This is a genomic window from Bradyrhizobium sp. CIR48, assembly GCF_014198315.1.
GTDB lineage: Bacteria > Pseudomonadota > Alphaproteobacteria > Rhizobiales > Xanthobacteraceae > Bradyrhizobium.
In genome coordinates this window covers 1-55,012 of sequence record NZ_JACIHG010000023.1, presented here as the reverse complement: position 1 = coordinate 55,012, position 55,012 = coordinate 1, and the positions used below count along the sequence as shown (strand labels likewise).

At 64.2% G+C, this 55,012-nt stretch carries 46 protein-coding genes and 3 pseudogenes; 24 read left to right on the top strand and 25 right to left on the bottom strand.

Translation table 11 applies throughout. From position 1 onward, the window contains the following. Positions 1–380: 380 nt before the first annotated feature. Positions 381–1,456 (bottom strand): annotated as a pseudogene (locus GGD66_RS40565) (NtaA/DmoA family FMN-dependent monooxygenase); the annotation flags it as partial. A gap of 307 nt (positions 1,457–1,763) precedes the next feature. Between GGD66_RS40565 and GGD66_RS40560 the strand changes: the two are divergent. From GGD66_RS40560 to GGD66_RS40535, 6 genes are all read left to right on the top strand, one after another. Next, entirely contained in the window at positions 1,764–3,149 is a 1,386-nt protein-coding gene (locus tag GGD66_RS40560; RefSeq protein ID WP_092255406.1) for a M20 family metallopeptidase, read from the top strand. 101 nt (positions 3,150–3,250) lie between these two features. Further along, entirely contained in the window at positions 3,251–4,162 is a 912-nt protein-coding gene (locus tag GGD66_RS40555) for an amino acid ABC transporter substrate-binding protein (protein ID WP_092255403.1), read from the top strand. Between the two features lie 115 nt (positions 4,163–4,277). Then, positions 4,278–5,009 (top strand): amino acid ABC transporter permease, encoded by a 732-nt coding sequence (locus GGD66_RS40550; RefSeq protein WP_183233351.1) that lies wholly within the window; start codon positions 4,278–4,280, stop codon positions 5,007–5,009. Between the two features lie 3 nt (positions 5,010–5,012). Next, positions 5,013–5,705, top strand: a complete 693-nt coding sequence (locus tag GGD66_RS40545) for an amino acid ABC transporter permease (RefSeq protein WP_018321510.1) — start codon at positions 5,013–5,015, stop codon at positions 5,703–5,705. 12 nt (positions 5,706–5,717) lie between these two features. Beyond that, positions 5,718–6,449 carry an amino acid ABC transporter ATP-binding protein gene (locus GGD66_RS40540; RefSeq protein WP_018321511.1) on the top strand — a complete coding sequence of 244 codons (732 nt, stop codon included), beginning with the start codon at positions 5,718–5,720 and terminating at the stop codon, positions 6,447–6,449. A gap of 190 nt (positions 6,450–6,639) precedes the next feature. Continuing rightward, a complete protein-coding gene (locus tag GGD66_RS40535) occupies positions 6,640–7,500 on the top strand; it encodes a D-amino-acid transaminase (protein WP_179731731.1) in 861 nt (286 codons plus the stop codon). 171 nt (positions 7,501–7,671) lie between these two features. On the opposite strand, the gene GGD66_RS40530 is transcribed toward GGD66_RS40535, so the two are convergent. The 3 genes from GGD66_RS40530 to GGD66_RS40520 form a co-directional block, all read right to left on the bottom strand. Then, positions 7,672–8,133: a carboxymuconolactone decarboxylase family protein gene (locus tag GGD66_RS40530; RefSeq protein WP_183238387.1), complete on the bottom strand. Its 462-nt coding sequence runs from the start codon at positions 8,131–8,133 to the stop codon at positions 7,672–7,674. Positions 8,134–8,161: 28 nt separating this feature from the next. Further along, positions 8,162–9,772, bottom strand: a complete 1,611-nt coding sequence (locus tag GGD66_RS40525; RefSeq protein ID WP_183262167.1) for an MDR family MFS transporter — start codon at positions 9,770–9,772, stop codon at positions 8,162–8,164. Positions 9,773–9,889: 117 nt separating this feature from the next. Further along, positions 9,890–11,071 carry an HlyD family secretion protein gene (locus tag GGD66_RS40520; protein WP_183262165.1) on the bottom strand — a complete coding sequence of 394 codons (1,182 nt, stop codon included), beginning with the start codon at positions 11,069–11,071 and terminating at the stop codon, positions 9,890–9,892. A 295-nt stretch (positions 11,072–11,366) separates the two neighbouring features. On the opposite strand from GGD66_RS40520, the gene GGD66_RS40515 reads away from it, so the two are divergent. Beyond that, complete coding sequence (locus GGD66_RS40515) at positions 11,367–12,278, top strand: LysR family transcriptional regulator (protein WP_183262162.1); 912 nt, start codon at positions 11,367–11,369, stop codon at positions 12,276–12,278. A 121-nt stretch (positions 12,279–12,399) separates the two neighbouring features. On the opposite strand, the gene iaaH is transcribed toward GGD66_RS40515, so the two are convergent. Together iaaH and GGD66_RS40505 are read right to left on the bottom strand one after the other, a co-directional pair. After that, positions 12,400–13,818: an indoleacetamide hydrolase gene (iaaH, locus tag GGD66_RS40510; RefSeq protein ID WP_183262160.1), complete on the bottom strand. Its 1,419-nt coding sequence runs from the start codon at positions 13,816–13,818 to the stop codon at positions 12,400–12,402. A 74-nt stretch (positions 13,819–13,892) separates the two neighbouring features. Next, positions 13,893–17,342 carry an indolepyruvate ferredoxin oxidoreductase family protein gene (locus tag GGD66_RS40505; protein ID WP_183262158.1) on the bottom strand — a complete coding sequence of 1,150 codons (3,450 nt, stop codon included), beginning with the start codon at positions 17,340–17,342 and terminating at the stop codon, positions 13,893–13,895. Between the two features lie 152 nt (positions 17,343–17,494). Between GGD66_RS40505 and GGD66_RS40500 the strand changes: the two genes are divergently transcribed. Then, on the top strand, positions 17,495–17,950 hold the full coding sequence (locus tag GGD66_RS40500) for an Lrp/AsnC family transcriptional regulator (RefSeq protein ID WP_092255380.1): 456 nt from the start codon (positions 17,495–17,497) through the stop codon (positions 17,948–17,950). 125 nt (positions 17,951–18,075) lie between these two features. Here GGD66_RS40500 and GGD66_RS40495 read toward each other — a convergent pair whose 3' ends face one another. From GGD66_RS40495 to GGD66_RS40485, 3 genes are read right to left on the bottom strand one after another with little or no spacing between them, the layout of a single operon-like run. Then, complete coding sequence (locus GGD66_RS40495) at positions 18,076–18,861, bottom strand: fumarylacetoacetate hydrolase family protein (protein WP_183262155.1); 786 nt, start codon at positions 18,859–18,861, stop codon at positions 18,076–18,078. Positions 18,862–18,876: 15 nt separating this feature from the next. Continuing rightward, the gene (locus GGD66_RS40490) at positions 18,877–20,244 is read right to left on the bottom strand and encodes an LLM class flavin-dependent oxidoreductase (RefSeq protein ID WP_183262152.1); all 1,368 of its coding nucleotides are present in this window, start codon (positions 20,242–20,244) and stop codon (positions 18,877–18,879) included. A gap of 21 nt (positions 20,245–20,265) precedes the next feature. After that, on the bottom strand, positions 20,266–21,318 hold the full coding sequence (locus GGD66_RS40485; RefSeq protein ID WP_183262150.1) for an Ldh family oxidoreductase: 1,053 nt from the start codon (positions 21,316–21,318) through the stop codon (positions 20,266–20,268). A 297-nt stretch (positions 21,319–21,615) separates the two neighbouring features. Here GGD66_RS40485 and GGD66_RS40480 point away from each other — a divergent pair, with 297 nt between their 5' ends. Next, positions 21,616–25,731 (top strand): GAF domain-containing protein, encoded by a 4,116-nt coding sequence (locus tag GGD66_RS40480; protein WP_183262148.1) that lies wholly within the window; start codon positions 21,616–21,618, stop codon positions 25,729–25,731. Here the strand turns inward: GGD66_RS40480 and GGD66_RS40475 are convergent. The 5 genes from GGD66_RS40475 to GGD66_RS40455 all read right to left on the bottom strand — a co-directional run bounded on the left by GGD66_RS40475 (position 25,705) and on the right by GGD66_RS40455 (position 31,502). Beyond that, positions 25,705–26,046, bottom strand: coding sequence for a hypothetical protein (locus GGD66_RS40475; protein WP_183262146.1), 342 nt, complete (start codon positions 26,044–26,046; stop codon positions 25,705–25,707). The genes GGD66_RS40480 and GGD66_RS40475 overlap by 27 nt on opposite strands. A 186-nt stretch (positions 26,047–26,232) precedes the next feature. Next, positions 26,233–27,225 (bottom strand): UDP-glucose 4-epimerase GalE, encoded by a 993-nt coding sequence (galE, locus tag GGD66_RS40470; RefSeq protein WP_092255363.1) that lies wholly within the window; start codon positions 27,223–27,225, stop codon positions 26,233–26,235. Positions 27,226–27,244: 19 nt separating this feature from the next. Continuing rightward, positions 27,245–28,048 carry a WecB/TagA/CpsF family glycosyltransferase gene (locus GGD66_RS40465; RefSeq protein ID WP_179731708.1) on the bottom strand — a complete coding sequence of 268 codons (804 nt, stop codon included), beginning with the start codon at positions 28,046–28,048 and terminating at the stop codon, positions 27,245–27,247. Beyond that, positions 28,041–30,410: an exopolysaccharide transport family protein gene (locus GGD66_RS40460; RefSeq protein ID WP_183262144.1), complete on the bottom strand. Its 2,370-nt coding sequence runs from the start codon at positions 30,408–30,410 to the stop codon at positions 28,041–28,043. Before GGD66_RS40460 ends, GGD66_RS40465 begins: the two co-directional genes overlap by 8 nt. 291 nt (positions 30,411–30,701) lie before the next feature. Beyond that, positions 30,702–31,502, bottom strand: a complete 801-nt coding sequence (locus GGD66_RS40455; protein WP_183262142.1) for a bifunctional 2-polyprenyl-6-hydroxyphenol methylase/3-demethylubiquinol 3-O-methyltransferase UbiG — start codon at positions 31,500–31,502, stop codon at positions 30,702–30,704. Positions 31,503–31,896: 394 nt separating this feature from the next. On the opposite strand from GGD66_RS40455, the gene GGD66_RS40450 reads away from it, so the two are divergent. Further along, complete coding sequence (locus GGD66_RS40450) at positions 31,897–32,925, top strand: glycosyltransferase family 2 protein (RefSeq protein ID WP_092255352.1); 1,029 nt, start codon at positions 31,897–31,899, stop codon at positions 32,923–32,925. A gap of 3 nt (positions 32,926–32,928) precedes the next feature. Here the strand turns inward: GGD66_RS40450 and GGD66_RS40445 are convergent, their stop codons facing one another. Next, positions 32,929–33,921 (bottom strand): glycosyltransferase, encoded by a 993-nt coding sequence (locus GGD66_RS40445; protein ID WP_177237066.1) that lies wholly within the window; start codon positions 33,919–33,921, stop codon positions 32,929–32,931. A 246-nt stretch (positions 33,922–34,167) separates the two neighbouring features. Between GGD66_RS40445 and GGD66_RS40440 the strand changes: the two genes are divergently transcribed. The 3 genes from GGD66_RS40440 to GGD66_RS40430 all read left to right on the top strand — a co-directional run bounded on the left by GGD66_RS40440 (position 34,168) and on the right by GGD66_RS40430 (position 37,898). Then, a complete protein-coding gene (locus tag GGD66_RS40440) occupies positions 34,168–35,268 on the top strand; it encodes a glycosyltransferase (protein WP_092255349.1) in 1,101 nt (366 codons plus the stop codon). 15 nt (positions 35,269–35,283) lie between these two features. Further along, positions 35,284–36,636 (top strand): O-antigen ligase, encoded by a 1,353-nt coding sequence (locus GGD66_RS40435; protein WP_143109040.1) that lies wholly within the window; start codon positions 35,284–35,286, stop codon positions 36,634–36,636. A gap of 119 nt (positions 36,637–36,755) precedes the next feature. Beyond that, complete coding sequence (locus GGD66_RS40430) at positions 36,756–37,898, top strand: GNAT family N-acetyltransferase (protein ID WP_183262139.1); 1,143 nt, start codon at positions 36,756–36,758, stop codon at positions 37,896–37,898. A gap of 21 nt (positions 37,899–37,919) precedes the next feature. On the opposite strand, the gene GGD66_RS40425 is transcribed toward GGD66_RS40430, so the two are convergent. Further along, a complete protein-coding gene (locus GGD66_RS40425) occupies positions 37,920–38,459 on the bottom strand; it encodes an alpha/beta hydrolase (protein ID WP_183262137.1) in 540 nt (179 codons plus the stop codon). A gap of 122 nt (positions 38,460–38,581) precedes the next feature. Here GGD66_RS40425 and GGD66_RS40420 point away from each other — a divergent pair, with 122 nt between their 5' ends. After that, positions 38,582–39,058 (top strand): Lrp/AsnC family transcriptional regulator, encoded by a 477-nt coding sequence (locus tag GGD66_RS40420; RefSeq protein ID WP_183262135.1) that lies wholly within the window; start codon positions 38,582–38,584, stop codon positions 39,056–39,058. A 60-nt stretch (positions 39,059–39,118) separates the two neighbouring features. Here GGD66_RS40420 and wrbA read toward each other — a convergent pair whose 3' ends face one another. The 3 genes from wrbA to GGD66_RS40405 form a co-directional block, all read right to left on the bottom strand. Further along, on the bottom strand, positions 39,119–39,718 hold the full coding sequence (gene wrbA / locus GGD66_RS40415; protein ID WP_183262133.1) for an NAD(P)H:quinone oxidoreductase: 600 nt from the start codon (positions 39,716–39,718) through the stop codon (positions 39,119–39,121). A gap of 84 nt (positions 39,719–39,802) precedes the next feature. After that, positions 39,803–40,501, bottom strand: coding sequence for a pirin family protein (locus tag GGD66_RS40410; RefSeq protein ID WP_179731691.1), 699 nt, complete (start codon positions 40,499–40,501; stop codon positions 39,803–39,805). A 36-nt stretch (positions 40,502–40,537) separates the two neighbouring features. Next, positions 40,538–41,290 (bottom strand): SDR family NAD(P)-dependent oxidoreductase, encoded by a 753-nt coding sequence (locus GGD66_RS40405; protein WP_183262131.1) that lies wholly within the window; start codon positions 41,288–41,290, stop codon positions 40,538–40,540. A gap of 116 nt (positions 41,291–41,406) precedes the next feature. Between GGD66_RS40405 and GGD66_RS40400 the strand changes: the two genes are divergently transcribed. Beyond that, positions 41,407–42,342 (top strand): LysR family transcriptional regulator, encoded by a 936-nt coding sequence (locus GGD66_RS40400; RefSeq protein WP_183262128.1) that lies wholly within the window; start codon positions 41,407–41,409, stop codon positions 42,340–42,342. A 132-nt stretch (positions 42,343–42,474) separates the two neighbouring features. Further along, positions 42,475–42,997: pseudogene (locus GGD66_RS40395) on the top strand (REP-associated tyrosine transposase). 537 nt (positions 42,998–43,534) lie between these two features. Here the strand turns inward: GGD66_RS40395 and GGD66_RS40390 are convergent. After that, positions 43,535–43,792, bottom strand: a complete 258-nt coding sequence (locus GGD66_RS40390; RefSeq protein WP_018321542.1) for a hypothetical protein — start codon at positions 43,790–43,792, stop codon at positions 43,535–43,537. Positions 43,793–43,940: 148 nt separating this feature from the next. Between GGD66_RS40390 and GGD66_RS40385 the strand changes: the two genes are divergently transcribed. After that, positions 43,941–44,927 carry a tripartite tricarboxylate transporter substrate binding protein gene (locus GGD66_RS40385; RefSeq protein ID WP_183262126.1) on the top strand — a complete coding sequence of 329 codons (987 nt, stop codon included), beginning with the start codon at positions 43,941–43,943 and terminating at the stop codon, positions 44,925–44,927. Between the two features lie 95 nt (positions 44,928–45,022). After that, complete coding sequence (locus GGD66_RS40380) at positions 45,023–45,364, top strand: hypothetical protein (protein WP_049815046.1); 342 nt, start codon at positions 45,023–45,025, stop codon at positions 45,362–45,364. Between the two features lie 170 nt (positions 45,365–45,534). Here GGD66_RS40380 and GGD66_RS40375 read toward each other — a convergent pair whose 3' ends face one another. From GGD66_RS40375 to GGD66_RS40365, 3 genes are read right to left on the bottom strand one after another with little or no spacing between them, the layout of a single operon-like run. Continuing rightward, a complete protein-coding gene (locus GGD66_RS40375) occupies positions 45,535–46,365 on the bottom strand; it encodes an adenylate/guanylate cyclase domain-containing protein (protein WP_183262169.1) in 831 nt (276 codons plus the stop codon). A 59-nt stretch (positions 46,366–46,424) separates the two neighbouring features. After that, the gene (locus tag GGD66_RS40370; protein ID WP_018321547.1) at positions 46,425–46,892 is read right to left on the bottom strand and encodes a YbaK/EbsC family protein; all 468 of its coding nucleotides are present in this window, start codon (positions 46,890–46,892) and stop codon (positions 46,425–46,427) included. A 42-nt stretch (positions 46,893–46,934) separates the two neighbouring features. After that, positions 46,935–47,666, bottom strand: coding sequence for a haloacid dehalogenase type II (locus GGD66_RS40365; RefSeq protein ID WP_183262125.1), 732 nt, complete (start codon positions 47,664–47,666; stop codon positions 46,935–46,937). Between the two features lie 191 nt (positions 47,667–47,857). Between GGD66_RS40365 and GGD66_RS40360 the strand changes: the two genes are divergently transcribed. Together GGD66_RS40360 and GGD66_RS41915 are read left to right on the top strand one after the other, a co-directional pair. Then, the gene (locus GGD66_RS40360; RefSeq protein ID WP_183262123.1) at positions 47,858–49,621 is read left to right on the top strand and encodes a caspase family protein; all 1,764 of its coding nucleotides are present in this window, start codon (positions 47,858–47,860) and stop codon (positions 49,619–49,621) included. A 480-nt stretch (positions 49,622–50,101) separates the two neighbouring features. Beyond that, positions 50,102–50,299 (top strand): annotated as a pseudogene (locus GGD66_RS41915) (SDR family oxidoreductase); the annotation flags it as partial. A gap of 302 nt (positions 50,300–50,601) precedes the next feature. Here the strand turns inward: GGD66_RS41915 and GGD66_RS40350 are convergent. After that, entirely contained in the window at positions 50,602–51,486 is an 885-nt protein-coding gene (locus GGD66_RS40350) for a 4-hydroxyphenyl-beta-ketoacyl-CoA hydrolase (protein WP_018321552.1), read from the bottom strand. 311 nt (positions 51,487–51,797) lie between these two features. Between GGD66_RS40350 and ykgO the strand changes: the two genes are divergently transcribed. The 3 genes from ykgO to GGD66_RS40335 all read left to right on the top strand — a co-directional run bounded on the left by ykgO (position 51,798) and on the right by GGD66_RS40335 (position 53,064). Then, the gene (gene ykgO / locus GGD66_RS40345) at positions 51,798–51,923 is read left to right on the top strand and encodes a type B 50S ribosomal protein L36 (RefSeq protein ID WP_006611362.1); all 126 of its coding nucleotides are present in this window, start codon (positions 51,798–51,800) and stop codon (positions 51,921–51,923) included. 107 nt (positions 51,924–52,030) lie between these two features. Beyond that, entirely contained in the window at positions 52,031–52,663 is a 633-nt protein-coding gene (locus GGD66_RS40340) for a tetratricopeptide repeat protein (RefSeq protein WP_026202572.1), read from the top strand. A 140-nt stretch (positions 52,664–52,803) separates the two neighbouring features. After that, on the top strand, positions 52,804–53,064 hold the full coding sequence (locus tag GGD66_RS40335; protein ID WP_183262121.1) for a hypothetical protein: 261 nt from the start codon (positions 52,804–52,806) through the stop codon (positions 53,062–53,064). A 7-nt stretch (positions 53,065–53,071) separates the two neighbouring features. Here the strand turns inward: GGD66_RS40335 and GGD66_RS40330 are convergent, their stop codons facing one another. Further along, positions 53,072–53,254 carry a hypothetical protein gene (locus GGD66_RS40330; RefSeq protein ID WP_183262119.1) on the bottom strand — a complete coding sequence of 61 codons (183 nt, stop codon included), beginning with the start codon at positions 53,252–53,254 and terminating at the stop codon, positions 53,072–53,074. A gap of 343 nt (positions 53,255–53,597) precedes the next feature. Between GGD66_RS40330 and GGD66_RS40325 the strand changes: the two genes are divergently transcribed. Then, positions 53,598–54,554: an alpha/beta fold hydrolase gene (locus GGD66_RS40325; protein WP_183262118.1), complete on the top strand. Its 957-nt coding sequence runs from the start codon at positions 53,598–53,600 to the stop codon at positions 54,552–54,554. Positions 54,555–55,012: the final 458 nt, after the last annotated feature.

The following is a 55,012-nucleotide window of genomic DNA, read 5'->3' as shown; positions in this document are numbered from 1 at the left end:
GCACATATGGATGCAAGCGATCCGGTCAAACCTCACAAAGCTCTTGTGCCACGGGGGCCGTCCACATATGGGTCCCGGCGTTCGCCGGGACGACACCTAGGACGTGGCAACTACCCCTTCCTCCCCACCCTATATCCGGCCGCCGGATGCGGCGCATCGAGCCTTGCGCGGCCGGCGCCGAACAACTTCTCCCGCAGCGTGCCCTTGGCGTATTCCGACTTGTACCGTCCGCGCCGCGTCAGCTCCGGCACCAGCATGTCGGCGATATCCTCGAAATCGCCGGGCGAGATCGCAAACGCGACGTTGAGGCCGTCGACATCGGTCTTCTCGAACCAGTCCTCGATCTTGTCCGCGACCATCTCCGGCGTGCCGACCACGACAGGGCCGGCGCCGCCGATGCCGACATGCTCGATGACGTCGCGCACGGTCCAGACGCGGTCCGGATCGCCCCGGGTGACATTGTCGAGTGCGCTGCGACCGGCATCGTTCTGGACGTGACGGACCTGCTGGTCGAGCTCGTAGCCGGAGAAGTCGATGCCGGTCCAGCCCGACATCAGGGCCAGCGCGCCTTCCGGGTTGATATGCGACCGGTAGTCGGCATATTTCGCCGCAGCCTCTGCTTCCGTGTTGCCGAGGATGATCGTCATCATGTTGAACATCAGGATCTCAGCCGGATCGCGGCCGACCGCGGCGGCCTCCTGGCGGATCGCTGACACGCGCGGCCCGATGATCTTGGCCGACGGTCCCGACATGAACACGCATTCGGCATGCTTGGCCGCGAACTGCCGGCCGCGCGGCGAATGCCGGCCTGGTACAGCACCGGCGTGCGCTGGGGCGAGGGCTCGCTGAGATGGATGGTGTTGTTGATGCGGTAGTTCGCGCTCTCGTGATTGATGCGGTGAACCTTGCTGGGATCGGTGAAGATGCCGCGCTTGCGGTCGCGCAGCACGGCGTCGTCCTCCCAGCTCCCTTCCCAGAGCTTGTAGACCACCTCCATATATTCGTCCGCGATGTCGTAGCGGTCGTCATGCCCGGTCTGCTTGTCCTTGCCGGCGCCACGCGCGGCACTGTCGAGATAGCCGGTGACGACGTTCCAGCCGATCCGGCCCTCGGTGAGATGGTCCAGCGTCGACATCCGCCGCGCGAACGGATAGGGCGGCTCGAACGACAGATTGCTGGTGACGCCGAAGCCGAGGTCTTTCGTCACCGCGGCCATCGCCGAGAGCAGCAGCAGCGGCTCGTTCGACGGCGTCTGTGCTGCGTTGCGCAAGGCAGCGTCAGGACTGTTGCCGTAGACGTCGTAGACGCCGAGCACGTCGGCCAGGAACAGCCCGTCGAAACGGCCGCGCTCCAGTGTCCTGGCAAGATCGATCCAGTAGGGCAGGCGGTTATACTCGGCGGTGCGGTCGCGCGGATGAGTCCACAGGCCCGGCGACTGGTGCGCGACGCAATTCATCGCAAAGGCATTGAGCCTGATCTGCTTGGCCATGATCGTTCCCCGGCGCTCTATACTGAGCGCTCTTCGAATGGTAGATGTGCGCCCGAACTTGGCGAAGTTCTTGCATATAACCTGCGCTTGGCAAGGCCAAAATCAGCGGGCTGCCGCCCTTGGCAAGCCAGTCTCAAGAGAGCAAGAACGAATTCCCAAGAGAACTACAAGAGAAGTTCAAGAGAACTCCAAGAACTATCGACGTCCCCGCCACTTTCGAAGGGCCACCTGTCTCGGGTAGGGTCCTTTGTCTCAAAGTCTCGAAAAGCAAGTCATGACCAGAGCCGACGCCATCGCCCGCGCCCGTGAGGATTTCAAATCCGGTGCGTTCCTCGCTGAACTCGACCGCCGCGTCGCCTTCAAGACCGAAAGCCAGAATCCCTCGCGCGGCGCCGAGCTGCGCGCCTATCTGGAACAGGAGATGCAGCCGGCGTTTGCCGCGCTGGATTTTACCAGCCGCATCGTCGAGTCCCCGAGTGGCAAGTCGCCGTTCCTGTTCGCCGAGCATCACGAAAACGCCTCAGCGCCGACCGTGCTGATCTACGGCCATGGCGACGTCGTCGACGGCATGGAGGGCGAGTGGCGCGAGGGCCGCGATCCCTGGCGCACGACGGTTGCGGGCACGCGGCTCTATGGCCGCGGCACCGCCGACAACAAGGGCCAGCACAGCATCAACATGGCGGCACTCCGCGCGGTGCGCGACGCCCGTGGCGGCAAGCTCGGCTTTAACGCCAAGTTCATCGTCGAGATGGGCGAGGAGATCGGCTCGCCCGATCTGGGCAAGGTCTGCGACCTCAATCGCGACGCGCTCAAGGCCGACCTGTTCATGGCCTCCGACGGGCCGCGCCTGTCCGCCGACCGCCCGACGCTGTTCCTGGGATGCCGCGGCGGCATCCGCATTCATCTGGATGTGAACCTGCGCGATGGCGGCCACCATTCCGGCAATTGGGGCGGCGTGCTCGCCAACCCCGCGACCATTCTGGTGAATGCGATCTCGACGCTGGTCGACGGCCACGGCCGTCTCCAGCTCGACGCCCTGAAACCGCCGCGCCTCAGCAACCAGATCCGCAGCTATCTTGCCGACGTACAGGTGGTGCCGACCGAGGACGAGCCGGCGCTTGCCGAGAACTGGGGCGAGGAGGGGCTGTCGGCCGCCGAGCGGCTTTACGCCTGGAACACGCTGGAAGTGCTGGCGATGTCATCGGGCAATATCGAGAAGCCGGCCAACGCCATTCCGGGCCATGCCAATGCCGTGCTGCAACTGCGTTTCGTGGTCGGCACCGAGGTCGGCGGCCTGATCGAGGCGATCCGCGCGCATCTTGTCCAGAAGGGCTTTTCGATGGTCGAGGTGCGGGCGGCGCAGAGCTTTGCTGCATCGCGCACCGATTTCGACAGCCCCTGGATCAAATGGGCGGCGGATTCGGTGAAAGAGACCACCGGCAAGCCGCCGGCGGTCCTGCCGAACTTCGGCGGCTCGCTGCCCAACGACGTATTCTCCGAGATCCTGGGTCTGCCGACGATCTGGGTCCCGCACTCCTATCCCGGCTGCTCCCAGCATGCGCCCAATGAGCACATCCTGCTGCCATTGACGGAAGAAGCCTTGACGGTGATGGCCGGCCTGTTCTGGGATCTCGGGGAATTGCCCAAGCCGCTGACCTGAGCCCATTAACCTCTGCCGCAAGCCAGCCGAAAGTCACATTCTAATCCGGCCCAATCTGTGCTTGCATCCGGGCCGCATCATCCTGAAAGGGGACCAAAAAAGTGAAACATTTCCGTAGCATTGGGCTCGCGCTCGCCGCGACCTTCGCCGTCAGCCAGGCCGGGGCCCAGGAGCTGACAGGCACGCTGAAGAACATCAAGGACACCGGCGCCATCACGCTGGGCTTCCGCGACTCCTCGATCCCCTTCTCCTATCTCGACGACAATCAGAAGCCCGTCGGATTTGCGATGGACATCTGCTACAAGATCGTCGACGCGGTGAAGAAGGAGCTCAAGCTCGACAAGCTCGAGGTCAAGCTCAACCCGGTGACGTCGGCGACCCGTATCCCGCTGATGGCGAACGGCACCATCGACCTCGAATGCGGCTCGACCACCAACAATGCCGAGCGCCAGAAGCAGGTTGCCTTCACCAACACCCACTACCTGACCGCGAGCCGCTACGTCTTCAAGAAGTCGAGCGGCCTGAAGTCGATCGAAGACCTCAAGGGCAAGACCGTGGTCTCGACCGCGGGAACCACCAACATCAAGCAGCTGACCGAGGCCAACGTCGAGAAAAAGCTCGGCGCCAACATCATTCCGGCCAAGGACCACGCCGAAGCCTTCCTGATGGTCGAGACCGACCGCGCGGTCGCCTTCGTCATGGACGACATCCTGCTTGCGAGCCTCGTCGCCGGCTCGAAGTCGCCGGCTGACTACGTCATCTCCAAGGACGCATTCTCCAAGCCCGAGCCCTACGGCATCATGCTGCGCAAGGACGATGCCGCCTTCAAGAAGGTGGTCGATGCGGCGACCGCGGCGCTCTATACGTCCGGCGAGGCCCAGAAGATCTATGACAAGTGGTTCACCGCCAAGATCCCGCCGAAGGGCCTGAACCTCAACACGCCGATCTCGGCCGAGCTGAAGAACGAGTTCGCCAAGCCGACGGACTCGCCGAACCCGGACGACTATAAGTAAGATAACCTCGATCTTTCGATCGGGATCATGTCCGGCCACTCTTGACACAGGGGTGGCCGGACATTTGCATAGGCGGCCAGGATATCTCTGACTGGCGCGTTCGCGCGGGGGACACGTGAACTATAACTGGAACTGGGGAATCTTTTTCCAGCCGAACCCGATGGGGACGGGCACCTATCTCGACATGCTGCTGTCGGGCCTGGCGCTGACCCTGAAAACCGCGGCGCTGGCCTGGGTCATCGCGCTGATCACCGGCTCGATCGTCGGCGTCATGCGCACGCTGCCGTCGAAGGGGGCGAACTGGTTCGGCTTCGCCTATGTCGAATTCTTCCGCAACATGCCGCTGTTGGTGCAGCTGTTCCTGTGGTTCTTCGTGCTGCCGGAGCTGCTGCCGAAGGCCGCCGGCATTTGGCTCAAGCAATTGCCGAACGCGCCGTTCTGGACGGCGGCGATCGGCGTCGGCTTCTTCATGTCGGCGCGCGTGGCCGTGCAGCTGCAGGCCGGCATCGGCTCACTGCCGCGCGGGCAGAAGATGGCGGCGACCGCGCTGGGTCTGACCACCGCGCAGGGTTATCGCTATGTGCTGCTGCCGATGGCGTTCCGCATCATCCTGCCGCCGCTGACGTCGGAGTTCCTCAACACCATCAAGAACACGGCGGTCGCGATCACCATCGGCCTGCTCGAGCTGACCGGACAGGCGCGCTCGATGCAGGAATTCTCGTTCCAGGTGTTCGAGGCCTTCACCGCCGCGACCATCCTCTATCTCCTCGTCAACGCCGTCGTGGTGACCGCGATGCGCTTCCTCGAACGCTGGGTCGCGATCCCCGGCTACATCACGGGGAAATAAGCGATGTTCGGCAATCTCGATTTCGACGTCATCCGCCGCGCTCTGCCCTATCTGTTCTACGAGGGCATGACGTTCACACTGACGCTGACGGGCCTTGCAGCCCTCGGTGGCCTCGTCTTCGGCACGGCGCTCGCCCTGATGCGCCTGTCGGGCCTCAAGCTGCTCGGCCGGATCGCCGGGGTCTATGTCGACTTCATGCGCTCGCTGCCGCTGGTGCTGGTGATCTTCTGGTTCTACTTCCTGGTGCCCTATATCGGGCAGTGGCTGACCGGCGCCTCGCGTCCCATCAGCGTCGGCGCGTTCGCATCCTCGCTCATCACCTTCATCATGTTCGAGGCGGCGTACTTCTCCGAGATCATGCGCGCCGGCATCCAGTCGATCTCGCGCGGCCAGCCGGCCGCGGCCAGCGCGCTGGGGCTGACCTACGCCCAGACCATGCGCTACGTCGTGTTGCCGCAAGCCTTCCGCAACATGCTGCCGGTCCTGATCACGCAGACCATCGTGCTGTTCCAGGACACCTCGCTGGTCTACGTCCTCTCGATCACGGACTTCCTGGGAGCGGCGAGCAAGGTCGCGCAGCGCGACGGGCGCCTCGTCGAAATGTACCTGTTCGCAGCGGTCGTCTACTTCACCATTTCCTGTATCGCGTCCTTCGGCGTCCGTCGCCTCCAGGCGCGCATCGCCATCATTCGATAGAGCGTGTCGGTCATGATCGAAATCAGCCACGTCAACAAATGGTACACTCCGAGCTTCCAGGTGCTGACCGATTGCACCACCAGCGTCACCAAGGGTGAGGTCGTGGTGGTCTGCGGTCCGTCGGGCTCGGGCAAGTCGACGCTGATCAAGTGCGTCAATGCGCTGGAGCCGTTCCAGAGCGGCGACATCAGCGTCGACGGCACCAAGGTCAACGACCCCAAGACCAATCTGCCCAAGCTGCGCTCGCGCGTCGGCATGGTGTTCCAGCACTTCGAGCTGTTCCCGCACCTCAAGATCATCGACAATCTCTGCCTCGCGCAGCAGAAGGTGCTGGGCAGGTCGTCTGACAAGGCGGTGACGAAGGGCATGATGCTGCTGGATCGCGTCGGCCTGAAGGAGCAGGCGCAGAAGTTTCCCGCGCAGCTTTCCGGCGGCCAGCAGCAGCGCGTGGCGATCGCGCGCGCGCTTGCCATGGACCCGATCGTCATGCTGTTCGACGAGCCGACCTCGGCACTCGATCCCGAAATGGTCAGCGAAGTGCTCGACGTCATGGTCGATCTCGCCCATGAGGGCATGACCATGATGGTCGTCACCCACGAGATGGGGTTTGCGCGCAAGGTCGCCAACCGCGTCATCTTCATGGACCGCGGCGAGATCGTCGAGGACGCGGCGAAGGACGATTTCTTCGGCCAGCCGCGCAGCGACCGCGCGCAGAAGTTCTTGTCGAAGATTCTGTCGCATTAGCTCCCCTGTCATTCCGGGACGCGCCTCTTGGCGCGGGCCCGGAATCCATCGGGCGGCAGTACGCGAGGTAAGATGGATTCCGGGCTCATTCACTTTGCGAATGCCCCGGAATGACGGATCGAGGGTTTATCGGGCTCGCCAAATCTCCTATACCGGTGGCCAAATCCCCCTTCCCCCCAGGAGACCTGCCTTGGACCCGATCGCCTACGTCAACGGCTCATTTGTCCCGCTCTCGGACGCCAAGATCTCGGTCCTCGATCGCGGCTTCCTTTTTGCCGACGGCATCTATGAGGTCTCGGCCGTGCTCGACGGCAAGCTGGTCGACAACGCCTCGCATCTGGCGCGGCTGGAGCGCTCGGTCGGCGAGATCAGCTTGAAGCTGCCGGAGACGGTCGAGCGCATCACCGAGCTGCAGAAGGAGCTGATCGCGCGCAACAAGGTCGCCAACGGCCTGGTCTATCTCCAGGTGACGCGCGGCGCCGACAAGGGCCGCGACTTTCCGTTTCCCAAGGGCGACGTCAAGTCGAGCCTGGTGATGTTCACTTCCGAAAAGGACATCATCAACGCCGCTTCGGCGAAGACCGGCATCAACGTCATCACCGTGCCAGACATCCGCTGGGAGCGGCGCGACATCAAGAGCGTGGCCCTGCTGGCGCAGGTCTTGGCAAAGCAGGCCGCGGCCGAAGCCGGAGCCGGCGAAGCCTGGATGCTGGAAGATGGCTACGTCACCGAGGGCGGTTCGTCCTCGGCGTTCATCCTCACCAAGGACGACGTCATCGTCACCCGCAAGAACTCCAATGCGATCCTGCCGGGCTGTACCCGCAAGGCCGTGGTGGCGCTCGCCGAGGAACGTCAGCTTCGCGTCGAGGAGCGCTCGTTCACGGTGGCCGAGGCGCTCGCCGCGAAGGAGGCTTTTGCGACGTCGGCCTCGCTGTTCGTCCAGCCGGTGGTCGCGATCGACGGCAAGACCATCGGCGACGGCAAGCCCGGCCCGATGGCGACGCGCCTGCGCGAGATCTACGTGGAGTTCGCCAAGGCGACGGCGGTCTGAGCCGCGCACTCAGCTGCCGTAGGGTGGGCAAAGGCGCCCTTGCGCCGTGCCCACGTCCTCTCTCGCTTTAGCTGCAGAACGTGGGCACGCTTCCGCCTTCGCTCTACGAGCTACGGCGGACAAGTCGCTTTGCCCACCCTACGAGACCTGCGTTGAGGCGCGCGCCGCCCTTCACGCCACCGACGCCTTCACCTTCACCGGATGAACCGCACGGAACGCGATCGCGATCCTGTTCCAGGCGTTGATGGCGCCGATCAGCATGGTCAGGTTCACGGTCTCTTCCTCGGAGAACTGCGCACGGACCTGCTCGTAGACATCATCAGGCGCATGCGTCTGCGAGATCAGCGTGACCGATTCCGTCCAGGCCAGCGCGGCGCGCTCGCGATCGGTGTAAAGCGGGGATTCGCGCCAGGCATCGAGCAAATAAATGCGCTGCTCGGTCTCGCCGCGCTTGCGGGCGTCCTCGGTGTGCATGTTGATGCAAAAGGCGCAGCCGTTGATCTGTGACGCCCGGATCTTGACGAGCTCGATCAGCGATTTCTCGAGCCCCGTGGACTGGATCTGCGTCTCCAGCGCCATCAGCGCTTTGATCGTGTCCGGCGCGGCCTGATAGTAGTTCATGCGGGGTTTCATGGTCGTTCTCCTTGCTTGCTGGGTTGAGTCAGTGGGCGCCACCGGCTGAGGTCTGGCCGGGCTTCTTCAGGAACAGGACCGCGGCGAGCGCGACGATCAGTGCCATGCCGAGCAGATAAAACGTGTCGCTGAAGGCGAGAATGTACGCCTGCTTCTGCACGATATGGCCAATCGCGACATAGGCGCGATGCGCTGCATCCGCACGGTCGAGGATGCCGTGATTGACGAAAGATTGCGTGAGCTGTTCCAGCCGTGTGCGGGTGGCCTGCTCGAACACCGAGACCGACTGCATCAGCACATTGGAGTGATACTGCTCGCGCTTGGTCAGCACGGTCTGGAGCAGTGCGATGCCGACGGCGCCGCCGAGATTGCGCATCATGTTGAACAGGCCCGAGGCCGAGCCCGCGTTCTCCGGCTCGATGCCGGCGGTAGCGACCGCCGAGAGCGGCGCCATCACCAGCGCCTGGCCGATGGCGCGGACGACGTTGGGCCACAGCAGCTGGTCGGCGGCGTAATCGTTGGTCATATAGATGTTCATGAAGTTGGAAGCCGCGAACAGCACGAAGCCGACGCCGATGATGATCCGCGCATCGAACTTTTGCATCAAGCGCGGCACCAGCGGAATCAGCAGAAGTTGCGGCAATCCGGTCCAGGCCAGCACCATGCCGATCTGCTCGGAATTGTAGCCCTGGATGCGCGACAGATACTGCGGCAGGATGAAGACCGAGCCGTACAGCGCGATGCCGAGCAGGAAGTTTGCGAGCATGCCGAAGCCGAAATTGCGGCGGACGAGCAGGCGCAGGTTGAGCAGCGGCTTCTTCACCGTGAGCTCGATGATCAGGAAGGCGGTCAGCGCGACTGTCGCGATCACTGACAGCTTGACGATGAAGGGCGAGCCGAACCAGTCGTCCTTGTTGCCTTCCTCCAGCACGGTCTGCAGCGCCGATAGCCCGATCGCCATGGTGATGATGCCGGCCCAGTCGCCGTCGCGCAGCAGCGCCAGCTTCATCGGCTTGGGCTCGAGCGCGTACCAGAGCATGCCGACCATCACCGCGCCGGGGACGAGGTTGACGTAGAAGATGTACTCCCAGCCGAAATTCTCGGTGAGATAGCCGCCGATGGTCGGGCCGATCGCCGGCGCGAATGTCGCCGACAGCGCGAACAGCGCAAGGCCGACCGGCTGTTTTGCGCGCGGCAGCAGCGTGATGATCAGCGTGAACGCCATCGGAATCAGCACGCCGCCGGTAAATCCCTGCACGGCGCGCAGCACGATCATCTGCGGCAGATCCTGCGCAAGTGCACAGGCCGCCGAGAGAACCAGGAACAGGATCGCATTGGTCAGAAGATAAATCCGGATCGAGAACACCTGCGCCAGCCAGCCGGAGAGCGGGATCACCACGATCTCGGCGACCAGATAGGAGGTCGAGATCCAGCCGCCGTCGTCGATGCCGGCGCCGATCGCACCCTGGATGTCGGCGAGCGAGGCGTTGACGATCTGGATGTTCAGCACCGCCATGAAGGCGCCGAGCGTCGCGCCGATCACGGCGACCCAGGTTTTTGCGGATACGGCCGGCGTGCTCGGAGCTGCGGGGGCGGCGAGATTGGTGGCGGCGTCGAGGGTCGGTTGCAGCGTGCTCATGGAAGCCTCGTCTCTGGTACGGAGACAGGATGCGTCAGGCGAATGGTTTTGATAATCGATGAAGCTGTGGAAGGATCGTTCGGCAGGATTTGATAATCCCGCCGAGGCCTTCCGGCTTCAGCCGCCGTTCGGGCGGGATGTGTTGCCGGCGAGGCGCTTCGCCGTCTCGCGCTCGGCCAGCACCGCCTGCTTGGTGTCGACCGTCGGCACCGCCGACATGCCGGGGCGCAGCAGGCCGGTGAGGCTGTGGTCGTCGAGCACGATCTTCACCGGCACCCGCTGCACGATCTTGGTGAAATTGCCGGTGGCGTTGTCGGGCGGCAGCAGCGCGAATTCGAGCCCGCTCGCGGGCGACAGGCTGTCGACATGGCCGTGCAGGGTTCGATTGCGAAAACTGTCGACGTGCAACTCGACCGGCTGACCCGGCCGCACATGCGTGAGCTGGGTCTCCTTGAAGTTGGCGACCACGTAGACCGCATCGAGCGGCACCACCGCCATCAATTGCGTGCCGGCTTGCACGTACTGGCCGACGCGCAGCGAGCGAGCGCCGACGGTGCCCTCGACCGGCGCGGTGATCTCGGTATAGGACAGGTTCAACGCCGCCTGCTGTGCGACAGCGCGGGCCCGTTCGAGCTGGGCCGCCGCCTGGGCGCGCTGGGTGGTGAGCACGTCGATCTTGCGCTGAGCGGCAAGAAGGCCAAATTTCGCGTGCTGCAATTGCGCGCTGCTCGCGCGTAGCGCCGCGTCGGTCTGCTGCGCGCGCTGGATCGTGCCGGAGCCGGTCTTCATGAGGTCGTCGTAACGGGCGCGCTCTTCCTGCGCGAATTTCAGGTTGGCGTCGGCTGCAGTGACGTCAGCCGTGCTCTGCTCGATGATCGGCTGTTGCAGCTCGAGCTGGGCATCGATGTTGCGCACCGAGGCTTCGCCGGCGGCGACGTCGGCTTTGGCCTGGTCGAGCGCCGCCTTGAAGTCGCGATCGTCGATCTTGGCCAGCGCCTGCCCCGCCTTCACCTTTTCGTTGTCACTGACCAGCACCTTGGCGATGTAGCCGGAGATTTTTGGTGCGATGATCGTGGAGTCAGCCTTCACATAGGCATCGTCGGTTGTCTCGAGGTAGCGGCCGTTGGTCCAGTAATCGTGCCCGTAATAAACAGCGGTTGTCGTGCCCGCGAGGAACGCGAGCGCCAGCGCCGCGCGCCGCACCCCGTTCCGGGCCGGGGCAGTCGGCGGGGTCTTGGGGTTATCGGGGGTGATTTCAGTTGCCTGCTGAAAAGTCTCGGCGCGGGGCATCTCGGACATGGAAGTCTCCTATCGGCGTGCTGAGACTATTGGTCTTTCTGGGCCGGGTGATAATCGGCGAAATGCTGGAAGGATTATCCACCAGGGTTGGATAATCCGGAGGTCGCCTTGGTTATGATGTCTAGCGAACCGGAGTCGCGACTGCCCCAGAGCGATTGCCGCGCCCGTCGAGCGATTGCTGTTAACCGCACCCGGGCTGCTGCACACGAGGCTTCACACGGAGAAAGCTGATGTTTTGATAGATAATCGGGGTGAATTTCTTGCGATTATCCATCAAAAGCGGATAATCGGCGCCATGGATCGATTGACCAGCCTCGAAGTCTTCAGCCGGGTGGTAGAGACCGGCGGCTTCTCTGCAGCCGCCCGCAAGCTCAACATGTCGACCACCATGGTGAGCAATCACGTTCAGGCGCTGGAAGACCGGCTCGGGGTGAGGCTGCTTCAGCGGACCACGCGCAAGGTCAACCTCACCGAGATCGGCAAGGCCTATTACGACCGGTGCGTCCAGATCCTCGCCGACATCGAACAGGCCGACGATATCGCAGGTGAATTGCAGTCGGTGCCCCGCGGCACGCTGCGCATCCACGTCGCCACGCATATGGTGCAGTTCGTCGCGCCTGTGGTGGCAAAGCTTCTGTCGACCTATTCGGAGCTCAAGGTCGATCTGCGAATGGGCGAGGCTGACGTCGATCTCATCGAGGAAGGCTACGATGTCGCCTTGCGCATGACCTCGCCGCCGGATTCAAGCCTGATCGTCCGCAGCCTCGCCACCTGGCGTCACGTGCTGTGCTGCTCGCACGATTATCTCGAGAAGCACGGCCGGGTGCAGAAGCTCGACGAGCTCGCCGCGCATAATTGTGGCCGGCACCTGAACTATCCGTTCGGCGACGAATGGCGCTTCCTCGATCGCAAAGGCGCACCGGCCTCCGTACGCATCTCGGGCAGCTTCGTCACCAATAGCGGAGAAGCGCTGCGCAAGGTCGCACTGGAGGGGGCCGCAATCTGTCTGATGGCGGGATTTCTCATTCAGGACGACCTCGAAGCCGGCCGCCTCGTGCGCCTCTTGCCGGAATATCGGACGATCGAGCTGTCGATGAACGCGGTCTATCCGCATCGTCATCATCTGTCGGCAAAGGTCAGGACCTTCATCGACCTGCTCGCGTACCACAGCGCCGAGCAGCAAAAGCTGATCAATCCGTATTCGTGAGCCGCGCCGGCAGCGGCCGTGTCGTATGGTGGGCAAAGGCGCCTTTGCGCCGTGCCCACGATCTGTCAATTGGTAGACAGAAGACGTGGGCACGCTTCGCTTTGCCCACCCTACGAGAGCGTCAATGCGGCGGCGGCAGCCGTCCGAACAGCTTTTCAACCGACAAGCCGATCGCGAGCAGGCGGCGATCGCTTCCGGCAGGGCCATCGAGTTCAAGTCCGATCGGCAATCTGCTGGTGGCGCCGAGCGCGATCGGGATCTGGATCCCGGGAATGCCGGCATTGCTGCCGGGATCGGTGTTCTGGATGAACAGTCCGAAGTTTTCGAGGCTGCTGGAGTCGGGATTGGAGGCGATTGCGACGCGCGGCGTGGTCGGGAAAGCGATGGCGTCGAGCCGATGATCGGCGAAGGTCCTGGCATAGAGCGCCTGTAGCGCCGGTCGTGCGGTCTTGATCGCCGCGTCGTAGATCGGCCTGGCATCGAGCAGTGTATTGTCCGGACCCGGCAATTTGCGCGGGATGACGAGGCCATCATAGGTGCCCTTCACGTCGGGGCTCGCAATCTCCTTCGCCAGCGCTTCGATGGTGAGGCCTGTGCCGGTGCGGGCGAGATAGCCGACCATGTCGTCATAGGCTTCATAGAGCGCGACCGGGAAGCCGACCTGGCCGTTGAGTTCGGCGAGCTGCGGCATCTCGACCTCGACGATCGTGACGCCGTGGGCCTTCATCCGCACGATAGCGGCCTGGAAGGCGGTTTCGGTATCGGCATCGAGATTGGTCAACATCGTCTTCACGACGCCGATCCGCACCTGCTTCAGGTCGGCCGGTAGGGCCGCCTCGCCATTCGTGATGACGCGATCGAGCAGCGCGACGTCGGCCATGGTCGCGGCCATCGGGCCTGCAGTGTCGCGCGTGTGCGAGATCGGGGCGATGCCTTCCTGTGGATAGCGGCCGACGGTCGGGCGCAGCGAGGCACATCCGTTCAGCGCGGCGGGCACGCGCACCGACCCACCGGTGTCGGTGCCGAGTCCGCCTGCGACGATCCGCGCGCCGATTGCAGCGCCGGTCCCGGACGAGGAGCCGCCGGCGATCAGGGTGCGGTCATAGGCGTTGCGCACGCCGAACTCGGCGCCGGTCTTGAACGCGGTGTTGTAGCCGGAGATGCCGAAGGCCAGCTCGTGCATGCTGGTCTTGCCGATGATGATCGCGCCCGCCGCGCGCAGCTTTGCCACGACCGGCGCATCGGCCTTCGGAACGTAATCTCTGAGTGCGGGTGTGCCAGCGCTACAGCGCAGTCCCGCGACCTCGATGTTGTCCTTGATCACAAGGGGCACACCGCCGAGCGGCCTGTCCTTGTCGCCCGTCGCGTCGAATGCCGCGGCGGCCTTCAAGGCGCCGGCCTCGTCCAGCGTGACGAAGGCATTGAGATCGGCATTGGCCTTGGCGCGGGCGAGAGCCTCCGTTGTGAGCGCGGTACTCTTGACTGTACCGGCGCGGAGGGCGGCCGCGGCCTGGGTCAGGGTCAACTGGTCGAAATCCATGATGCGTCACCCGATTGGCGGGCAGCCATCAGGGCGCCCCCGGGCATAGAGGCTGAAGCCTCGCCGGCTCCGCGTCAACCGGTGGCGCGCAGCTTTGCCGGCGGCGACGGGTGGAGTTCATTGAACAGCCGCTCGACCTCGATCTTCGCCTTCGCGATCGCGGCGTCCTTGACCGGGCCGTAGCCGCGGATGTCCATCGGCGCTGCTGCGATTGCGACGAGACCTGGCAGATGTGCGGCATCGAGCCCGCCGAGGAACCGCTCGATCAAACCTTCATACCAGGCAATCAGCTCGCGCTCGGTGCGCCTTTCCCTGATATAGCCGAAGGGATCGAACCGCGTGCCGCGCAGCCCCTTCAAGCGCGCGAGCACGGCGAGTGGCATCTGGATCCATTGGCCGAAGGCGCGCTTGCGCGGACGCCCCCGTGCGTCGCGCCGCGACGGCAGGAAGGGCGGGGCGAGGTGATACTGGACGCTGAAGCCGTCCTCGAATTCGCGCTTCAGCTCGTCGAGGAATCCGCCCTGCATATGCAGGCGCGCCACCTCGTACTCGTCCTTGTAGGCCATCAGCTTGAACAGGGCGCGTGCGACGGCCTCGGTCAGGGCCTCGCTGTTCAGGACAGCTTCGGCGCGGCGGACCCTTGCGACGGTCGCCCGGTAGCGCGCCGCATAGGCGTCGTCCTGATAGGCGGTGAGGAAATCGGCCCGACGGTCGATCATCTGGTCGAGCCTCTCGGCCTTGGGCGCATCGTCCACCCTCGGCAAAAAGTCCGGATCGGCTGCGGCGACCCGGCCCCAGGCAAAGGCCTGCTTGTTGCGCTCGACGGCGACGCCGTTGAGCTCGATTGCACGCAGCAGCGCTTGCAGTGAGATCGGCACCAAACCGCGCTGCCAGGCAAAGCCCAGCATGATGATGTTGGCATAGACGGCATCGCCGAGCAGTCGTTCGGCCAGCGCATTGGCGTTGATGGTGCCGAGATTGCCCTCGCCGATGACTTGGCCGATGGCACGCAGGCGCGCGGGGGAGGCGAGATCGGCATCGCGGAAACGGACGACGTCGCCGGTCGGCATCTCCGCGGTGTTGATCGCGGCGCGCGTGCCGCGGCGGTAGGTGCCGGAGGCCTTCGGCGAGGAGCTGACGACGAGATCGCAGCCGATCAGCGCATCGGCTGCGCCCTGGTCGATACGGACCTGATGCAGCGCCGCGGGGCTCGAGGCGAGGCGGATATAGCTCAGCACGGGCCCGAATTTCTGCGCGAAGCCGGTGAAGTCGAGCACTGAGACGCCGCGGCCTTCGAGGTGCGCCGCCATGCCGATCAGCGCGCCGACAGTAATCACGCCGGTACCGCCGACGCCGGTCACCAGCAGGTCGTAAGAACGGTCGAGTGCCGCCGTCGCGGGCAACGGAAGTGTGGCGGTCCGACCAACCGCGTCGAGCTGGCTCGCGCTCTTCTTGCGACGCGTCGCGCCTTCGACGGTCACAAAACTCGGGCAGAAGCCGTTGAGGCAGGAAAAATCCTTGTTGCAGGTCGACAGGTTGATCTGGCGCTTGCGGCCGAACGGCGTCTCCTTCGGCTCGACGCTGAGGCAGTTGGATTCCACCGAGCAGTCGCCGCAACCCTCGCAGACGAGATCGTTGATATAGGCGAAGCGCTTCGGGTCGGTCATCTGCCCGCGCTTGCGCCGGCGTCGCTTCTCCGTGGCGCAGGTCTGCTGATAGATCAGGACCGAGACGCCGGGGACATCGCGCAGCTCGCGCTGCACGGCATCCATCTCCTCGCGCGGATGAAGGGTGACGCCGGCCGGCAGGTCGGCAGGCGAGAACTGTGCCGGATCATCCGACACCAGCGCGATGCGCGTCACACCTTCGGCGCGGACGCTGTGGGCGATGGCATGCACGCTGATGGGACCGTCGACCGGCTGGCCACCGGTCATCGCGACGGCGTCGTTGAACAGGATCTTGTAGGTGATGTTGGCCTTGGCGGCGATCGCCTGCCGGATCGCCATCGAGCCGGAGTGGTAATAGGTGCCTTCGCCGAGGTTCTGAAAGATGTGCTTGTGGCCGGTGAAGCGTGACGAAGCCACCCAGTTGACGCCTTCACCGCCCATCTGGATCAGTGACGAGGTCTCGCGGTCCATCCAGCTTGCCATGAAGTGACAACCGATGCCGGCCAGCGCCTTGGAGCCTTCAGGTACCTTTGTTGACGTGTTGTGCGGGCAACCCGAGCAGAAATACGGGGTGCGCGTCGCGCCCGAGACGTTGATGGTGCGTGCGGCCTCCGGCATCAGAGCGGCCGCGCGTGCGGCGAGATTGAGGCCTGGAAACATCGGATCAAGCCGGCGCGCCAACACGCCCGCCAGCGCGCGGGGCGACAATTCGCCGATCCAGGAGATCAGCCTTGCCCCGGTTTCGTCGTGCTTGCCGACCATGCGCTCCGGCTTGCTGCCAGGATAGTCGTAAAAATATTCCTTGAACTGGCTCTCGATAATGCCGCGCTTCTCCTCGACCACGAGGATCTCGCGCTTACCCTTCACAAAATCCATGGCGTCATGCAGCGCCAGCGGCCAGACCATGCCGACCTTGTAGACGTCGATGCCGATGCTGCGGCAGGCGCCTTCGTCAAGGCCCATCAGCCGCAGCGCCTCCATCAGGTCCAGATGTGCCTTGCCCGTGGTGACGATGCCGTAGGTCGCGTCCGCAATGTCGTAGATGTGACGGTCGATCGGATTGGCCTTTGCGAAGGCGTAGACCGCGTGCTTCTTCGCCTCCAGCCGCTCCTCGATCTGCGGGCCCGGCAAATCAGGCCAGCGATAATGCAGGCCGCCTGGCGGCGGCGTGAACTCCGGCGTGCGGAAGTGGCGCGGCGGCTGCAGCGCGACGGAGGCGCCCGACTCGACGATCTCCGAGATCGCCTTGAAGCCGACCCACATGCCGGAGAAGCGACTCAGTGCATAGCCATATTCGCCGAACGCGAGATACTCGCCGACGCTCGCGGGATGCAGCGTCGGCATGAACCAGCTCATGAAGGCGACGTCAGACTGGTGCGGCATCGAGGAGGAGACACAGCCATGGTCGTCGCCGGCGACCACCAGCACACCGCCATGCGGCGAGGAGCCGTAGGCATTGCCATGCTTCAGCGCATCGCCGGAGCGGTCGACGCCGGGTCCCTTGCCGTACCAGAGCCCGAACACGCCATCGACCTCGCGATCTCCCTGCGTCTCGACCTGCTGCGAGCCGAGTACCGCGGTCGCGGCGAGGTCCTCGTTCACGGCTGGCAGGAATTCGACACGGTCCCGCTTTAGCCGCTCCTGGATGCGCCAGAGCTCGAGGTCGATGCCGCCGAGCGGCGAGCCGCGATAGCCTGAGATGAAGCCGGCGGTGTTGAGCCCCGCGGCCCGATCGCGCCTGACTTGGTCGAGCGCGATGCGGACGATGGCCTGTGTGCCCGTAAGGAAGACGCGGCCGTGTTCGCGATCGTAGCGATCGGAGAGTTCGTAGGGGTCGAGTGACGGAAAGGCGTCCATGCGGACCTCCCGCGGCATCCTTGCCGGATGAGCGGAGGGTAGGCCCTGATGGTTGGTAGGTCTTACCTATCTTTCCTAGCTGCAAGCTGATTCTGGTAAATTATCCCGGATTCCGCTATCATGCGGTAGAATACACCAGATTGAGCCGATCGATGATCGAAGACCAGGACACCCGGATTCTCGCGCACCTCCAGAAGGACGGCCGCGCCACCAACCAGCAAGTGGCGGACGAGGTCGGCATGTCCACCTCTGCCTGTTGGCGCCGAGTGCGCGCGCTGGAGGAGGCCGGCATCATCCAGGGCTACGCGGCGCTGGTCGCGCGCGAGCAGGCGGGCTTTGCGATGTCAGCCATTCTCCACGTCTCACTGGAGCGGCATGACGCAAAGTTCGTCGACGAATTCGTCGCGCGGGTAACCAAGCGCCGCGAGGTGCTGGAGTGCTTTGCGACCACGGGCGACGCCGATTATCATTTGCGCGTCGTCGTGCAGGACATGGCAGCCTACAACCGATTTCTCGACGAGTTCATGTTCCGCATTCCCGGCATCCGCTATGTCCGCAGCAACGTGGTGCTCAAGGAGATCAAGTCGAGTGTGGCGTTGCCGTTTTGATTCCCGAGAGGTGCCGTAGGGTGGGCAAAGCGAAGCGTGCCCACGATCTTTCATGACGGAAAAAGATGGTGGGCACGGCGCAAGAGCGCCTTTGCCCACCCTACGGCACCGGTGCTGCGGGGCCGCTAGTGCCCCTCCCGCATAAACCTGTTCCGCAACGTCCCGACACCGGTGATGTCGATCTCCACGACGTCACCGTGCTTGATGTCGGGCGAGGCGCCGTCCGTGCCCATCCAGATCACGTCGCCGGGCCATAAGGTAAAATACTTGGTCAGCTCGACCAGGAACGGCATCACGCCGAAGATCATGTCGTTGGTCGCGAAGCGATTGGTCTCGTTGCCGTTGACCCGGACGATCGTTTCCATCTGTTCGAGATCGGCTTCGGTCTCGATCCACGGCCCCATCGGCTTGAACGTGTCGGCGTTCTTCGAGCGCCACAGGCTACGATCGGCCTTCTGCCAGCTGCGCTCGCTGACGTCGTTGCCGATGGTGTAGCCGAACACGCAATCCATCGCGTTGTCCTCCGTGAGATGCTTTACCTTCTTGCCGATGACGACGACGAGCTCGCCCTCGTAGTGGATTTTCTCCGTCGCAAAGGACGGGATCACGACCTCCTCGTCATGTGCGATCAGCGCGTTCTGGGCGCGATAGCCGATCTCGGGACGGTCAGGCACGGCCGGCACGGTGCCGGCCTTGTCGGCGGCTTCCTTCAGGTGCTTGAGGTAGTTCAAGCCGACGCAATAGAAGGTGCGGGGGATCAGTGGCAACTCGATCTTCACGTCCGACAGCGAATGCGTGCGCGAGCTGCGTTGCCATTCGTCGAAGGGATCGCCTTCGACTGCGATTACCTTGTCGTCCTCGATGATTCCCCACGAGGTCTTGCCTGCATCAGTAAATTTCAGCCAGCGCATGCCAAGTCCTCGTTGCTATTCCGCGGCATCGCGCGGCAGCACCTTCCAGGCGCCGGCCGCGGGCCGCTTCAGTCCGAGATTTTCGCGCAGCGTCTTGCCGCGATAGTCTTTTTGAAACAGTCCGCGGCGTTGCAGCTCCGGGACGACATGCTGGACGAAATCGGCGTAGGAGCCGGGCACATAGGTCGCCGCGATGACAAAGCCGTCGCAGCCGCGCTCGACAAACATCTCCTCGAGCTTGTCCGCGATCTCCTTGGGGCCGCCGACCATTGCGTCCTGCACTTGCCCGCGGCCGGAGAAAGTGACGAAGTCGCGCGCGCTCGGATTGCTCTTGCCCGAATTCTTCAGCACGCCGTCGCGGATGCCCAGAATACCCTGCATGCTCTTCAGCTCGTCAGTGGTCAGCGGCTCGTCGAGATCCTTGGAGGCGAAGTCGTAGTTGAGCGCTTCGGCAAGCAGCGACAGCGCGTCGATCTGGAGCGGCAGCTTGTTGATCAGCGCCATCCTGTCCTCGGCTTCCGCCTTGGTCGCGCCACAGACCGGCGTCGTCAAATTGCAAAGGAACATCTCATCAGGATCGCGGCCGGCCTTGGCGGCCTCGTTGCGCACGGACGCATAGCCGTCCTTGGCGCCCTGAAGATTGCGCGCGGCGGTGAAGATCACCTCGCCCCACCGCCCGGCAAAGCGCTGGCCTCGGCCCGATGCCCCGGCCTGGATGATCACGGGATGGCCTTGCTGCGAACGCGGCACGGTGAACGGCCCGCGTGACTTGAACGCCGCGCCCTTGTGGTCGAGCCGCTTCACCTTGGTCGGATCAGCAAAGCGGCCGGTCTTCTTGTCCATGATGAGCGCGCCGTCTTCCCAGGTGTCCCAATGGCCGAGCACGACCTGCATGAACTCGTCGGCCTTGTCGTAGCGGGAATCATGTTCTGGATGGGAGTCGCGCCCCATGTTGAGCGCCTCGCCGTCGTTGAGCGAGGTGACGACGTTCCAGCCGGCGCGTCCGCCGGACATGAGATCGAGCGTCGCGAAGCGGCGCGCGACGTCGAACGGTTCGTAATAAGTGGTCGAGCACGTCGCGCCCAGCCCGAGCTTCTCGGTGACCATGCCCATCGTGGTCAGCACGATCAGCGGATCCATCTTCACGCAGCGGATGCCGTATTCGACGGTATGGGCGTGGTCGTTGCCGTAGCGGTCCGGCATTGCCAGGCGGTCGTCGAAGAAGGCCATGTGGAACTTGCCGGCTTCGAGAATTCTGCCGATCTCCTGATAATAGTCCGCTGACATCGAATCGTCGCGCGAATCCGGATGCCGCCAGGAGCTCGGCAGGTTGGTGCAGTTCTGCGCCTGGAGAAAGCCGACCAGGACCATCTGTCGATTCATGCTGCTGTTCTCCTGATGCCGTCAGGCCAGATCGAGGACGGTGTCGAGCCGGTATTCCCGCGCCAGCGCGCGCAGCCTTTCCCAGGTGGCATCCTCGATCTCGATGCCGTCGCGCAGGCGCTGCTGCTCGCGCAGTCCCTCGATCTCGCCGGGATAGTAGACGCCCTTGCTGCCCTCTGACGGCGGCGTCGATTTCAGATAGCGCGCGAACTCGGCGACCTCGCGCTTGAACTCCTGCAGCGGGCGGAATGGGGCGACATTGAACACCGCCATGAAGCATCCGTCATTGTGTCGCCCCGTAGGCTCGACGCCGAAGCCGAGGCCGGTGAGCAGGCCGCACAGCACCTCGACCATCGCAGCGAGGCCGCTGCCTTTGTAGCCCTCGGTGCCGCCGAGCGGCAGCAGCGCGCCGCCCTTGCGGTATTGGGTCGGATCGGTGGTGTGCCGTCCCTCGGCATCGATGATCCAGCCCGTCGGAATCTCCTCGCCGCGCGCGACCGCGAGCTGGATCTTGCCGGCCGCGACAGCCGAAGTCGCCATATCCAGATAGAACGGCGCATCGAGATCGGACGGCACCGCGATCGAGATCGGGTTGGTGCCGAGCCGCGCTTCCTTGCCGCCGAACGGCGCCACGTGCTTCGGCGAGCGGCCGGAATCCGCCGTGGCAATCCCGATCATGCCTGCGCGCATCGCCATCAAGGGGTAGGCGGCGAGGCGGCCGACATGGCTTTGCCGGAACACGGTGCAGGCAGCGACATTCGCCGTCCTGGCTTTCTCGATCGTCAGCGCCATCGCCTTGGCGTTGACGTGGAAACCAAAGCCCCAATGGCCGTCGATCACGGTCGTGGTCGGCGATTCCTGGACCACGGTCCATTTGGCGCCGGGAACGATGTGGCCGGCCTTGATCCGGTCGATATAGGTGGGAACGGCGATCACGCCGTGGGAATCATGGCCGGCGAGATTGGCATTGACGCAGCCGACGGCGACGGCGTCGGCTTCTTCCTCGGAGGCTCCGGCGGCGCGGAGCAGGGCGGCGCTGACGCGCGTGAGGCGATCGGCCGTGACGATCGGCATGGCGTTCCCCGGGGTCTTTGCCTTGGCGGGCACTGATTGTTGGGGGCCATCGTCTCAAAGCGCGGCAGCGATATCAATCTCCCGTAAACCAATACAGGGCTGCAAATTCGTAAAGAGATCGCGCCTCTCGCTGAGGATTCGTCCCGCGCGGCGGTATTTTCGGTAGTTTACCCGGGGTCGTTCGCAGCTCGTTCACTTTGATCGATTGTTTGCAGCGCGCAATAACCACCACTTAGGCGATGGCCCCTCATAAAGTCACCCGGGAGAAATAGGCAGAAATGCCCGGGAGCTGAGATCGTGCCGACGACACTCGCGCGCACATTTGCGGCGTTGAGCGCCATCAACGAAGCGATCCTCTATGCGAAATCGCCGGACGAGCTGTACCAGAAGGTCTGCAACGCCGGGTTTTCGAGCGGGGATTTCTTGGCTGTCGCCGTGTTTCTGGTCGGAGCGGACGACCGGCGGCTCCATTTTGCGGCCGGCTGTGGCGATGACATTGCGCGGCTGCGCTCGATCGAGATCACGACGGATGCCGGCACACCCGAAGGCTCGGGCGTCGGCGGCGAGGCATTTCGCGATCAGAAACTGTGCGTCAGCAATGACTATCTGAACGACCCGCGTTCGCTGGCGTGGCGTGAGGGTGCAGCTTCCGCCGGCATCGGCGCGGCTGCGGCGCTGCCGCTGCTCTGCAACGGCAAGAGCGTCGGCGTGCTCTACGTGACCCGCCGCGAAGCCGGCTCGCTGAACGAGCAGATGGTGTCGCTGTTCGAGCGAATGTCGGCCAACATTTCCTACGCTCTGGACAATTTCGCGCGCGAAACAGCGCGGCAGACCAGCGAACGGGCGACGCGGCGGCTCAACCGCATGTTCGGCGCCATCAGCGCCACCAACGAAGCCATCCTGCGCGCCAAGACCGAGCAGGAGCTCTACCAGCTCGTTTGTGACGCCTCCGTTCATGGAGGCAAATCGCTGGCGACCGTCGTGTTGCTCCGCGAACCGGATTCGCATTGGATGAGTCCGGTCGCGTCCACCGGCCAGAACCTCGCACTGATTACCCAGGCGCGCTATTCGATTGATCCGGAGAATCCCTACGGCAAGGGACTATCCGGTGAGGTGTTCCGGACGCAGAAGGCCATCGTCGAGGACGATCTCGCCAGCCGCACCAGAGGCACGCCGTGGGAGCAGGCCAACGTCAACACTGGCGTTGCCGCCTGCGTGGTCGCGCCGCTGATCAGGCACGGTGAAAGTGTCGGCGTGCTCCTGTTCTTCATCAGCCGCTCCTGGGCCAAGGACGAGGAGATCGTCGCGCTCCTGCTGCGTATAGCGGAGAACGTCTCGTTCGCGATCGATAATTTCGGCCGCGAATCCGAGAAGGCCAAAATCGCCGCCGAAGAGGAACGGCTGGCACGCATGTATGCGGCGCTCAGCGCCACCAACGAGGCGATCCTGCGGGCGCGGTCGCGCGCCGATCTGTTCGACCTCGTCTGCGAGGCGACGGCGAAGGGCGCCAAGTTCACTTCGGCCAACATCGCCCTAGTCGACCCTCACGCCGGGCTGCTGCGCGTCGTCGCCTGTTACGGACCGAACGCCGACCACGTTCGCAACTTCAAGTTATCCATCTCCGAGCAGGTGCCGGAAGGGCGCGGACTGACCGGCACCGCGTTCCGCACGCGCCAGCCCGCCGTCAGCAACGACGTTCTCGCCGACGAGCGCATCGCGCCCTGGCACGCCAGCGCCCGCCGCAACGGGATCGCGTCCTCCGCCGCGTTGCCGCTCTTCAACGGCGACCAGGTCGAAGGCGTGTTCCTGTTCAACTCCCCGGAGTGCGGCACGTTCACACCCGAATTCGTCGAATTGCTGCGCAAGCTCCAGGCCAACGTCGCCTTCGCGCTGGAAGGCTTCGATCGCGCCGAGGAGAAGGCGCAGGTAGACAAGCAGCGCAATCGCCTGAGCGGAATGTTCGAAGCGCTCAGCGCAACCAATGAAGCGATCATGCGCGCCAAGACGCGCGAGGACCTGTTCGAGGCCGCGTGCCAGGCAGCTATTCTCGGCGACGTGTTCGCGTCGGCAACGATCGGCATCATCGACGAGGAAAACGAGCTCGTCCGCGTCGTCGCGGTAAAGGGGCGCCTGCAGCGGCAGATGGTTGGACGGACCTGCAACATTTCCGCCGACCATCCCGAAGCCAAGGGGATCATCGGCACCTCGCTCCGGACCCGCCGGCCCAGCGTCATGAACGACTATCTGAACGAGCCGCGGTCGGCATATTGGCGGGCGAAGGCGATCGAGGACGGAACGCGGGCCGCCGCCAGCTTCCCGCTTCTAAAGGCGGGTCAGGAGCCGATCGGCATCCTGCTTTTCCTCGCGCCCGAGGAGGACACATTCACGCCCGATATGGTCGAACTGCTCGGGCGCCTTGCCGAAAACGTCTCCTTCGCGCTCGACAATTTCGATCGTGCCGAGGAAAAGGCCCGCACCGAGGCGCAGAAAGAGCGCCTGACGCGCATGTTCGCGGCTCTGAGCGCGACCAACGAGGCGATCATGCGGGCGAAGTCGCGCGCCGAGCTGTTCGATCTCGTCTGTCTCGCGGCCTCGAACGGTGCCAAGTTCACGTCGACGACGATCGCGCTGGCCAGGGCCGACAGCGACCGGCTGGAGATCGTGGCGAGCGCCGGGCCATCTTCCAACACCACGCGGAACGTTCGCCTCTCCATCGACCCCGAGCGGCCCGAAGGACGCGGGATGAGCGGCACGGCGTTCCGCACGCGCCAGCCCTGCATCAGCAACGATTATCTCAATGACGATCGCGTCAGCGCATTCCACGCCGTCGTCCGCGGCGACGGCGCGCGATCTGGCGCGGCATTTCCGCTCATCGTGCACGATCAGGCCGTCGGCGTCATGATCTACATGTCGACCGAGCCGGCTACTTTCACGGCCGAATTCGTCGAGCTGTTGCAACGTCTCGCCGACAACGTGTCCTTCGCGATGGAGAATTTCGATCGCGCCGACGAGAAGAAGGAGGCGGACGAGCGGATCGAGTACCTCGCCTCGCATGACAGCTTGACGGACCTTCCGAACCGCGAGACCTTCAACGGGCTTTTGCGCGAGGCGATCGAAACTGCAGAGCGCCACGACCACTGTTTCGCGGTGCTGTTCATCGATCTCGACCGCTTCAAGGTCATCAACGATTCGCTCGGCCATGAGGCCGGCGACCTGCTCCTGCTCGAAGTCGCCAACCGCTTGCGCGGCGCGCTGCGGGAAAGCGATGTGGTGGCGCGCCTCGGCGGCGACGAGTTCGTGGTGATCCTCGACCAGTGCGGCGAGATCGACGACGTCCAGTGCATCGCGACCGGGCTGCTCGCGGCACTCGCCGAGCCCATGGAGCTCGCCGGACACGAGTGCCACACCACGGCCTCGATCGGTATCGCGATGTATCCGGCCAACGGCTCCGATGCGCAGACACTGACCAAGAACGCCGACATGGCGATGTACCTGGCCAAGGAGGACGGCAAGAACGGCTACCGCTTCTTCTCCAAGGAGGTGAAGACGCAGTCGATCGAGCGGCTGTCGCTGGAGAGCGCGCTGCGCCGTGCGCTGGAGCGCGAGCAGTTCTCTTTGAACTACCAGCCCAAGGTGGACATGGAGACCGGCCAGATCACCGGCGTCGAAGCCCTGCTGCGCTGGACGCATCCCGATCTCGGCAACATCTCGCCGGCTCAGTTCATTCCGCTAGCCGAGGAAACCGGCCTGATCGTGCCGATCGGCCGCTGGGTGCTCAACGAGGCCTGCGCGCAGGCCATGGCCTGGCAGCGCCGCGGCCTGTTGCCGTTGTCGATGGCGGTCAATTTGTCGCCGCGGCAGTTCGCCGACGAGCATCTGTTGCAGGACGTCGACGAGGCGCTGGCGGCCAGCGGCATGTCGCCGGTGCTGCTCCAGCTCGAAGTCACCGAGAGCATGATGATGCGCAACGTCGGCCGCGCGCTCAAGGTGCTCGATGCCATCCAGAGCCGCGGCATCCGCCTCGCCATCGACGATTTCGGCACCGGCTATTCGTCGATGTCGCTGATGAAGCACTTCCCGATCGACACCATCAAGATCGACCGCTCCTTCGTGCGCGACCTGCCGCAGGATTCCGAGGACCAGGCGATCGCGCAGGCCATCATCAGCATGGGCAAAGCGCTCGGCATGACCGTCGTCGCCGAAGGCGTCGAGAACGTCGAGCAGGAGGCATTCCTGCGCACCCATGGCTGCGACGAGATGCAGGGCTTCCTGATCTCGAAGCCGCTGCCGGCCAAGCAGATGGCCGAGCTGCTGCGGCCGATGGTCCTGCCTGTCGCCCCGCCGCTCCAGCCGGAGCCGGACGTTGCCGCTACTGAAGCTGCGGCGTCACGGCTGAAACGCGCTGTCGTCTGACGGCTGCGGGTGCAGCTCGCGGACGTCGTGCTCCCCGACCTCGGCCTTGCTCGGAAAATCCTGAGGCCCCGTCAGCGATGTCTGCTCGACGAACAGCGCGAGAATCGCGTGCGCGCCCTCGGCGAAGCTCGCACCCTCGTTCAAACCGAGTTCGGCGCACCATGGGCAACTCATCTGCTCCTGGTCGTCGAACACCGCCATGGCAGGTCCCCACCACCAGGCGGGCGCGGGCGAGCGCTCGTCCGCAGGCACAATGTGCCAGCGGGCAAACTCCTCTATCACGCGCTCGAACTCCAGGCGGGCGGCCTGATGCATTCGTTCCATGCTCCCAGGGATCCGCGACCGATGACAGGCCTTCGCGCCGAAATGATCGTGACCTGATGCTCGGAAAAATTGGCTCGCTCAATCGGCCGAGCATGCATGCCGGCATCGTCGCCGGCAGCGAAGGCCCAGTCTAGCCGTTCACGCCTCCGTCGAGCAAGGCGCGGGCGCCCCGATTGCCTAACGCGGTCTGAACGGATGCGCCTTCTGGTGCCAGGCCCAGGCGGTGCGGATGACCGTCGCCAGGTCGGAATGGCCAGGCACGAAGTTCAGCACCTTTCGCGCAGCGGAAGGATCGGCGACCAGATAAGTGGGATCGCCGGCGCGGCGCGGCTTGACGGTGTGCGGCACCTCGCGGCCGGTCTCCTGCCTGATCGCGTTCAGGATCTCGCGCACGGAAAAGCCGGAACCGGTGCCGAGGTTGAAGCTGCCGCCGGCATGCCCCTCTTCCAGCAGCTTCAGGGCCGCGACATGCGCCGCGGCGAGGTCGGTGACGTGGATGTAGTCGCGGATCGCGGTTCCGTCGGGCGTGTCGTAGTCGTCGCCGAACACCGCGAAGTCGACATGGCCCTGCAGCGCCATCATGGCGCGGGGAATGAGGTGGGTTTCATTGTCGCGCAACTCGCCGATGCCGCCGGCCGGATCGGCGCCGCTGGCGTTGAAATAGCGCAGGCAGAACGCGCCGAAGCCATAGGCCGAGCGATAATCGGCGAGCATCCGCTCGATCATCAATTTCGATGCGCCGTAGGGATTGATCGGCATGCAGGGAAAGTCTTCCGGCAGCTCCTTGGAATCGGCATTGCCGTAGACGGCGCCGGTCGAGGAGAACACGATGCGATGGCAGCCTGCGTTGCGCATCGCCTGCAACAGCGACAGCGTGCCCTGAACGTTGTTGATGTAGTATTTCTGCGGATCGGTCATGGACTCGCCGACCAGGCTCGCTGCCGCGAAATGCATCACCGCCGTGATTTTGTGGTCGGCGAAGGCGCGTGCCAGCGCCGTGCCGTCGAGCAGATCGCCCGTCACCAGGGGGCCGGCAACGAAGCTGCGATGACCTGTCGAGAGATTGTCATAAACGACGGGCTGGTAGCCGGCGGCGGTCAATGCGCGGCAGGCATGCGAGCCAATATAGCCCGCGCCCCCGGTGACGAGGACGGTCGGTCGGTCGGTCATATCGTCTTCTGCTCTTCTCTTAGCGGAGGGGCCGGTTGCGGCTGAAGAGAAGATAGAGCGCGCGGGGGTTGGTGGTCAAATAGCGCCAGAACAGGCGGCGCGGCTCGAGCAAGGTGCGCCAGGCCCATTCGAGTCCGATCTTCTGCATCCATTGCGGCGCGCGGGAACGGCTGCCCGACAAAAAGTTGAACAGGCCGCCTGATGTCTTGATAACGCCAACATTGGTCAGGTACGGCGTGAATTCCTCCACGAATGCCTGCTCGTTGGGCACGCCGAGCGCGACCCACAGATAGTCCGGCGCAAGCGCGTTGATCTCCTCGACCTTGGCGCGCAGCGCCTCGCCTCGCAGATAGCCGTGGCTGCGTCCGATGATCTTGAGGTTCGGATACATCTTCTGGACGTTCTCGACCGCCACGATGTTTTCGGCCTCGCTGGCGCCGAACATGTAGAAAGTGCGGCCGACCGCTTCCGCCTTGCGCGCGACGACGTGGAACAGGTCCGTGGTCGCGACGCGCTCGGGCAGGGGAAACCAGGATTGCAGCTTTGATGCCGCCACCAGCGGCTGGCCGTCGGCGTTGATCAGGTCGGCGGCGCGGAACAGGCGCTCGGTCTGCGGTTCCGTCGAGCAGCGCGCCAGCACCTCGCCGTTGGCCGAGGTCAGGAACAACGGACGGCCGATGCGATTGTCGGGATCGGTCGCTTCGATCATGAAATCGGCGGTCGCTTCCAGATCGATCGCGGCCATGCGGAGCCCGCCGACGGTGATTCGCGGCACGTCGGCCGTTGCTGCCCGTCCGTCGAGGTTGACGCGACGCTCAAGCATATTGTCTGCCTCGCTGGCGCGTTTGGATTGCAGGGGTGAGCTCGTCCAGCACGACGCCGACGAGCTTGCGCTCGGCGCGGCCCAGCGCGGTCAGGATCTCTTCCAGGCTGTCGTTGATGTCGAGGCTGGTCGGCAGCACCGCCACCAGCGCGTCGGTGTCGTCCAGCAGCTTGCGGCCGCCGGCAAGAAGCGGCATCACGGGGCCGTCGAGGATCACGAGGTCATAGCCGCCCGCGGCGCGCGCCTGCGCAATCGCCTTGCGGATCGCATCGGTGGCCTTGCCGGCGTCGCCCTCGCCGGCCGGCAGCACCGAAATGCCGTTGACCGTCCTGATCTCGCGTGCGGCCTTGCTGCCGATCGAGAGCCAGCCGAGCCTGCTCGGTTCGTTCCTGCCGGGGCGGCTGACCTTGTTCGAGAGTGCGTGGGCCTGATGGTCGGCATCGATCATCAGCACGCGGGCGCCGTCGCGCGCAGCCGCAAGCGCGAAATTCAGCGCGATCACGCTGCGTCCGGTGGTGTCGCCGGCGCCGACGAGCGCGATGACCGGCATCGCCTTGTCGCCGGCGCGCCGGGCCACGGCAGTGCGCATATCGCGCCAGGCGTTGAGCAGCTTCGTCAGCGGAAAGCCGGGCCGCAATGTCGGCCAGCCCAGCCGGGTAAGGTCGACGCCGCCGCCGGTGGCGAGAATGGCTCCGAGCGTGTGGATGACGTCGGCCTCCTGGAGGCGCGCGATCAGCGGCTTTTCGATCAGGGGCTTTTCGACCATCGCAGGCTGCAGCGATGGCGCGGCAAGTTCTGGCAGGGCCTGCGCCACTTCCTGAGGTCGCGAGACCTGAGGAGATTGCGGAGCTGCCGGAGCCGGCAATACCTCGGGAGCGCGCGTTCTCTCCGGCGCCGGCTCGCGCTCACGGCGGACTGGCGCAGGCGCCGGCGCGCCGACGAGCAGGAGTTCGACCGCGGCGAACCAGCTTGACGCCGCGAGCGCGCCGAAGATGAAGCCGATCATGGCGAACAGGCTCATCGCGGGCGGGAACGAGCGCCGCTGCGGCACCGTCGCTTCGCCGATGACGCGGGCCGCCGAAGTGTTCAGCGTCTCCTGCTCTTCGGTCTCGCGCGAGCGCTTGAGGAAGGATTGATAGACGTCGCGGCTGGCATCGGCCTCGCGCTCGAGCTCGCGCAGGCGGACGGCGGCCTGGCTGAGCTGCACGCTCTGCCGCTTCTGCGCCTCCATGGCCCGGTTGAGCGAGGCCTCATAGTCGCGGGCGCGCGTCAGATCGTTCTTGGCCGACTGGGCGAAGCGATCGATCTCCTCGCTGATGGTGCGCTTGAGATCCTCGACCTGCTTCTCGGTCTGGCGCAGTGCCGGATGGCGCGGCCCGAGCTCGCCGGCCTGCTCAGCATATTTCTTGCGTGCATCGGCATATTGCGCGCGCAGGTTCGCGATCGTCGGCGATTGCAGCGCCTCCGGGATCGCGCCGGCGTCGGCCGCGGTACGGCGGCTCGCCTCGATCTGGTCGAGCCGCGCCTGGGCATCCATCGTCGCGGCGCGGGCCGCGGAAAGCCGCTGGTTGCTGGCGGAAAGCTGCTGATCGCTGATCAGCGCATCCTGGGTGCCGACGAAATTGTTCTGGGCCTTGTAGGTGGCGAGCGCGGTCTCGGCGTTGCGCAGCCGCTCGCGCAGCTCCTTGAGGCGGCCGGAGAGATCGTTGGTGGCGCGCCGTGCGGCCGAAGCCTGCGAGTTGCGGGACTCGGCGAGATAGGCATTGGTCAGCGTGTTGGCGAGCGTCGCCGCCTTCGCCGGATCCGTCGACCAGACCTCGATGTCGACGATGAAGCTCTTTTCGGTCTTGCGGATCGTGATGTGCCTGTTCAGCGCCTCGAGCGCCGCAAGCTGCACCTCCTTGTTGTCCGCAGCGGAGGGAGCGCGGGGCTGCAGACCGATCAGGCCGAGCAGCGACGACATCAGGCTCTGGCCGTCGCTGCCGCCGCCGAATTCCGGGTCCTTGTCGAGACCCGTCTGCTGGATCACCTTGAGCAGTACGCTGTTGGAGGTGATCAGCCGCGCCTGGCTCTCCACCACCATGGCCATGCCGGAGACGTCCTGCGCGCGCGGCGTGAGCTCGCGATCGACGAGCTGAAGCTCGCGCGGATCGACATAGAGCTGGGCGGTGGCGGTGTAGCGGGGCGTCAAGCTCTTGCCCACGGTAACGGCGAGCGTTGCACCGAGCAGGGCAGCCGCGGTAATCGCGATCTTGTGTCGCCAGAGCAAATTGGCGAGCTCCAGCACGTTGAAGCCGGCCTGGGGCCTCTGTTGCGGCGACTCCGGTCTGGCCCGATCTATCGGCTGGTTATAGTCAAGCATGATCCCCAGCTTTCATTCCAAATGCCGCAGGCTGAGGGGCTACTCTTCGCTCTACGCCATGCACCCGGGATATAGGTGCCCAATCAACGCAACAGGGAAAATTAACCATACTCATTGAGGGACTATTCACCGAAATGGCAAACAAAGCGTTTAAGCGCATGCCACTCCGCAGTGCGTCCTCGTGACGCCAGCGATGCCGGGGCTCCCTGGAGATTAACGGTTCGTTACCGCGCGCGGCATGGCTGCGAGGCTCCGCTTGTTCCGCAATGGGCCGCGCGCGCGCCATGATCGTCAGCTCTTCCGCAGGATGACGTGATAGTCGCCGCGACGGACGTCGGTCCCGCGCGAAAGCATGGTATTCAACACGGCGGCGCCGGCGTCCACGAGCGCCGCGAACAGCGGCTTGCTCCGGCGCATCTCGGGATAGCGCGGACTCTCGACCTCGCGGCGGTAGATCATCTCAAGGCCGTTGGCGGCCGCGAAGGCTTCGAGCCGGGGCAGCGTCACCAGCGGATGGAAGAAGGTCGGGAACGGTGGCTCACCGGGCATGCCGGCATCCTTGATGCCGCGGATGTGCCGGTAGAACCAGACGTGAAACCAGTGCGGCGAATATTTGGTGACGACGCCGGAGAGCGAGCGGGGATTGGGCGCGCCGATCAGGATCAGGCCGCCGCGCTTGAGCGCATCGCGGAAGTTCAGGAGCGCGGCGTCGACGTGGGGCAGATGCTCGATCACGTTGTAGCAGATCACGAGATCGAAGGTCTCGCGCTCGAAGCGGTAGGTCTGCACGTCGCCGAGGATAGCCTCGTCCGCGTAGGTGTTGTTGCGGACTTGGTCCTCGTCGATGTCGACGACGGTGACCTTGCTGCGTCCAGGCAATTCCGGCGGCAGGACGCTGCACGAGCCGCCGCCGGCTTCATAGATGGCGAGCTGGCCTTGCGGCAGTTCGCGCCGCAGCACGTCGTGAACGGCGAGCAGGCTGTCGCGCGCTTCGCCCGGGACGAGATCGTGAAGTGCCTGGACGGGGGCCGCGGCCGCGGGGATCCGGATCGCCGTGGCTGTCGCAAAATCGATCGTGGCTGGCTTGTTCATATTTTCTGACCGCGCTTGTTCTATTCAAATTTACAGGAAAAATATCGCGAGCCCGAAGAGCAAATCTGATGCCGCGCCGTCTCACCGGTCGCAGTGCTTACGGTCGGGTTAATGCGCATGCGCATTAACTACGGCATTGTTCATGTTGGGTCTTCGTCGGCGCGTGGACCGCGAATTGCAGTACCACGTGCGCATGATTTCGCGGGAGAAACAGGCGAAAGCGGTTAAACGCATGATGTTGTCTTGGGACGGCCGGGAGACTGGCGTGAGGCGCAGGCACGCGCCATCAACTGGCCGTTCGTTTTGGGACGCATCTGTCCCGCGACGATGTGCCGTCGCGGGACGTACGAATGAAGCAGGGCTTTTTCAATATATCTCGGACATCTAGAACGGCATGACATTGATCCCGACAGACCTGTCTGCCACGCGTATCGCGGATGCCGTGCGCGATCCCAACCGGGAGATCGTGGCGAGCTCCGCGGTCATCGACCTGTCGGTCGGTATCGTCGTCTGCATTCCCTGCTTCCGCCGTCCGCAGCATCTGCGGTTGACGCTGGAGTCGCTGGCGAACCAGCGGACCCCGCGTTCATTTGCCGTCGTCATGGTCGAGAACGATGCCGCGCAGCGCGAGAGCGCGCCGGTTGCCGCGGAGTTTCTGGCCGCCGGCAGGCTGCAGGGCGTCTGCCTCGTCGAGAAGCGGCAGGGCAATTGCCAGGCGATCAATGCTGCGTTCGAGACGGCGCAGGCACTGTTTCCTGCCGCAACCCGCTTCCTGATGATCGACGACGACGAGATCGCGTCAAGCGACTGGCTCGAACTGATGGTCCGCACCGCGGAGGCGACCGGCGCCGACGTGGTCGGCGGGCCGGTGCTGCCGGTGTTCGACGACGACAGCAAGCCGTGGCTGTCGCGTCATCCCGCCTTCTGTCCCGCCTACGACTATTCCGGCGCGGTGCCGCTGATCTATGGCTGCGGCAATTGTCTGATCACGCGCGCGGCCTTCGAGCGGTTCGACCGTCCCGCCTTCGACCTGCGCTTCAATTTCCTCGGCGGCGGCGATTGCGATTTCTTCGTGCGGTGCCGTGATGCCGGCATGATCTTCCACTGGACGGCGGAGGCCGTCATCACCGAGACCGTGCCGCAAAGCCGCACCAGCCTCGGCTGGATCGCCAAGCGTGGCCTGCGCATCGGCGCGATCAATTATCGCGTGCAGTACAAGGCCGCGCAGAGCGCGGCGGCGCGGGCGCGGGTGTTCGTACAGATGCTCGGACGGTTGCCGCTCTCGCTGGTTCGGTCCGCAGGTCTGCTGACGTCGTCGAAGGCCGTCGTCGCGATGCACCCCGTGATGGTCGCGTTCGGCTCGATGCTCGCCGCGTTCGGGATCGAGCCGAAGCCCTACGAGGCCTCGAAGATCGTGTCGTGACGATCAGATGCCGAAGCGGGCGAGGGCAGTCCTGGCCGCGGCGCGCGGCAACGCCTTGAGCGAGCGGCGGCCGACCATTCCAAGATAGCCAAAAGCCTGGCGATATCGGCCGAAACGGACCGCCTGCATCGCCGAGTAGGTGATGAGATGAAGTTCGGCGGCGAGGCGCAGTCCGGCCGCCGTGCCCTCGGGCAGACGTGCCAGGATCAGCCCGTCGTCGAATACCCGCGCGATGGCAGGGAAGAAATCCTTGGGCGTCCGCACCGCGGCGTTCATGGTGTTGGCGGTGTGCAGGCGATAATCGAGCAGCAGTTTTGGCGCGAATTCGAACTCGCCGATCGCCGCCAGGCGGCACCAGCAATGCCAGTCCTCGCAATATCTCAAGGACGTATCAAAGCCGCCGATGGCCCGGAAAGCTTCCGCGCGCGCGAGCGCGATGCCGCCATTGACGATGAAATTGCCGGCGGCGAGCCGCGTCAGCACGTCGCCGGACGGCTTCCGGCGCCCCTTCAGCAGGCCGCGCCGGCCGATCTGATGTCCTTCGCTGTCGATCGTGTTGTAATCGCCATAGACGAGCACCGCCCGCGGAGCCGCGCGTACCGCCTCCAGCAGCGCCGCCACTGCGCCAGAGCGAAGGCGGTCATCGGCATCGAGGAAGAGCAGCCAGTCGCCGCGGGCATATCGCGCACCGAGATTGCGCGCTGCCGACACACCGGCGGAATCATTCGTGATCAGGTGCAGCCGCGGATCGCGAATGCCGCGGACGATGGCGGCGGTGTTGTCGGTCGAGCCGTCGTCCACGACGATGACTTCGCCCACCTCGCCCTGCGCCAGTGCGCTGGTGAGGGTTTCGCCGACATAGGCCGCAACGTTCTTGGCGGGAATGACGACGGACACCGACCAGGTCGAGCTCGACGGCAGCGGCTGGCGTGCCGCCGGAACGACGCGTCTGGTGGCCGGCAAATCGAGGACGTCTTCGGCGGTGATCTGAGCCACGGCTCGCCTTTAAGAGTCTGTTAACCAGGACGCGTGCGCTGAATGGATGATGCGATCGATCGCAACGTGGGCAGGCCCCGCGAATGATACTCGCATTACAGCCAGATCGTTGCCGTGAAGCCGTGTGTGGCGCTGGTTTCGTCAATTAGCGTTAAGCCGCTGGCATTAAGCCTGTGGCAAATTTGGAAGAGTGCGACCGCCGGTCCCATGCGAGAATGCGCATCCGGCTGCCGCGGATGGAATCCAGTGCCCGCAAAGACATTCGAACACGACCCAGATGCGATGATCCTCAACCTCTTCTATGAGGACAAGGACGATCGCTGGTTTCCCGGCGACCGGCATCTGCGACGCATGGCGCGCCGGTTGCTGCTCGGCGAGCCGCGCATGAGCGGTCAGCTTCGCGTGTTCCTCAATCTCTGTGCGGGGCTCGATCGGCTCGGCATCCGCTACCGCGTCAACGATTACGGCTACATCGCGCGGCATCCCGACGAGCTCGCCTGCATCGTCGGCCGCACCTTCCTGCTCGACAAATTCGCGTGGAAGAATCCGATCCTGCTCGGCGTCGCCGCCCATAATCATCCGCTGGACGACCTCGATCTGTTCAAGCGCCTGCCGGTGAAGAAGGTCGTGGTGCCCGGGCCCTGGTACGTCGACATGTACCGGCCGTATTGGCCCGAGACGGAGGCCTGGCCGGTCGGTATCGATACCGATCTCTGGGTGCCGTCGCACGCCTCGCAGAAGGCGGTCGACGTGCTGATCTACGACAAGGTCCACTGGGACCGCGAGCGCTATGCGCCGGAGTTGATCGAACCCGTCCGCGCCCGTCTGCGAAAAGAGGGCCGCTCGTTCACGGAGCTGCGTTATGGCAGCTACAAGGAAGAAGATTATCAGGCGGCGCTGGCGGCCTCGCGCGCGATGATCTTCCTGTGTCAGAACGAGAGCCAGGGCATCGCCTATCAGCAGGCCTTGTCTTGCGGCGTGCCGGTATTCGCCTGGGATCCGGGCGGCCCGTGGCGAGACCCCGATTACTATCCGCACCGCGTGCAGTTCGCGCCCGTGTCGTCGGTGCCGTATTGGGATGAGCGCTGCGGGGCCAAATTCGTCGACGTCGCGGGATTCGAGGCGGGGTGGGACAATTTCTGGGAAGGGTGTGCCGCGGGCGCGTTCGATCCGCGCGGCTATATCCTGGACAGTCTCACGCTGGAGCAACGGGCGCTGCAATATTACGAGATTGCGCGGAGCATCGTGCGGCAGCCGGTGGCGCAGACTTCCGAAAGGCCTGGTGACGGACGCTCAATGGGCTTGAGCCAGGACCTCGAACTTCACCGGCGTCACCAAGTGTCTTGAGCCGTGGACCGCAGTATGGACCGCAGCGCCGCCGACATGACTGACCTCGAGGCCCGATCGTTGGGCCGCGTCCTGCGCGACGGCCTGGCGGAGCTCAATGCCGTGCAGGCGGCGCGCTGCCTCGTCGCCGTCGCCTCGCTGCTGCTGGTGCTGGTGACGCTCGATCCGTTCCCGGACCTGCGCAATCCCGATGTCACCACCGTCGTCGGCGGACGAATGGCGCTGGCCTATGTTTCCTGGGGACTGCTCGCTGCGGTCGCTGTGCTGCTCGTCGCCACCACCGATGCGCCCGCGCTGAAGACTCTGGTGACGCCGCTTCACCTCTGCCTCGTGGGCTGGCTGGTGATCAACATTGTCCTCTCTGAAAGCCGCGGCGTTTCGATCCAGCGCTTCGTGCTCGCCGCCAGCGTGACGTCGCTCGCCGTCCTGCTGCCATTGCTGCCGCCGACGCAGCGCAGCTTCAACCTGTGCCTGGGCGCTGCCGCGCTGGTGCTGCTCGCGCTCTGCTATCTCGGCGTCATCCTCGCGCCGCAATATTCGATCCACACCGGGCTTGATATTGGCGAGCCGCAGCTTGCCGGCGACTGGCGCGGCAGTTTTGGCCACAAGAACATCGCCTCACCCGTGATGACCATCCTGGTCTATGTCGGCATCTACCTGACCGCCGTCGGCTCGTTCGTGATGGGACCGGCGATCGCCGCGCTGGCCGGCATCTTCCTGATCTTCACCGGCGGCAAGACCTCGTCGGTGCTGTGCCTTGCGATCTATGCGCTCGCGTCGCTGGTCTACGTGACGCCGAGCCTGTGGCTGAAGCGGATCATCTGCTTCGTGCCGCTGATCGTGATGAACCTTTTGACGGTCGGCAGTGTCTTGAGCCCGGCGCTGGGAGCGATGACGCGGCTGCTTCCCCTTGATCCGACCTTCACCGGCCGATCCGCGATCTGGGAGTTCGCGCTCGCGGCCGTCGCCGAGAAGCCGGTCATCGGTCACGGCTATGCGGCCTTCTGGGATGATGTCACGGCGCGGCAGACCGCCCAGGGCGCCGAATGGGCGACGTCGGCGGCGCACAGTCACAACAGCTATCTCGACCTCGCGGTCACCATCGGTCTGCCGGGGCTGCTGCTCGTGATTCTCGTGTTCGTGCTCGCCCCCCTCCGTAATTTCCAGTCAGCCCAGACACACAACCGCAGTGGCGCACTGGCAAAGCTGTTCCTGACCGTATGGCTGTTCGGCCTGTATTACGGCGCGACCGAGACCTTCCTGCTCGAACGGCAGAATCCGATCTGGTTCATGTTCGCGCTCGCGGTGGCCGGCCTGCATTTCCTCGCCAGGTTCCAATGCGTCGAGCAGATGGAACCGGAGCGCTGACAGCTTGTCGCAGTCGGGGCGATGGTGGCATCGGCTTAACGATTAAGCGGCTAGGTCTCTTGTGGTGCGCGACAAAACATAATCTATCTCGAAACATTCAATAATCGTATGCCCCGCAGATGACGTTCCTCAGCGTCGAGCAACCAGATGGCCTCGTGTCCAGTACGTCGAACATCGCTGTCGATTTCGTGCGCGACTGGCGGCAGGCCGCGTCGCGTCTGAGCGCCGGGCATCGCACCGCTTTCCAGCATGGTTACTGGCTCGATGCGTGGTATGAGGCGTTTCACGATTTTGCGCCGCTGATCGCGATGATCTCGGATGCCGCCACCGGCAAGGACATCGCCATGGTGCCGATGATCAGCCACATCAGGCGCGGCATCCGCATCGTCGAATTCGCCGATCTCGGCGTCTCCGACAACAACGCGCCGATCCTGGCGAGCGATGCCGCGTTGGACGCGGCGGCGGCGCATGCGATCAGCGGGGCGCTGGTGGTGGCGTTGCGCGCCTTGCCGGACCGCTTCGACCTGCTCCGCCTGAAGAAGATGCCGGCCCATGTCGGTGGCAAGCCGAATCCGCTGGTGGCGTTCGGGCGGATCGGATCCTCATCGCTGAACGGCAATGTCGTGCTGATGGGCGACGACTATGAGAACTATCAAGCCTCGATCAAGCGCATGCAGATGCCGCGCTGCTGGCGCGTCTTCAGCCGGCACCAAGGCGCGCGGTTCGAGATCGCCGCCGACGTTGCGCGCGCGCATGGGCTGCTGGACGTGATGGATGTCCAGCAGCAGGCGCGCATGCGCCAGCTCGGCTCGCGGTTCGTCCTCAATGACGACGCGCATGCGCGGTTCTACCGCGAGGTTGCCCGCCAGGGCATTGCAGAAGGCTATGCCGTCGTTGCGGCACTGGTCTGCGATGAAGCTGTCATCGGCACGTCATTCGGCATCAGGCAAGGCGCGACTTATTACCTGCTGCGCATCAGCCACGGCGGCGACTCATGGTCGAGCTGCTCGCCGGGCCTGCTCGTCGCCGAGCGCACGATGGCCGCGATGCATGCGGCGGGCGTGCGCCGTTTCGACCTCAGCATCGGCAATCAGGACTACAAGCGGCGCTTCGGCGCCGAGCGGGTGCCGCTGACCGACGTCAGCGTCGCGCTGACCTGGCGCGGCGCTCCTTTCGCATGGCGCGACCACGCCGCGCAGGGCCTGCGCCGCTATCCCGCGGCCGCCGCCCTCGCGGCGCGGGCGATACGCAAGATGCGCTGACACAGGCTGTCTACTCGCCCGTTACGTCGGAAGGCCCGCGCAGAAGGCATCCAGCAATGCGCGACCCTGCGGCCAGTCGCCGAGCCCGCTCGACCCATTGATGTGGCCGAGTGCGCCCGGCACGATCAGGCCGGACTGCCAGGCGCGTGCGCGTCGCTGTGTCACCTCGAGGCTGCCATAGGGATCGTTCGTGCTGGCGATGATGAGCGAAGGGAAGCGCAGCGCGCGGTCGGGGACCGGCTTGAACGCGGCGGCCTCGCCGGGAAAGCTGGTGCCGTCAGGATCGGGGACCGCGACCAGAAACGCGCCCGCAATCGCGGATGGGAAGCTGGCGGCCCAGTGCGCCACCAGCAGGCAGGCGAGGCTGTGGGCCACCAGCACCGGCGGCTTCGCGCAGCGCCTGACCGCTCGCTCCAGCGATTGCTCCCAGTCGTCGAGCTCGGGCTGGTCCCAGCTCGTCGGCTGAAATCGATTGAAGCGGGCATCACTGCGCTCCCAGAGGGTCTGCCAATGGGTTTCGCCGGAGCCGCCGAGGCCGGGCAAGGTGATGATGTCGTGCATGATCGTCCCGTGATATCTGAGATGGAGGCGCAGTGTGGCCGGTCACGATGCTGCGTGACATGGCAAGTCATCGGCGGAATCGATCATCTGCCGATGATCTCAAGGCGGAATGGAGAATTTTCTTGGATCGTTTCGGAAGCATCGACGCCAAGGACCTGAAGATCCTCGAGACGCTGCAGGCCAATGCGCGCGTGCCGTTGTCCGAGCTTGGCCGTTCCGTCGGCCTGTCCCAGCCGGCCGTCTCCGAGCGCGTCAAGCGGCTGGAGGAAGCCGGCATCATCGAAGGCTACGGTGCTCGGATCAACCCGCGTGCGCTCGGGCTGGGCCTGATGGCGCTGGTGCGCCTGCGCACGTCGCATGAGCACATCAAGACCTGCCTGAAGAGATTCAGCGAGATTCCGTACATCATCGAGGTCCATCGCGTGACCGGCGATGACTGCTTCGTGCTGAAAGTGCTGGTTCCGGCGCCGGAAGACCTGGAGACGATCGTGGATCGCATTGCCGGTTTCGGCACTGTGACGACCTCGCTGGTGCTGCGGAGCGAACCGGCGCGGCCGATCGGCCGCGAGCTCGTCAGGAAGAAGACCGAGCGGAGCTGAGGCGGCATTCCCGAAAGAGAATGCCGCCCGTCGCATCAGCCGTGTGGCTAGCCATGGAGCTTAGCCATGGAGCTTCTTGGCGGTCTCCGCGATCTGGCGGCCCTGATAGCGCGCGCCGGCGAGCTCGTTGGCGCTGGGCTGGCGGCTGCCGTCGCCGCCGGTGATCGTGGTGGCGCCGTAGGGTGCGCCGCCGGTGACTTCGTCGAGCTTCATCTGGCCGGCGAAGCCGTAGTTCATGCCGACCACGACCATGCCGAAATGCAAGAGGTTGGTGATGATCGAGAACAGCGTCGTCTCCTGGCCGCCATGCTGGGTCGCAGTCGATGTGAAGGCGCCGCCGACCTTGCCGTGCAGCGCGCCCTTGGCCCAGAGCCCGCCGGCCTGATCGAGGAAGTTCGCCATCTGCGAGGCCATGCGGCCGAAGCGGGTGCCGGTGCCGACGATGATTGCGTCGTAATTGGCGAGATCGTTGATCTGAGCGACAGGGGCGGCCTGATCGACCTTGTAATAGGAGGCTTTGGCGACCTCGGCCGGCACGAGCTCCGGCACGCGCTTGATGTCGACGGTGGCGCCGGCCTCGCGCGCGCCCTCGGCGACGGCGTTGGCCATCGCCTCGATATGGCCATAGGCGGAATAATAGAGGACGAGAACTTTGGTCATGGTGGTCTCCGTTGGGGGATGAGTTTGAATGGTTGTTTGAGGCGTGGATGGCCGGGACAAGCCCGGCCATGACGGAGAGAGTCGTCAGGCCGCGTCGACGAGCACGAGCTCAGTGTCCTCGAGCGCGGTGATCTTCAGCCGGTCCTCGTCGCGGATCGCGGCGCCGTCGCGGGCGTTGACGCGCACGCCGTTGATCTCGACTGAACCTGCCGCAGGCACCAGGTAGAGATGCCGCGCCTTCTCTGGTGCGTACTCCGCGCTCTCGCCCGCCTTCAGCGTGGTGGCGAGCACCCGCGCATCGGCGCGGATCGGCAGCGCATCCGCATCGTCATCGAACCCGCTCGCGATGGTGACGAGCTTGCCGGAGCGATCCGCTTTCGGAAACGGCTTCGAACCCCAGGTCGGCTGTCCGCCGCGCGTCGTCGGCTCGATCCAGATCTGGAAGATCCGCGTCTGGGTCGGCTCCAGATTGTACTCGGAGTGGCGGATGCCGCTGCCGGCACTCATCACCTGCACGTCGCCTGCTTCAGTGCGGCCCTCGTTGCCGAGGCTGTCCTGATGGGTGATCGCGCCCTCGCGCACATAGGTGATGATCTCCATGTTGGCGTGGGGATGGGCGGGAAAGCCGGTGTTGGGCGCGATCTCGTCGTCGTTCCACACCCGCAATGCGCCGTGACCCATGTTGTTCGGGTCGTAATGGCCAGCGAAGGAGAAGTGATGCTTGGCCTTGAGCCAGCCGTGGTCGGCGCCGCCGAGCTTGTTGAAAGGTCTGAGTTCGATCATCTGCGTAATTCCTTGTGTGGGTGGTTGGCGCCTCGATCAGGCGCCGAACCCGCCGTCGACGTTGAGCACCGTGCCAGTGACGAAGGAGGCGTCCGGGCTTGCGAGGAAGACGATGCCGGCGGCGACTTCCTCGGGACGGCCGAAGCGCTGCAGCGCGTGCTGCTTGCGCTGGGTCTCGGCGAACTCGCCGCCATCCTTCGGATTCATGTCGGTGTCGATCGATCCTGGCTGCACCACGTTCACGGTGATGCCGCGCGGTCCGAGGTCGCGTGCCGCGCCCTTGGTGTAGCCGACGACGGCCGCCTTGGTGGCGACGTAGTCGGCAAGGCCCGGGAACGAGGCACGGTCGGCCAGCATGGAGCCGACGGTGACGATGCGGCCGCCTTCACCCATCAGCTGCGAGGCGGCGCGGATCGCCGCGATGACGCCGTGCACGTTGACCTGATCCTGGCGGGCGAGGGCATCCGTGTCGGCATTGGCGTCGTCGATGGCACCGCCTGCGGCAACGCCGGCATTGTTGACGAGGATGTCGAGATGGCCGAATTCCCTGGCGACGTCGTTGACGAGTTGCGTGACGTCCTTGGCGGAAGCCTGGTCCGCCCTGAAAGCGCGCGCCCTGACGCCCTTGGCCTTCAACTCGGTGACGACGGCTTCCGCCTTTTCCGGCGAGGCCACATAGCTGATGGCGACATCCGCGCCTTCATCGGCGAGTGCGCGGGCAGAGGCCGCGCCGATGCCGCGCGAGCCGCCGGTGATGAGGGCAACCTTGCCTGAGAGCTTCTTGGTCATTGGATTTCTCCAGTCCTGAATGTCTGATGACCCCTTGGATAAGCCTCCGTCTGTGGTATAGAAATAGAAACTGTTGAAACGCATTGTTTCCATAAATATCCAGATGGATAGCCGCCATGGCAAAACTTCCCGATTTCGAGGCGCTCGCGATCTTTGCCAAAGTTGTGGAGTTACGGTCGTTTGCGGGGGCCGCGAGCGAGCTCGTTATGTCCAAGGCCACAGTGTCCAAGGCGGTCACCCGCCTGGAGGAGCGGCTCGGCGCCCGGCTGTTCAACCGCACCTCGCGCCGGCTTGCGCTGACCGACGCCGGGCACAAGCTCGCCGAGCGCGCGACGCGCCTGTTGGCCGACGGTGAAGCGGCGGAGAACGAGGCGCTGGCGCAATCGGTGGCGCCGCGGGGCTTGGTGCGGCTCGCCGTGCCCATGACGTTCGGCATCAAGGCGGTGGCGCCGCTGCTGCCGGAGTTTTTCGAGGCCTATCCGGAAGTCTCGGTCGATCTGCATTTGAGCGATGCGACCGTCGACCTGATCGGCGAGGGTTTTGACATGGCGGTGCGGATCGCGCGGCTGCCGGACTCCTCGCTGCTCGCGCGGCGGCTCTTCACCATGCCGCGCTTCACCGTGGCCGCGCCGTCCTATCTGAAGAAGCACGGCCGGCCGACGCATCCGATGCACCTGGCCGAGCACAAGTGCTTCAGCTACGCCTATATGTCGACGCCCAACATCTGGCACTACACCAATTCCGCCGGCGAGCAGGCCAGCGTGCGCCCGGGTGGACAGCTCCGCGTCAACAACGGCGAAGCCGTGATGCCGGCGCTGATCGCGGGCCTCGGCATCGCCGAACTGCCCGAATTCATCGTTGGCGAAGCGATCTCATCGGGCGCCGTCGAAGTGATCCTGAAGGACTGGAAGCAGGCCGAAGGCGCCGTGCACCTGGTAACGCCCCCCGGCGGCCCCCGTCCCGCCCGCGTCGAAGCGCTCGGCGATTTCCTCGCGGCCAAGCTGCCGGGCACATGCAAGCGGCGGGCGAAGAAAGGTGCGAGGGCGGGATAGACTTTGGTGGGCACGGCGCGCGCAGCGCGCCTTTGCCCACCCTACGAGATCTCGCTAGTCTATCGTTCGCGCAAGCTATCGTAGGGTGGGCAAAGCGAAGCGTGCCCACGGCTTCGCCTGAGGGGATCGCAAGTGTCTCGATATAGGCGGGCACAAGGCAGCATGTTCTTCTTCACCGTCGTGCTCGCCGACCGCTCGAGCACGCTGCTCGTGGACCAAGTTGATCGCCTCAGGTGAATTTACCGAACAGTTCAGCAGCGCCGCCCGTTCGAGACGATCGCCATTTGTATCCTGCCCGACCATCTCCATGCTGTTTGGTTGCTTCCGGAGGACGATGCTGATTTTTCGTCGCGGTGGAATCTGATCAAGGGCGGCTTTTCGCGAGGCTTGGAGGGCGGGCCGCCTTCAATGAGCAAATTGAAGAAGCGCGAAAAGGGCATTTGGCAGCGTCGCTATTGGGAGCACACCATTCGCGACGACGCAGATCTGGAGCGACACGTTGATTACATCCATTTCAATCCCGTGAAACACGAGCTCGTCACGCGCGTGCGCGACTGGTCCCTCAGCAGCTTTCATCGTTACGTGGAGCAGGGCGACCCCCCCCGTGGATTGGGGCGGGGACATGCGCGACATCGCGGGTCGTTTCGGAGAGTGATCGTGGGCACGGCGCGCGAAGAGCACGCCTTCCACCCTACGGCAGCTCGCCAATCTATCGTTTGCGCAAACCATCGTAGGGTGGGCAAAGCGAAGCGTGCCCACGTCTTTGCCTGAAGAGATCACAGGTGTCTCGATATCGGCGCGCGCAGGGAGGCCTTTGGATTGGGGCGGGGACATGCGCGACATCGCGGGTCATTTCGGAGAGTGATCGTGGGCACGGCGCGCGAAGAGCGCGCCTTTGCCCACCCTACGGCAGCTCGCCAATCTATCGTTTGTGCAAACTATCGTAGCGTGGGCAAAGCGAAGCGTGCCCACGTCTTCGCCTGAGGAGATCACAGGTGTCTCGATATCGGGCGCGCAGGGAGGCCTTTGGATTGGGGCGGGGACATGCGCGACATCGCCGGTCATTTCGGAGAGTGATCGTGGGCACGGCGCGCGAAGAGCGCGCCTTTACCCACCCTACGGGATCTCGCCAATCTATCGTTTGTGCAAACTATCGTAGGGTGGGCAAAGCGAAGCGTGCCCACGGCTTCGACTACGCCACCTTCACGCCGTCGATCGCGACGATGCGCAGGCTTGGCTTCAGCGTTTCTTCCAGCTGCGACTTCAGTTCGTGAACACGAGGGTCGCTCGAACGCTTCGCACAAACCGCATATTGATGGACCGATTGCGCCAGCGCGCGGCGCGCTTCCGGCGTACGCGTCACTTCGGGCCTTGCAAGCCTCAGAACGATCGCGGCGAGATTCACCAGCATCTCGTCCAGGGCGACATCGATGGTTCCAATGTTAGGCATCACGCACTCCCTCAAGAGGGCAACAGCGGCTCCAGGCATGCGTTCCGGGCTCGGCCGAACATGGCTAACGCTTCGTAAACGTCTTGTTCTTGCCGATCGCGGCGCTAGGCTGGGTGCGAAACAAGAAAATTCGGGGGAGGGACCTGCCATGGATCGACGCGACGTCCTGCGCGCCGCTGCTGCACTGCCGTTGCTGCGCGCTGCGTTACCCGGACCGGCCTCCGCGCAGACCTATCCCGCCCGCAACATCACCATGATCGTGCCGTTTCCGGCCGGCGGACAGGCCGATCTTGCGGCGCGGCCGGTGGCGATGGCGCTGGAGCGGATCCTCGGCAAGGCCGTCATCGTCGACAACCGCGCCGGAGGCGGCGGCGGCTCGGTTGGCAATGCCGCGGCGGCACGTGCCGAGCCCGACGGCTACACGCTGCTGATGACGTTGTCCTCGCTCGCGGTGCTGCCCGAGGCCGACCGGCTGTTCGACCGTCCCGCCGCCTACGAGGTCTCGCAGTTCATGCCGATCGCGCGCGTGCTCGCCGATCCGACGCTGCTGGCGGTGCCGGCGTCCGCGCCGTGGAAGACGGCGCAGGATTTCGTCGAGGATGCCAGGAAGCGGCCGGGTCAGATCACCTATGGCTCGTCAGGGCCTTACGGCACGCTGCATGTGGCGATGGAGATGTTCGCGAGCAGCGCCGGCATCAAGCTGCTGCACGTGCCGTTCCGCGGCGCCGGTCCCGCGCTCACCGCGATCCTCGGTGGGACCGTGCAGGCGATCGCGGCCGCACCGGGGACGCTGAAGCCGCAGGTCGACGACGGCAAGCTGCGCGTGCTCGGCAATTGCGGCGCCCAGCGCATCGCGAGCTTTCCCGATGTGCCGACCTTCCAGGAGCTCGGCTACAAGGACGTCGAGATGTACATCTGGGCCGGGCTGTTCGCGCAGAGCTCTCTTCCCGCGCCGATCGCGACCCGCCTGCGCGAGGCGATGGCGCAGGTGATGACGAGTCCCGACGTGCTCAAGGCCTTCGAAACCTCGGGCAGCCTCGTCGCCTATCAGGACGCGCCGGCCTTCGCCCAATTCGTCGCGACCGACAGCAAGCGGCTGATCGCGGCGGTGAAGAAGATCGGCAAGGTGGAGTAGGTTCCAGCGCCATTTTCACTTTTTGTTGTTGGTCCAGAACCGGGTCCTGCCTCATTGATTGATGAAAATCGATGGGAATCGAGAAGGATCGGGACATGCGAACAGAGCGGATTGCGCTGGGTGTGGCGCTCGCGGTCGGCGGCATCGTCGCGCAGGGCGCTGCATTCGCCCAGGAATATCGCGGCACCATGGAACAGCAGATGGCGTGTACGCCGGACGTCTGGCGTCTCTGCAGCGACCAGATTCCGGACGTGAGCCGGATCACCGCCTGCCTGCAGCAGAACACGCCGCAGCTGTCGAGCGGCTGCCGCGCCGTGTTCCAGTCCAACAACCAAATGCCGCCGCAGCAGGTCCCACGCAATCGCGCCGCACCGCCGCGCTATAACAATGCGCCGCTGCCACCTCCGCAGCGTCCCTATGACGATTACGACGATTAGGCTTTGAAGAGCGCATGATCGGGAAAATTGCGCAGCGCTAAAGCATGATCCGGAAAAGCGCGAAGCGGTTTTCCGGAAAGATCATGCGCAAACAACAACCTAAAGCGCGATGACGATTCATCCAGATCTCATCGCGCTTTAGGCGCGACGATGCGGTCGTGCCGCCTCGTTCAGCGCTCGGTCTTGCTGTCCGATTCAGGTCGTTGTCCAAGCACCATCCGCAGGACAACACCGAAGAGAATGGCCGCGACCGGCCAATGGAACCAGATCTTGTTGCCAGTGAAAAGATTGATCAGGATCAGGAAGGCCGACACCGTGAGGGCCGCTGCCAGCGGGCGGGGCAGCCTTGCGAGCCAATCCGAGACGATATTCGTCGCCGAAGACAGCTCGCGCCTGTCTCCGATCCGCGGAGCACGCGCTCTTTCTGAGGGAGCTGTGCTTTCCTCGATCGGGAAGCTCCCTTGTGCAGCAGCTCGGCCGCCCAGGGTCAGCCGATAGCTGGTCAAGGGAGCAATGTTCTTCAGGGGACGCTGGCCGAGGCAGTCGAAGCCGACGGACAGTTTGTTGTGCACCTGGTCGTAGACCGAGCTCGAGATCACGACGCCGCCGGGCTCGGCGAGCTCTTGCAGCCGTGATGCGATATTGACCCCGTCGCCATAGATGTCAGAGCCGTCCACCATGACGTCGCCGAGGTTGATGCCGATGCGAAACTGCATCGGGCTCGCCTGCGGCGCGTCCGCAGCCTGACTGGAGATCTCCTGCTGAATCTCGACCGCGCATTGCACGGCCTCGACGACGCTGGCGAACTCGGCGATCACGGCATCGCCCCAGGTATTCACGATGCGGCCGTCACGGCGCTCGACCAATCGCGCGATGGCGGTGCGGTAGCGGCGGAGCGTTTCCATCGTTCCGGTCTCGTCTGCTTCCATGAGACGAGAATAGCCGTACACGTCAGCGCACAGCACGGTGGTCAGTCGTCGTTTCACCTTGTCGTCGGTCATCGGCGCCATGCTAGCCTCCCTGATCGGCAAATGCATCAGGGATCGTATCCGGTGCCGCCTTAAGGCCTGACCTCGCAGACATCGACCCATTCGGCGGCGGTCAGCTCGGCCATGCGGTCGGGCGTGATGCGCACCGCGCTGTGGGTCGAGCCCGCGGCCGGGACCACCACGTCGAATGCCTTCAGGGAGACGTCGCAATAGATCGGGAGCGGTGACTTCAAGCCGAACGGGCAGACGCCGCCGACCTCGTGTCCGGTGATGTCGGCGACCTCCTCCAGCCCCAGCATCTTCGGCTTGCCGCCAAACTGCGCCTTGACCTTCTTGTTGTCCATGCGCGAGGTGCCGGCGGCCACGATCAGGATCACGCGCTCGCCGACGCGCAAGCTCAGCGTCTTGGCGATCATTCCGGGCTCGACGCCATAGGCTTCGGCGGCCAGCGGCACCGTGGCCGAGCTGATCGGGGATTCGATGACGGAGATGTCGGGGGCTTTCTCGGCGAAAAAGGCGCGAACGGATTCCAGGCTCATTCCGGGCAGCTCATGTCAGACTTTGCGGGCGGGCGGCGATGCCTAAGCAATCATTGGCAGCTCGGAGAGCGCCCGGACACGATGATCCGGCGCAAAGCCAAGCTCGTCCATCTGGGTGCGGATCGCCTTGAACATGGTCAGCGGTGCCACGAGTTCGTTCTCGACGCAAGCCAGCGCCATCGCCTCCGGCGTCACCCGCTCGATCCAGGCGACGTTCAGCCCGAACGCTTTCGCGCCCGCCACGTCCCAGGGGTTGGAGGACACGAACAGAGTCTCGCTCGGTGCGGTGCCGAGCACTTCCCCGATCAGCATGTAGGCCTCCGGACTCGGCTTGAAGATCTTCTTGGCATCGACGCTGATGGTGGCATCGAGCAGACGGTCGAGCTTGGTGTTGCGCACCAGCGCATTCAGCATGTCCGGGCTGCCATTGGAGAGGATGGCAAGCTTTCGCGGCTTCAGCGCGGTGAGCGCGCTTGTCGCGTCCGGATAGAGGTCGAGATGCAGATATTTCTCGATCACCCGCTCGAAGGTCTCGCTCTCATAGGCCAGCCCGAGCACGCGCAGCGTATAGGCCAGCGAGTCGCGGGTGATCGCGGCAAAGTCCTGGTAGCGCCGCATCAGCGAGCGCAGCCAGGTGTATTCGAGCTGCTTGATCCGCCAGACCTGCGTGATGATCTCGCCATAGCCGGGAAACGCATCCTCGGTGATGTCAGCGACCGACTGGATGTCATAGAGCGTCCCGTAGGCGTCGAAGACGACGGCTTTGATGCTCATGGGGTGTCCTTTCGGGCCGTTGTGGGCACAAGAGCTTCGCTTGGGGAGTACGCGTTGTCGTTAGCTTACCAAGGCACAGCGGAAGTTTGCCGCTGCAGGCATGGCATCGAAGTGTGATCAACATCACAGAGCCAATGCTTGCCTTTCATCAGGCTCGACGTAGGCTGCGCACACTTTGATCGGGGCCTACAATGGGCGCTCTTCGCTGGATTTCATTATTCTTTTTCATCTGGCTGACCTGCAGTTCGGCGCATGCCGAGCGTCGCGTGGCGCTGGTGATCGGTAACTCGGCTTATGAAAAGGTCGCGCGGCTCGGCAATCCCTCCAGCGACGCAGCACTCGTGGCGGAAACCTTGAAGGCTGCCGGCTTCGATCTTGTCGACCTGCGTCGTGACCTAAAAGTAGCTGATATGAGGCGGGCGCTGCGGGACTTTATCGAACAATCCCGCGATGCCGAGGTTGCGGTCGTTTACTATGCAGGTCATGGCATCGAGGTTGATGGGGTCAATTATCTCGTCCCGATCGATGCTGTCCTCGAACGTGACACTGACATTTATGACGAGGCAATGTCGCTGGATCGGGTGTTAGTAGCGATCGAGCCTGCGAAAAAGTTGCGGCTGGTGGTTCTTGACGCATGCCGTGACAGCCCGTTCTCGAAGGTGATGAAGCGGACCCTCGCGTCCAGGGCGATTGGGCGCGGCCTCGCAAAGGTAGAACCGTCAAGCCCCAACACCCTGATTGCCTTCGCATCAAAGGCAGGTTCAACGGCGCTGGATGGCGATGGCAAGAACAGTCCGTTCACGGCGGCGATGGTTCACCACGTTACCAAGCCGGGCCTGGATCTGCGAAAGGCTTTTGGTTACGTCCGCGACGAAGTCTTGAAGTCTACCGCCAATAGGCAAGAGCCATATCTCTACGGCTCACTTGGAGGCGATGATCTATCGCTTGTCCCGGCAGTGGCGGCGCCGTCACCAACAGGACCGCAGGCTGATCCTCAGACGGCGATCCGAAGGGACTACGAGTTGGCGCTGCAACTCGGCACCCACGATGGCTGGGAAGCTTTTCTGTCTCAATATCCAGATGGCTTCTATGCCAACCTTGCGAGAGCGCACGCGAAAAAAATCGCCGCAGAAGAGGCGCGGGCAGCTGCCGCTGAAAAGGCGAGGCTTGCGGAGCAGGAGAGGGTTCGACTTGCCGCAGAAGGTGCAAGACAGTTCGAGATAGAAAAAGCAGCTGCGGCTGCCAAGGCTGCTGAAGAGGCCCGCATCGCTGCTGAGAAGGTCAAGCAGATCGAGCAGGACAAGGCTGCTGCCGCTGAAAGAGCTCGTCTGACAGCCCAGGAGAATGCGGCACGGGAACTCGCAATTCGAGAGAAGGCCTCGCGAGAAAAGAACCAGCAGGTCGCTGCTCTACCACCTCCCGGCGAGACGGAGCAGATCAGCGCCGATACGGCTCGCGCGCTGCAAGCCGAGCTACGTCGCGTGGGATGCAATGTGGGCGTTGTAGACGGCGTTTGGGGTGAGCCCTCGCAGAAAGCTCTCGACCTCTTCAACAAGCACGCCGGCATGAAACTGAATGTGAGCGTCGCCACTTCCGACGCGCTCGACGCTGTCAAAAACAAGGGCGGGCGAATATGTCCGCTGATTTGCGAGAACGGCTACCGCGCAGAGGGGGACCGTTGCACGAAAATCAGCTGCCGCAAGGGCTACGTCCTGAACGACGAGAATGAGTGCGAGAAGAAGGGAGCGTCGCCTGAAGCAAAGAAAAAGCCAGAGCTGCAGCACCGCGAAGTAAGACCCTCTTCGTCCTCCGCCGTCACGCGCGCTGATGCGGCTCTATCTAACGGTACCTACCAGAAATGCATGGGCCCCATCACGGGATGTTACGCAAGGGCTATTCAGCAGATGGACCCGCAGAGAGCCAAAATCTGGTGCAGTCGGCAGCCGACGTGCTGAATCACCAAGGCGGAGAAAAATGAAAGTTGCTTGTGGTCGGGCTGTTGTCGGCTTAGTCGCGTTTTGAACTTGCATCAGCTCAAATGGATGGAGACGTTCCGCGGTCGAGGCGCAAGGCGTATGCTCTCAACGAGCGATTTGCTTTCTTTCCGAGTCAATTCTTAGGTAAAGTCTGACTTGATACTGAATCGAGGGGGCGGTTGATGTCGAGGATTTTTGCAGTTCTTTTGGTTGTGATGTGTTCGCTGGTGCTTGCGGTCGAAGCGAGGGCTCAGGTGCACAGTCCAGCAGCCAAGATGAGCTCTGACAGCGGACAATGTCCCACCGGAAGTTGCGCCATGGACGGTTCGGCTTTTGCAAAACACCGCAAATATTGTTCGCCAGCCAACTGTCTAAACAACCGTTTCAAGAGGAAGCAGACGCAGTAGAGTTTGCATGGTGTTCGATGCAACCATTCAAGCTAGCCAGTCGGCGCACGTCCCCGCCGCGTCCAAGGCGGAGCTGGCACTGGAGATCGTCGGCGAGGAAGCGTTCGATGCGCTCGGCAGCGCCACGCCGATCGGCCGTGTGGGCGATCCCTCCGAGACCGGCGCGGTGGCCGCGTTCCTGGCGTCCTCGGACAGCAGCTTCATGACGGGCGGCGAGGTCTTCGTCGATGGAGGCCTCGCGCAAGTATGAGGTCTTGAGCATGAGGGCTTCGGTCGCTCGATCGAAGCCCTCATGCGCTTTCGAAGGCGTGATGAGATAAGATCCGCCGAGCGCCCCGGCGGAGGTGTGTTCCCTCCCCCCTTGTGGGGGAGGGCTAGAGAGAGGGGTAGCCCAGAAAAAGGCGCCGGCTGTTGACGATGCACAGCGCTAGGGTGCGCGACGGAAAGAATCTCCGAGTGGCACCCCCCTCCCTGCCCCTCCCCCACAAGGGGGGAGGGAACGGAGAGAGCGCTGCTATTGTCCGAGTTCGGTCCGACGTCAGCCCACCCGCTTCAGATCCCCAGCAGTTTTCGCGCGTTCGCCTTCAGCACCTTCGGCCGGATCTCGTCGCGGATCTCGATCTTGGCGAAGTCCGACAGCCAGCGGTCCGGCGTGATCACCGGCCAGTCCGAGCCGAACAGCATCTTGTCCTGCAGGATCGAGTTGATGTAGCGGACCAGGATCGGCGGGAAGTATTTTGGCGACCAGCCGGAGAGGTCGATATAGACGTTCGGCTTGTGGGTCGCGACCGACAGCGCCTCTTCCTGCCAGGGGAAGGAGGGGTGGGCGAGGATGATCTTGAGGTCGGGGAAATCGGCCGCGACGTCGTCCATGTACATCGGGTTGGAATATTTCAGCCGCATGCCCATGCCGCCGGGCATGCCCGAGCCGACGCCGGTCTGGCCGGTGTGGAAGAGCGCGACCGCGCCGCCATTGTTGATCTCTTCGTAGAGCGGATAGGCCATGCGGTCGTTGGCGTAGAAGCCCTGCATGGTCGGGTGGAATTTGAAGCCGCGCACCCCGTATTCCTCGATCAGCTTGCGCGCCTCGCGCGCGCCGAGCTTGCCCTTGTGCGGGTCGATCGAGACGAAGGGGATGAGAACGTCGAGATGGTCGGAGGCGGCCTCGATCATCTCGTAATTGTTGTAGCGGCGGAAGCCGGTCTCGCGCTCGGCGTCGACCGGGAAGATCACCGCGGCGATGTTCTTGGAGCGGTAGTAGGCCGCGGTCTCCGGCACCGTCGGCGGATGCTTGTTCGGCGACTTGAAATACTCCGCCATCTGCGCCTGGAAATCGTCATAGCCGTCGTCGGGATGGCAGCCGCAGGGCTCCTCGGCGTGGGTGTGGATGTCGATGGCGACGACATCGTCGATATTGGGCAGCTTCAGCTTCGGCATGGGTTTCCTCCCGACGGGTTGCCGAATTGATTATATGATATAACGAATTTGGCAAGGCGTCGTCGAAAGACCCTGATATCTCTGCCGATAAATCGGGCCGATCCGGCCGTTTCTACTGTGCATGGGGTTGTTTTCACGAATTTGCCGGTTCGGAACGAGGCAGTTAACATTGACATCACCTCCCGCCATGCCTTAAGAACCGCCCCGTCCCGGGCGGTCGTCCGCCGGCGGGAAAAATCTCATTTTGCCACATTCGCGCGTGCCGAAACGGTAGTGCCGAACACGGCCTTTCGAACGTTCAGGATTCCGCCATGAAGGTCCGTAACTCGCTGAAATCGCTGCGCGGTCGCCATCGCGCCAACCGCCTGGTCCGCCGCAAGGGCCGGGTCTATGTGATCAACAAGGTGCAGCGCCGCTTCAAGGCTCGTCAGGGCTGATATTGCCCTGCCGGACGCCCGCGCGCGCCCCGCAAGACCACGGTCTCACACGAGTTTGACGCCGCCTTTGCTTTGCAAGGGCGGCTTTGCGCGTTTAGACTTTGACCATGGCAGTGAGATTCCTCTTCGCGCGCACCCTGTGTCTGGCCCTTGTGCTGGGAACCTCCGGCCTTGCCCCGGCCCTGGCACAGCAGATTGAGCCGCCCGGCAAGCAGAAGAAGCTCCCCGAGGCGCCGGCCAAGCTGCCCAAGGTCGATCGCAACAAGAATCTCGAATTCCTGTTCGGCGCGCTGAAGGCGGCGCCCGACGAGGCCAGCGCCAAACATGTCGAGGCGCGGATCTGGGCGATCTGGCTGCAGACCCCGAGCGACACCGCTGCGCTGTTGATGGCCCGCGCCAAGACTGCTGTCGACGCCAAGAAGATCGAGGTCGCGATCAAGCTCTTGGATTCGGTCATCAAGCTCAGGCCCGACTACATCGAGGCCTGGAACCGGCGCGCCACGCTCTATTACATGCAGAACGACTATGGCCGTTCGCTCGCGGATATCCAGCAGGTGCTGATCCGGGAGCCGCGCCATTTCGGCGCGCTCGCTGGCCTCGGCATGATCATGCAGGAGGTCGGCGACGAGAAGCGCGCGCTCGAGGCCTATCGCAAAGCGCTCGCCGTCAATCCGCATCTCGAAAAGATTCCCGACCAGGTCAAGGCGTTGACCGAGAAGGTCGAGGGACGGGATATCTAGCGCACGATCCGGACGCGGATAGTTTGATCATCTTCCGAGTGATGGCCGCCTGCGCCGATTAACCACGATCGGAAGCGCGGCATCGTGAGCACTATTGCCGGCGCCGCCGCAGGCCTACCTGCATGGCAGGAGCAAAAGCCATGAAGCGTTTGATCTTTGCGGGTAGCTTGCTGCTCGCGTCGGGGACGGTGAGCTTCGCCGATGGACTTTTCTGGGTGGTCGGCAACCGCGCCACCGGAAAATGCAACATCGTGACCAGCAACCCGGTCATCATCGGCGATATCTGGTTCGGCGACGGTCCCTACAAATCGAGGGCCGATGCCAAGCTTGCCCGTTCGACGATCCGTGCCTGTCCCGCGCCTACGCCGGACGAGGAAAAAGCCGAGGACGGCACGAACTAGCCTGCATCTAGTGCAGGGCGTTGCCGCCGCGCTCGACCAGGCCGCGATCGGCGGCTGCGGCGTAAGCCTTTGCAAGCTCCGATTCCAGGTGCTCGTTGATCAGCAGCAGCGCTCTCACGGCACCGCGCAGATCGCCGTTGCAGCTCGCCACGATCTCGTCGATCGCAGTGTCGTTCGCTCTGAAGCTCATCGAAAATCCTCCGGTTCAAATCAGGACAAATCCTGCCGGTCTTTCCCGCATCCCCTGAGGTTGCCCCGGGGCCTGCGAGGAGGATCGGCGCCCACCCGCGCCTAGATGGCGGAACCGACCATGGCGATTATATGGAGGCCGCGATGACGGCCCCATGAAGCTGTTCCGAGGCTTGCGTGCCCTCCTGGAATATTGTTGATTCTATTGAGTTTTCACGTTCTTCAATTATGCACATATCCACAGCCCCGGCAGTTTCGGCGCAAGCGCGGAAGGCTGGCGGAGCGAAACTGCCGCCCATAACGCCCGTAACTGCCCTGTGCCCAGGATCACCCGGATTCTCTCCATGATCGTGATGTCAGTCGTGACGGCGCTGGTTCTGCTGGCGCTGGTCACGCAGGCTGGAATCGTCGCCGTGCAGCGCGCCTTTCCGCCGCAGGGCGGGATGGTCGAGGTTGATGGCGCGACGCTTCACGTCGTCGATATCGGTCCGCGCGAAGCAGGCCTGCCGATCGTGATGCTGCACGGCGCGAGCTCCAATCTCGAAGCGATGCGGCGCCCGCTCGGCGACCTGCTCGCCAAAGATCATCGCGTCATCCTGGTCGACCGTCCCGGCCATGGCTGGAGCACGCGCGCGCGGCGCGAGGATTCGACGCCGCAGGTCCAGGCGCGGATGATCGATGAGGCGCTTGGCAAGCTCGGCATCGATCGCGCGGTCTTCGTCGTGCATTCCTGGAGCGGCGCGCTCGGCGCGCGGATCGCGCTCGATCATCCCGGCCGCGTCGCCGGCCTCGTCATGCTCGCTCCCGTCACCCATCCCTGGCGCGGCGGTGTCGGCCGTTACAACGAGTTCATCGCAACGCCGGTGATCGGTCCGCTGCTCGCCTACACGATCACCCTGCCGCTCGGCTACTTTCTGGCCGAGCCCGGCGCGCGCAACGTGTTCCTGCCGCAGATGATGCCGGATGGATTCGTGCAGGACTCCGCGACGCCGCTGCTGCTGCGCCCGCGCGAGTTCATCGCCAATGCCTATGATCTGGTGACGCTGAAGGAGGCGGTGACTGCGCAAGCCGCGCGCTATGGCGAGATCTCGGTGCCGGTCACGATCGTTGCCGGCGAGCCCGACAAGACGGTGAAGACCAACATCCACGCGCGCCCGTTCGCGGCCATGGTGCCGCATGCGAAGCTGATCGTGCTGCCCGATCTCGGCCACATGGTGCAGAACGCCGTGCCGGAGCTCGTGAAGACGGAAATCGAGACGATGATCGGGAAAATCGCCCCGGCACAGGCGGCGGCTGATTAAGCTTTTTCGCGCGAAGTGGCTGCACCCGTAGAGCTCTCGTAGGGTGGGCTAAGGCGCATTTGCGCCGTGCTCACGAGCTCTCTCGGTCGCGAAAGATACGTGGGCACGCTTCGCTTTGCCCACCCTACGGCACCGTGCCTGTGTCGCCCGCTGTCAATCCGCCTCGCTAAAAATATTCCACTTTACCGAAATTCGGTTTCGGCGTATGTGTCGCCCATCCCGGCTCACCCAAGAGGGGCGACTATGTGGTCGTCACTGTCGCGAGCCGGGCTTGCGGTGGACGCGGCAGCGTCGGCACGAGAGGCGCGGGCAGGGCGGGTAGTCCCTGTGAGCCCGAGGCTTCGTGCGGACGACGGCGCTGCCAGGCTTCGTCTCGTCTGTAAGTTTCCGGCTTCGTCGACAGGGCTGGAAAAACTGCGGCGAAATGGCGGGCCGTGCGTACGGCAAAACCGTGTGGT

Excerpts from the sequence above, each read along its gene's own strand:
- GGD66_RS40380 (WP_049815046.1), top strand. The coding sequence starts at position 45,023 with ATGCGAACAGAGCGGATTGCGCTGGGTGTGGCGCTCGCGGTCGGCGGC.
- GGD66_RS40370 (WP_018321547.1), bottom strand. The coding sequence starts at position 46,892 with ATGAGCCTGGAATCCGTTCGCGCCTTTTTCGCCGAGAAAGCCCCCGAC.
- GGD66_RS40475 (WP_183262146.1), bottom strand. The coding sequence starts at position 26,046 with ATGCATCAGGCCGCCCGCCTGGAGTTCGAGCGCGTGATAGAGGAGTTT.
- GGD66_RS40425 (WP_183262137.1), bottom strand. The coding sequence starts at position 38,459 with ATGCACGACATCATCACCTTGCCCGGCCTCGGCGGCTCCGGCGAAACC.
- GGD66_RS40410 (WP_179731691.1), bottom strand. The coding sequence starts at position 40,501 with ATGATCGAACTCAGACCTTTCAACAAGCTCGGCGGCGCCGACCACGGC.
- GGD66_RS40460 (WP_183262144.1), bottom strand. The coding sequence starts at position 30,410 with ATGCTTGACTATAACCAGCCGATAGATCGGGCCAGACCGGAGTCGCCG.
- GGD66_RS40465 (WP_179731708.1), bottom strand. The coding sequence starts at position 28,048 with ATGCTTGAGCGTCGCGTCAACCTCGACGGACGGGCAGCAACGGCCGAC.
- ykgO (WP_006611362.1), top strand. The coding sequence starts at position 51,798 with ATGAAGGTCCGTAACTCGCTGAAATCGCTGCGCGGTCGCCATCGCGCC.
- GGD66_RS40325 (WP_183262118.1), top strand. The coding sequence starts at position 53,598 with ATGATCGTGATGTCAGTCGTGACGGCGCTGGTTCTGCTGGCGCTGGTC.
- GGD66_RS40360 (WP_183262123.1), top strand. The coding sequence starts at position 47,858 with ATGGGCGCTCTTCGCTGGATTTCATTATTCTTTTTCATCTGGCTGACC.
- GGD66_RS40400 (WP_183262128.1), top strand. The coding sequence starts at position 41,407 with ATGGCAAAACTTCCCGATTTCGAGGCGCTCGCGATCTTTGCCAAAGTT.
- GGD66_RS40525 (WP_183262167.1), bottom strand. The coding sequence starts at position 9,772 with ATGAGCACGCTGCAACCGACCCTCGACGCCGCCACCAATCTCGCCGCC.
- GGD66_RS40330 (WP_183262119.1), bottom strand. The coding sequence starts at position 53,254 with ATGAGCTTCAGAGCGAACGACACTGCGATCGACGAGATCGTGGCGAGC.
- GGD66_RS40485 (WP_183262150.1), bottom strand. The coding sequence starts at position 21,318 with ATGCCGATCGTCACGGCCGATCGCCTCACGCGCGTCAGCGCCGCCCTG.
- GGD66_RS40455 (WP_183262142.1), bottom strand. The coding sequence starts at position 31,502 with ATGAACAAGCCAGCCACGATCGATTTTGCGACAGCCACGGCGATCCGG.
- GGD66_RS40505 (WP_183262158.1), bottom strand. The coding sequence starts at position 17,342 with ATGGACGCCTTTCCGTCACTCGACCCCTACGAACTCTCCGATCGCTAC.
- GGD66_RS40545 (WP_018321510.1), top strand. The coding sequence starts at position 5,013 with ATGTTCGGCAATCTCGATTTCGACGTCATCCGCCGCGCTCTGCCCTAT.
- GGD66_RS40390 (WP_018321542.1), bottom strand. The coding sequence starts at position 43,792 with ATGCCTAACATTGGAACCATCGATGTCGCCCTGGACGAGATGCTGGTG.
- GGD66_RS40520 (WP_183262165.1), bottom strand. The coding sequence starts at position 11,071 with ATGTCCGAGATGCCCCGCGCCGAGACTTTTCAGCAGGCAACTGAAATC.
- GGD66_RS40430 (WP_183262139.1), top strand. The coding sequence starts at position 36,756 with ATGACGTTCCTCAGCGTCGAGCAACCAGATGGCCTCGTGTCCAGTACG.
- GGD66_RS40495 (WP_183262155.1), bottom strand. The coding sequence starts at position 18,861 with ATGCGCTGGCTGAAATTTACTGATGCAGGCAAGACCTCGTGGGGAATC.
- GGD66_RS40405 (WP_183262131.1), bottom strand. The coding sequence starts at position 41,290 with ATGACCAAGAAGCTCTCAGGCAAGGTTGCCCTCATCACCGGCGGCTCG.
- GGD66_RS40435 (WP_143109040.1), top strand. The coding sequence starts at position 35,284 with ATGGACCGCAGCGCCGCCGACATGACTGACCTCGAGGCCCGATCGTTG.
- GGD66_RS40350 (WP_018321552.1), bottom strand. The coding sequence starts at position 51,486 with ATGCCGAAGCTGAAGCTGCCCAATATCGACGATGTCGTCGCCATCGAC.
- iaaH (WP_183262160.1), bottom strand. The coding sequence starts at position 13,818 with ATGGATTTCGACCAGTTGACCCTGACCCAGGCCGCGGCCGCCCTCCGC.
- GGD66_RS40530 (WP_183238387.1), bottom strand. The coding sequence starts at position 8,133 with ATGAAACCCCGCATGAACTACTATCAGGCCGCGCCGGACACGATCAAA.
- GGD66_RS40560 (WP_092255406.1), top strand. The coding sequence starts at position 1,764 with ATGACCAGAGCCGACGCCATCGCCCGCGCCCGTGAGGATTTCAAATCC.
- GGD66_RS40540 (WP_018321511.1), top strand. The coding sequence starts at position 5,718 with ATGATCGAAATCAGCCACGTCAACAAATGGTACACTCCGAGCTTCCAG.
- GGD66_RS40375 (WP_183262169.1), bottom strand. The coding sequence starts at position 46,365 with ATGACCGACGACAAGGTGAAACGACGACTGACCACCGTGCTGTGCGCT.
- GGD66_RS40335 (WP_183262121.1), top strand. The coding sequence starts at position 52,804 with ATGAAGCGTTTGATCTTTGCGGGTAGCTTGCTGCTCGCGTCGGGGACG.
- wrbA (WP_183262133.1), bottom strand. The coding sequence starts at position 39,718 with ATGACCAAAGTTCTCGTCCTCTATTATTCCGCCTATGGCCATATCGAG.
- GGD66_RS40450 (WP_092255352.1), top strand. The coding sequence starts at position 31,897 with ATGACATTGATCCCGACAGACCTGTCTGCCACGCGTATCGCGGATGCC.
- GGD66_RS40385 (WP_183262126.1), top strand. The coding sequence starts at position 43,941 with ATGGATCGACGCGACGTCCTGCGCGCCGCTGCTGCACTGCCGTTGCTG.
- galE (WP_092255363.1), bottom strand. The coding sequence starts at position 27,225 with ATGACCGACCGACCGACCGTCCTCGTCACCGGGGGCGCGGGCTATATT.
- GGD66_RS40340 (WP_026202572.1), top strand. The coding sequence starts at position 52,031 with ATGGCAGTGAGATTCCTCTTCGCGCGCACCCTGTGTCTGGCCCTTGTG.
- GGD66_RS40490 (WP_183262152.1), bottom strand. The coding sequence starts at position 20,244 with ATGAATCGACAGATGGTCCTGGTCGGCTTTCTCCAGGCGCAGAACTGC.
- GGD66_RS40515 (WP_183262162.1), top strand. The coding sequence starts at position 11,367 with ATGGATCGATTGACCAGCCTCGAAGTCTTCAGCCGGGTGGTAGAGACC.
- GGD66_RS40365 (WP_183262125.1), bottom strand. The coding sequence starts at position 47,666 with ATGAGCATCAAAGCCGTCGTCTTCGACGCCTACGGGACGCTCTATGAC.
- GGD66_RS40500 (WP_092255380.1), top strand. The coding sequence starts at position 17,495 with ATGATCGAAGACCAGGACACCCGGATTCTCGCGCACCTCCAGAAGGAC.